48 protein-coding genes and 3 pseudogenes (1 of these 51 only partly in view) are annotated in these 56,925 nt (G+C 71.8%); 32 read left to right on the plus strand and 19 right to left on the minus strand.

The features are described from left to right. Positions 1-358, minus strand: partial view of a GOLPH3/VPS74 family protein gene (locus ACZ52R_RS10825; RefSeq protein WP_465615178.1) — the 5' portion only. The gene continues 296 nt to the left of window position 1, outside the view; the window shows 358 of its 654 coding nt (coding positions 1-358); its start codon is at positions 356-358; its stop codon lies off the left edge, out of view. A gap of 271 nt (positions 359-629) precedes the next feature. Between ACZ52R_RS10825 and ACZ52R_RS10830 the strand changes: the two genes are divergently transcribed. Next, positions 630-1,175, plus strand: a complete 546-nt coding sequence (locus tag ACZ52R_RS10830; protein ID WP_465615180.1) for a hypothetical protein — start codon at positions 630-632, stop codon at positions 1,173-1,175. Between the two features lie 71 nt (positions 1,176-1,246). On the opposite strand, the gene ACZ52R_RS10835 is transcribed toward ACZ52R_RS10830, so the two are convergent. The 3 genes from ACZ52R_RS10835 to ACZ52R_RS10845 are packed head-to-tail and all read right to left on the minus strand — an operon-like array spanning position 1,247 to position 3,679. Continuing rightward, positions 1,247-2,200, minus strand: coding sequence for an NAD(+)/NADH kinase (locus ACZ52R_RS10835; protein ID WP_465615182.1), 954 nt, complete (start codon positions 2,198-2,200; stop codon positions 1,247-1,249). Further along, positions 2,197-3,204: an SPFH domain-containing protein gene (locus ACZ52R_RS10840; protein WP_465615184.1), complete on the minus strand. Its 1,008-nt coding sequence runs from the start codon at positions 3,202-3,204 to the stop codon at positions 2,197-2,199. The genes ACZ52R_RS10835 and ACZ52R_RS10840 overlap by 4 nt, the downstream gene beginning before the upstream one ends. A gap of 52 nt (positions 3,205-3,256) precedes the next feature. Further along, positions 3,257-3,679 (minus strand): MarR family winged helix-turn-helix transcriptional regulator, encoded by a 423-nt coding sequence (locus ACZ52R_RS10845; RefSeq protein ID WP_465615186.1) that lies wholly within the window; start codon positions 3,677-3,679, stop codon positions 3,257-3,259. Positions 3,680-3,778: 99 nt separating this feature from the next. Between ACZ52R_RS10845 and ACZ52R_RS10850 the strand changes: the two genes are divergently transcribed. The 3 genes from ACZ52R_RS10850 (at position 3,779) to ACZ52R_RS10860 (ending at position 6,989) form a co-directional block, all read left to right on the plus strand. Beyond that, positions 3,779-4,603 carry an SDR family oxidoreductase gene (locus tag ACZ52R_RS10850; RefSeq protein ID WP_465615188.1) on the plus strand — a complete coding sequence of 275 codons (825 nt, stop codon included), beginning with the start codon at positions 3,779-3,781 and terminating at the stop codon, positions 4,601-4,603. A gap of 193 nt (positions 4,604-4,796) precedes the next feature. After that, positions 4,797-5,522 (plus strand): VOC family protein, encoded by a 726-nt coding sequence (locus ACZ52R_RS10855; protein ID WP_465615190.1) that lies wholly within the window; start codon positions 4,797-4,799, stop codon positions 5,520-5,522. A gap of 375 nt (positions 5,523-5,897) precedes the next feature. Then, positions 5,898-6,989 carry a VWA domain-containing protein gene (locus ACZ52R_RS10860; RefSeq protein ID WP_465615192.1) on the plus strand — a complete coding sequence of 364 codons (1,092 nt, stop codon included), beginning with the start codon at positions 5,898-5,900 and terminating at the stop codon, positions 6,987-6,989. An 85-nt stretch (positions 6,990-7,074) separates the two neighbouring features. On the opposite strand, the gene ACZ52R_RS10865 is transcribed toward ACZ52R_RS10860, so the two are convergent. After that, complete coding sequence (locus tag ACZ52R_RS10865; protein ID WP_465615194.1) at positions 7,075-7,935, minus strand: DUF3592 domain-containing protein; 861 nt, start codon at positions 7,933-7,935, stop codon at positions 7,075-7,077. A gap of 231 nt (positions 7,936-8,166) precedes the next feature. Next, the gene (locus tag ACZ52R_RS10870; protein WP_465615196.1) at positions 8,167-9,282 is read right to left on the minus strand and encodes a hypothetical protein; all 1,116 of its coding nucleotides are present in this window, start codon (positions 9,280-9,282) and stop codon (positions 8,167-8,169) included. Positions 9,283-9,380: 98 nt separating this feature from the next. Between ACZ52R_RS10870 and ACZ52R_RS10875 the strand changes: the two genes are divergently transcribed. Then, positions 9,381-9,821 carry a VOC family protein gene (locus ACZ52R_RS10875; RefSeq protein ID WP_360497336.1) on the plus strand — a complete coding sequence of 147 codons (441 nt, stop codon included), beginning with the start codon at positions 9,381-9,383 and terminating at the stop codon, positions 9,819-9,821. Between the two features lie 132 nt (positions 9,822-9,953). Next, on the plus strand, positions 9,954-10,448 hold the full coding sequence (locus tag ACZ52R_RS10880; RefSeq protein ID WP_465615198.1) for a hypothetical protein: 495 nt from the start codon (positions 9,954-9,956) through the stop codon (positions 10,446-10,448). Between the two features lie 106 nt (positions 10,449-10,554). Here ACZ52R_RS10880 and ACZ52R_RS10885 read toward each other — a convergent pair whose 3' ends face one another. Beyond that, a complete protein-coding gene (locus ACZ52R_RS10885) occupies positions 10,555-11,451 on the minus strand; it encodes an MBL fold metallo-hydrolase (RefSeq protein ID WP_465615200.1) in 897 nt (298 codons plus the stop codon). Between the two features lie 81 nt (positions 11,452-11,532). Between ACZ52R_RS10885 and ACZ52R_RS10890 the strand changes: the two genes are divergently transcribed. Further along, on the plus strand, positions 11,533-12,384 hold the full coding sequence (locus tag ACZ52R_RS10890; protein WP_465615202.1) for a LysR family transcriptional regulator: 852 nt from the start codon (positions 11,533-11,535) through the stop codon (positions 12,382-12,384). Positions 12,385-12,496: 112 nt separating this feature from the next. Here the strand turns inward: ACZ52R_RS10890 and ACZ52R_RS10895 are convergent, their stop codons facing one another. Next, positions 12,497-13,006: a nuclear transport factor 2 family protein gene (locus ACZ52R_RS10895; protein WP_465615204.1), complete on the minus strand. Its 510-nt coding sequence runs from the start codon at positions 13,004-13,006 to the stop codon at positions 12,497-12,499. 140 nt (positions 13,007-13,146) lie between these two features. Here ACZ52R_RS10895 and ACZ52R_RS10900 point away from each other — a divergent pair, with 140 nt between their 5' ends. The 9 genes from ACZ52R_RS10900 (at position 13,147) to ACZ52R_RS10940 (ending at position 30,022) form a co-directional block, all read left to right on the plus strand. Then, a complete protein-coding gene (locus tag ACZ52R_RS10900) occupies positions 13,147-14,067 on the plus strand; it encodes a LysR family transcriptional regulator (protein WP_465753342.1) in 921 nt (306 codons plus the stop codon). A 433-nt stretch (positions 14,068-14,500) separates the two neighbouring features. Then, positions 14,501-14,725, plus strand: a complete 225-nt coding sequence (locus ACZ52R_RS10905; RefSeq protein ID WP_360497320.1) for an MbtH family protein — start codon at positions 14,501-14,503, stop codon at positions 14,723-14,725. A gap of 14 nt (positions 14,726-14,739) precedes the next feature. After that, on the plus strand, positions 14,740-19,734 hold the full coding sequence (locus tag ACZ52R_RS10910; protein ID WP_465615208.1) for an amino acid adenylation domain-containing protein: 4,995 nt from the start codon (positions 14,740-14,742) through the stop codon (positions 19,732-19,734). After that, positions 19,731-24,095, plus strand: coding sequence for a MupA/Atu3671 family FMN-dependent luciferase-like monooxygenase (locus ACZ52R_RS10915; RefSeq protein WP_465615210.1), 4,365 nt, complete (start codon positions 19,731-19,733; stop codon positions 24,093-24,095). Before ACZ52R_RS10910 ends, ACZ52R_RS10915 begins: the two co-directional genes overlap by 4 nt. Positions 24,096-24,168: 73 nt before the next feature. After that, positions 24,169-26,673 carry a type I polyketide synthase gene (locus ACZ52R_RS10920; RefSeq protein WP_465615212.1) on the plus strand — a complete coding sequence of 835 codons (2,505 nt, stop codon included), beginning with the start codon at positions 24,169-24,171 and terminating at the stop codon, positions 26,671-26,673. Continuing rightward, positions 26,652-27,509, plus strand: a complete 858-nt coding sequence (locus ACZ52R_RS10925) for a 3-hydroxyacyl-CoA dehydrogenase family protein (protein WP_360497308.1) — start codon at positions 26,652-26,654, stop codon at positions 27,507-27,509. Before ACZ52R_RS10920 ends, ACZ52R_RS10925 begins: the two co-directional genes overlap by 22 nt. After that, complete coding sequence (locus ACZ52R_RS10930; RefSeq protein WP_360497305.1) at positions 27,506-27,802, plus strand: acyl carrier protein; 297 nt, start codon at positions 27,506-27,508, stop codon at positions 27,800-27,802. The genes ACZ52R_RS10925 and ACZ52R_RS10930 overlap by 4 nt, the downstream gene beginning before the upstream one ends. After that, positions 27,795-28,931: an acyl-CoA dehydrogenase family protein gene (locus tag ACZ52R_RS10935; protein WP_465753343.1), complete on the plus strand. Its 1,137-nt coding sequence runs from the start codon at positions 27,795-27,797 to the stop codon at positions 28,929-28,931. The genes ACZ52R_RS10930 and ACZ52R_RS10935 overlap by 8 nt, the downstream gene beginning before the upstream one ends. After that, positions 28,928-30,022, plus strand: a complete 1,095-nt coding sequence (locus tag ACZ52R_RS10940; protein ID WP_465615217.1) for an HAD-IIIC family phosphatase — start codon at positions 28,928-28,930, stop codon at positions 30,020-30,022. The genes ACZ52R_RS10935 and ACZ52R_RS10940 overlap by 4 nt, the downstream gene beginning before the upstream one ends. A 114-nt stretch (positions 30,023-30,136) precedes the next feature. Here the strand turns inward: ACZ52R_RS10940 and ACZ52R_RS10945 are convergent, their stop codons facing one another. The 5 genes from ACZ52R_RS10945 to ACZ52R_RS10965 form a co-directional block, all read right to left on the minus strand. After that, positions 30,137-30,799 (minus strand): O-methyltransferase, encoded by a 663-nt coding sequence (locus ACZ52R_RS10945; protein ID WP_465615219.1) that lies wholly within the window; start codon positions 30,797-30,799, stop codon positions 30,137-30,139. 9 nt (positions 30,800-30,808) lie between these two features. Next, a complete protein-coding gene (locus ACZ52R_RS10950) occupies positions 30,809-31,624 on the minus strand; it encodes a class I SAM-dependent methyltransferase (protein WP_465615221.1) in 816 nt (271 codons plus the stop codon). Further along, the gene (locus tag ACZ52R_RS10955) at positions 31,621-32,889 is read right to left on the minus strand and encodes a helix-turn-helix domain-containing protein (protein WP_465615223.1); all 1,269 of its coding nucleotides are present in this window, start codon (positions 32,887-32,889) and stop codon (positions 31,621-31,623) included. The genes ACZ52R_RS10950 and ACZ52R_RS10955 overlap by 4 nt, the downstream gene beginning before the upstream one ends. 461 nt (positions 32,890-33,350) lie before the next feature. Further along, positions 33,351-34,022: an NAD(P)H-binding protein gene (locus ACZ52R_RS10960; RefSeq protein ID WP_465663739.1), complete on the minus strand. Its 672-nt coding sequence runs from the start codon at positions 34,020-34,022 to the stop codon at positions 33,351-33,353. A gap of 242 nt (positions 34,023-34,264) precedes the next feature. Continuing rightward, complete coding sequence (locus ACZ52R_RS10965) at positions 34,265-34,807, minus strand: ArsR family transcriptional regulator (RefSeq protein WP_465615225.1); 543 nt, start codon at positions 34,805-34,807, stop codon at positions 34,265-34,267. 81 nt (positions 34,808-34,888) lie between these two features. Here ACZ52R_RS10965 and ACZ52R_RS10970 point away from each other — a divergent pair, with 81 nt between their 5' ends. The 5 genes from ACZ52R_RS10970 (at position 34,889) to ACZ52R_RS10990 (ending at position 41,499) form a co-directional block, all read left to right on the plus strand. Beyond that, positions 34,889-36,214: a M20/M25/M40 family metallo-hydrolase gene (locus tag ACZ52R_RS10970; RefSeq protein WP_465615227.1), complete on the plus strand. Its 1,326-nt coding sequence runs from the start codon at positions 34,889-34,891 to the stop codon at positions 36,212-36,214. Beyond that, complete coding sequence (locus ACZ52R_RS10975) at positions 36,211-38,001, plus strand: S9 family peptidase (RefSeq protein WP_465615229.1); 1,791 nt, start codon at positions 36,211-36,213, stop codon at positions 37,999-38,001. The genes ACZ52R_RS10970 and ACZ52R_RS10975 overlap by 4 nt, the downstream gene beginning before the upstream one ends. Before the next feature lie 423 nt (positions 38,002-38,424). Beyond that, a complete protein-coding gene (locus ACZ52R_RS10980) occupies positions 38,425-39,897 on the plus strand; it encodes an MFS transporter (protein WP_360497280.1) in 1,473 nt (490 codons plus the stop codon). 172 nt (positions 39,898-40,069) lie between these two features. Continuing rightward, positions 40,070-40,663 carry an NADPH-dependent FMN reductase gene (locus ACZ52R_RS10985; RefSeq protein ID WP_465615231.1) on the plus strand — a complete coding sequence of 198 codons (594 nt, stop codon included), beginning with the start codon at positions 40,070-40,072 and terminating at the stop codon, positions 40,661-40,663. Beyond that, positions 40,660-41,499, plus strand: coding sequence for a thioesterase II family protein (locus tag ACZ52R_RS10990; RefSeq protein WP_465615233.1), 840 nt, complete (start codon positions 40,660-40,662; stop codon positions 41,497-41,499). The genes ACZ52R_RS10985 and ACZ52R_RS10990 overlap by 4 nt, the downstream gene beginning before the upstream one ends. 369 nt (positions 41,500-41,868) lie before the next feature. Here the strand turns inward: ACZ52R_RS10990 and ACZ52R_RS10995 are convergent, their stop codons facing one another. After that, complete coding sequence (locus tag ACZ52R_RS10995; RefSeq protein WP_465615235.1) at positions 41,869-42,123, minus strand: hypothetical protein; 255 nt, start codon at positions 42,121-42,123, stop codon at positions 41,869-41,871. A 236-nt stretch (positions 42,124-42,359) separates the two neighbouring features. Here ACZ52R_RS10995 and ACZ52R_RS11000 point away from each other — a divergent pair, with 236 nt between their 5' ends. Together ACZ52R_RS11000 and ACZ52R_RS11005 are read left to right on the plus strand one after the other, a co-directional pair. Then, positions 42,360-42,731, plus strand: coding sequence for a hypothetical protein (locus tag ACZ52R_RS11000; RefSeq protein ID WP_465615237.1), 372 nt, complete (start codon positions 42,360-42,362; stop codon positions 42,729-42,731). A 283-nt stretch (positions 42,732-43,014) separates the two neighbouring features. Then, positions 43,015-43,855 (plus strand): annotated as a pseudogene (locus ACZ52R_RS11005) (IS5 family transposase). 44 nt (positions 43,856-43,899) lie between these two features. Here ACZ52R_RS11005 and ACZ52R_RS11010 read toward each other — a convergent pair. Further along, positions 43,900-44,229 carry a helicase associated domain-containing protein gene (locus ACZ52R_RS11010; protein ID WP_465615239.1) on the minus strand — a complete coding sequence of 110 codons (330 nt, stop codon included), beginning with the start codon at positions 44,227-44,229 and terminating at the stop codon, positions 43,900-43,902. Here ACZ52R_RS11010 and ACZ52R_RS11015 point away from each other — a divergent pair. The 3 genes and pseudogenes from ACZ52R_RS11015 to ACZ52R_RS11025 all read left to right on the plus strand — a co-directional run. Then, a complete protein-coding gene (locus ACZ52R_RS11015) occupies positions 44,156-45,181 on the plus strand; it encodes a Vgb family protein (protein WP_465753344.1) in 1,026 nt (341 codons plus the stop codon). The genes ACZ52R_RS11010 and ACZ52R_RS11015 overlap by 74 nt on opposite strands. Positions 45,182-45,586: 405 nt before the next feature. Further along, positions 45,587-45,742, plus strand: a pseudogene (locus tag ACZ52R_RS11020) (P-loop NTPase family protein); the annotation flags it as partial. A 65-nt stretch (positions 45,743-45,807) separates the two neighbouring features. Beyond that, positions 45,808-46,310, plus strand: a pseudogene (locus tag ACZ52R_RS11025) (IS110 family transposase); the annotation flags it as partial. A gap of 374 nt (positions 46,311-46,684) precedes the next feature. Here ACZ52R_RS11025 and ACZ52R_RS11030 read toward each other — a convergent pair. Together ACZ52R_RS11030 and ACZ52R_RS11035 are read right to left on the minus strand one after the other, a co-directional pair. Continuing rightward, positions 46,685-47,659, minus strand: a complete 975-nt coding sequence (locus ACZ52R_RS11030) for an aminoglycoside phosphotransferase family protein (protein WP_465753345.1) — start codon at positions 47,657-47,659, stop codon at positions 46,685-46,687. A 168-nt stretch (positions 47,660-47,827) separates the two neighbouring features. Then, entirely contained in the window at positions 47,828-48,373 is a 546-nt protein-coding gene (locus ACZ52R_RS11035; RefSeq protein WP_465753346.1) for an SMI1/KNR4 family protein, read from the minus strand. Between the two features lie 568 nt (positions 48,374-48,941). Here ACZ52R_RS11035 and ACZ52R_RS11040 point away from each other — a divergent pair. Genes ACZ52R_RS11040 through ACZ52R_RS11050 form a run of 3 tightly spaced genes read left to right on the plus strand, consistent with a single transcriptional unit; the run spans position 48,942 to position 51,490 of the window. Further along, a complete protein-coding gene (locus ACZ52R_RS11040; protein ID WP_465753347.1) occupies positions 48,942-49,583 on the plus strand; it encodes a TetR/AcrR family transcriptional regulator in 642 nt (213 codons plus the stop codon). After that, entirely contained in the window at positions 49,580-50,221 is a 642-nt protein-coding gene (locus tag ACZ52R_RS11045) for a VC0807 family protein (protein ID WP_465665779.1), read from the plus strand. The genes ACZ52R_RS11040 and ACZ52R_RS11045 overlap by 4 nt, the downstream gene beginning before the upstream one ends. An 18-nt stretch (positions 50,222-50,239) precedes the next feature. Further along, positions 50,240-51,490, plus strand: coding sequence for an alpha/beta hydrolase family protein (locus ACZ52R_RS11050; protein WP_465753348.1), 1,251 nt, complete (start codon positions 50,240-50,242; stop codon positions 51,488-51,490). A 394-nt stretch (positions 51,491-51,884) separates the two neighbouring features. Here ACZ52R_RS11050 and ACZ52R_RS11055 read toward each other — a convergent pair whose 3' ends face one another. Together ACZ52R_RS11055 and ACZ52R_RS11060 are read right to left on the minus strand one after the other, a co-directional pair. After that, the gene (locus ACZ52R_RS11055) at positions 51,885-52,016 is read right to left on the minus strand and encodes a hypothetical protein (RefSeq protein ID WP_465665783.1); all 132 of its coding nucleotides are present in this window, start codon (positions 52,014-52,016) and stop codon (positions 51,885-51,887) included. A 338-nt stretch (positions 52,017-52,354) separates the two neighbouring features. Then, complete coding sequence (locus ACZ52R_RS11060) at positions 52,355-52,933, minus strand: TetR/AcrR family transcriptional regulator (protein ID WP_465615252.1); 579 nt, start codon at positions 52,931-52,933, stop codon at positions 52,355-52,357. 85 nt (positions 52,934-53,018) lie between these two features. Between ACZ52R_RS11060 and ACZ52R_RS11065 the strand changes: the two genes are divergently transcribed. The 3 genes from ACZ52R_RS11065 to ACZ52R_RS11075 all read left to right on the plus strand — a co-directional run bounded on the left by ACZ52R_RS11065 (position 53,019) and on the right by ACZ52R_RS11075 (position 56,374). Continuing rightward, positions 53,019-53,900 (plus strand): SDR family oxidoreductase, encoded by an 882-nt coding sequence (locus tag ACZ52R_RS11065; protein WP_465615254.1) that lies wholly within the window; start codon positions 53,019-53,021, stop codon positions 53,898-53,900. 106 nt (positions 53,901-54,006) lie between these two features. Next, positions 54,007-54,858 (plus strand): NAD(P)H-binding protein, encoded by an 852-nt coding sequence (locus tag ACZ52R_RS11070; RefSeq protein ID WP_465615256.1) that lies wholly within the window; start codon positions 54,007-54,009, stop codon positions 54,856-54,858. 208 nt (positions 54,859-55,066) lie between these two features. Beyond that, positions 55,067-56,374, plus strand: coding sequence for a hypothetical protein (locus ACZ52R_RS11075; RefSeq protein ID WP_465615258.1), 1,308 nt, complete (start codon positions 55,067-55,069; stop codon positions 56,372-56,374). Positions 56,375-56,925 lie beyond the last annotated feature (551 nt).

The raw sequence follows: 56,925 nt of genomic DNA on the forward strand, positions 1-56,925 counted from the left end.
GCTGCGGCACGACCGGGCCGTAGGGGTCGCGGTCCGCCATGGTCACCACGCCGAGCACCGCGAGCCGCTCCTCGACGGCCTCCAGGGTGTCCTCACGGCCCCGCCGGATCCACGACTTCCAGCTGCGCGGCTGCTCGCCCACCTCGGCGAGCAGCGCGTCCAGGACGGGGTCCCCGGTGGCGGCGCCGGAGACGACCCGCACCCGGCCCGCCCCGTCCTCGGCGACGGCGCCCCGGTGGGCGAGCTCGGCCAGGGCGGCCGCGCGCAGCAGGAACCCGGCGCGGGTGCGGTCCTGCAGGGACTGGGCCCGGGTGTCGAAGGCCAGCAGGTAGGCGTCCAGATGCAGTCCTCGGCTCATGGCACCGACGATACGGCGCGCCGGCCCGCCCGCCATCGGCCCCGAGGACGGACCCGCCCTCCGCCCGAAGGAGCATCCGGCCGGCCGCCGCACCGGGGACGCGTGCGGGCCCCGCGCCCAAGAGTGCAGGTGGGGCGGGGTGCTCCCGGCCGCCGTCCGCTAGGATCCTGCGGATCTTGGTCGAGCGTGTGTCGGGCGAGTGTGTCGGGCAAGTGCGTCGGGCGAGTGTGTCGGGCGGGTGTGTCGAGATGGGTGCGGGGGAGACGCTTTCGTGAGCGGTGGCGGTCTGCGACTGGTGGGACTGGTCGCGTCGGTACGGATCCAGGCGTGCCTGCTGCTCCCCGTGAGCCTGGTGAGCTGCGTGCCGGCCTACACCGGGGGAGCCCACCGGCTGGACCCCGTGACGGGCGCGGCAGTTGCCCTGATCCTCTTCGCGACGGCGTTCTGGGGCCTCCTGGAGGCCCGTCGGCCCTGGTACCGGGAGCGGCTGGAACGGCTGAGCCCGCCGCCGCCGGACGCGCAGACGGTCGCGCGGGACAAGACCTTCGACCTGTTCTCCCGAGGCCTCGCCACGCCCCTGCTCCTGGTGCTGCTGATCGGACTCGCGCTCAGCTACACGACGGGGATCCCGGCCGGCATGCTCCTGGCGGGCATGGCGGGCGCGATGCTCTGGCAGTCCCGGTGGCTGGCGGCCGAGGAGAAGCGGCTGGGCGGCCGGGTCCTGTGCCTGCACACCCCGGTCCGCGTCGCGGCCGACGACCCCAACGGCCCCGCGTACCGCCGGTCCCGCTTCTGGATCGTCCACGAGACCCCCTGACCCCCGCCCGCCCTGGCCCCCGCCGGCCCCGGGCCGCGCTCGGCCGCGCTCGGCAGAGGCCGGCGTCCGCGTCACCCCAGCAGGCGCAGGCGGGTGGCGGCGACGCCGAGGCGCACGCTCTGGCCCCAGGCGAGCTGCAGGGCGTCCGCCTCGATGCCGTCGCCGAAGGCGACCAGGTGCTCGGACTCGACAGTGAGCACCAGCTGCCGCCCGGCCTCCAGCAGGCCGTGCACGTGGCTGGTGCCGGTGGTGGGGGAGGGCCACGCCTCCCGGACGAACCAGGCCAGGGCCGGCGCGCCCGGGGCGGGCAGGGCGGGCAGTGCGACGGGGCCGCCACGCTCCAGCCAGGCCGAGCGGCACCAGCCGGTGGCGCCCGTGCCGGTGCCGACCAGGACACCCGAGGAGGCCTGGGCCTCCGCCGCCCCGGCGCCGTCGAGTGCCCCGGTGCCGTCGGGTGCCCCAGTGCCGTCGGGTGCGCCGTCCGTGCCCAGGCGGTAGCGCGCCGTCTGGTGGCCCGGCTGCCCGACGTACACCTCGTTCAGCGCGAGCAGCCGCTGGCCGTCGTCCGCGACGGCCTCGACCATCGTCCGCTCCTCCAGCGCCCCCTCGCCGCGCGCCACCGCCCGCAGCAGCGCGCCGAGGCCGTCCACGCGGTGACGCACCAGCACACCGGGGTTGCGGCCCGGGTCGGCGTCCACACCGATCACCGGCTGGCCGTCCAGGTACTTGGCGACGTTGGCCACCAGGCCGTCCTGGCCGACCACGGCCACCACGTCCCCGGGCTCGAAGAGGAAACGCGGCAGGTCCGCCCGCTCGACCCGGCTGCGCCGCCAGTCCAGCGGCACGGCCGCCGCCGCCTCGGCGAGCGCCGCCGCCGCCCGGCGGTGGCGCTCCTCGACCTCCCGCGCCGAGCGGCCCCGGGAGGCCAGGAAGAACGCGGCCTGCCCGGGCGTGCCGTGACGGGCCACCAGCTCCTCGTACTCGGTGCGCCGGTGCACCAGCACCACCCGCGGGGCGAGGCTCACCGCCGCTCCCCGCCGGCGCCGAGGCGGGCCAGCAGCCCGGTGAGCACGTCCGGGGTGAGCGTCACGCTGTCGATCCGCGGCAGGTGCTCCGCCAGCCGCATCAGCGCCAGCGCCCGCAGCACCGCCGGGTCGGCCTGCTGGTGGGCCGCCAGCCAGGCGGCCTCCGCCGACGCCCGGGCCTCGCCCAGCTCGCGGGCGGCCTGGGCCTCGGCGGACGCCAGCCGGGTGCGGCGCTGCGCCTCGGCGTCGGTGCGGACCCGGTCGGCGACGGCCTCCTCCTCCGCCTGGAGCCGGCTGTTGGCACCCTGCTGGGCGAGCAACTGCTCCTCGCGCCGGGCGAGTTCGATGCGGTTGGCGAGCTCGTTCTCGGCGATGCCGCGCTCGTGCTCGACGGCCACCGCGCGGCGCTCGAAGGTCGCCCGGTCGGCCTCCTGCTGCACCAGCTCGCGGGCGGGGGTGCGCAGCGCCCGTTCGACCTCGGGCTCGGGGCGCAGCGCCACCACCCGGACGGCGATCACGGCGAGTCCGGTCTCGGTGATCCGGGGCTCGCCGGCCAGACCCTGGGTCATCCGCTCGCGCACCGCGTCCACCCCGTCCGCGAGGGCGGCGGCGAGCGGGGTGCGGGCGAGCAGGCCGAGGGCGTGCTGCTGGGCGGTCTCGGTGAGCAGCGTGGCGAGCTGGTCGAGCGGCGCCGCGCGCCAGGCGCCGGTGTCCGGGTCGATCCCGAAGTCGACGCGGGTGGCGGCGGTGGCCGGGTCGGTGATCCGGTAGGTGAGCGTCGCCTGGACGCTGACGTCCTGGAAGTCGGAGGTGCGGGCGTGGAAGAGCATGGCGAGTTCCCGGTCGTCCACCGGCACTTCGGAGATCGCCGCGGTCAGCGGCCGGAACCAGAACGCCAGCCCGGCCCCGTCGTGGGCGACCCGGCCGCGCCGCAGGTGGCGGATGTGCGCGGTGGGAACGGCGCGCAGGTGGCGCAGCCCGAACCGTCTGGTGATGTCGGCCATCGGAGGAACCCCTTTTCGTCATGACGACGATATTGGGCACCCCCGGTTTTCGTCAAGGTGACGACAAGACCAGCTGCAGCAGCTCGCGCAAGGCCTCGCGCTGCCGCGCGGTGAGCCGGTCCAGCGGTTGCGCCGCGAAGGGCATCCGGGCGCGCAGGTCGGCGGCGACGGTGCGGCCGGCCGCGGTGGCGGCGACGAGTTTGACGCGGCGGTCGGTCTCGTCGAGGCTGCGCTCGACCAGGCCGCGCGACTCCAGCCGGTCGACGATCACGGTCACGTTGGACGGCTCCGCGTGCAGCCGCTCGGCGATGCGGCGCGTCGGGACCGGGCTCTCGGCCGCGAGCAGCGCCTTGGCCTGCAGTGGGGTCAGGTCGTGGGCCGCGGCGGCGGCCTCGGACTCCTGGGTGTAGCGACGGTTGACGGCCGCGAAGAGGCCGACGACCTCCCTGGTGAGCTCATCCGATGAGTCGGGCATGGGGTCCAGCGTAGCCAGGTGCTTGACAGGGTTGAATGTCACCTCACATAGTTATGATTCATATTGGTTATGAACCATAAGCATATGAGAGGCCTCACGATGAGCACCAAGACCGTCCTGATCACCGGCACCTCCTCCGGCATCGGCCTGGCCACCGCCGTCACCGCCGCCCGCGCCGGCTGGCACGTCATCGCCACGATGCGCGACACCGCCAAGGCCGGCGCACTGCTCGCCGCAGCCGAGGAAGCCGCCGTCACCGTCGACGTCCGGGCCCTGGACGTGACCGACCCCGCCTCCGTTGCGGCCTGCCTGGCCGGCCTCGACCGGCTGGACGCGCTGGTCAACAACGCCGGCGCGGGCCACGTCGGCACCCTCGAACAGGAGAGCGTCGAGGACGTGCGCGCCGTCATGGAGGTCAACTTCTTCGGCGTCCTGCACGTCACGAAGGCCGCCCTGCCCCTGCTGCGGGCGAGCCGCGGCCGCGTGCTGACCGTGACCAGCGTCGGCGGCGTCATCGGCCAGCCCTTCAACGAGGCCTACTGCGCCGCCAAGTTCGCCGTCGAAGGCTTCATGGAGTCCCTCGCGCCGGTCGCGGCCACCACCGGCGTGACCGTCGGCGTGATCGAACCGGGAGCGGTGGCCAGCGAGTTCGTCGCCAACGTCGGCCTCACCGCCGACGCCCCGCAACAGGCCGGACCGTACGCCCCGGCCCTGTCCGCCTACCTGGACCGCACCCGCGACGCCTTCGCCAACGCCCAGACCTCCCAGGACGTGGCCGCGCGCATCGTCGACCAGCTCACGGCCGAACGGCCCGCCTTCCGGCTGCTCACCTCCGACGCCGCGCGCGCCTTCGCCGGGACCAAGCTGGGGGACCTCGACGGATCGGCCGTCCAGGCCCTCACCGCCACCTGGGTCGCCCGGTAACGCGCACCCGACGCGCTGCGCGAGGTGCCCGGCCGGGAGGCCGTCGGTCCACTAGGCTCACCGCCAGCCGCCTGACCAGCGGGAACGGCGAAACCGTCGGCGCTGTCCGTGGCGGCAGTCCCAGGAAACCGCGTCGAGAGGCAGTGCGTTGAAGGCAACCGAGATCGTCCCTGGTTCCCCGTGCTGGGCACAGTTGAGCGCCCGCGACCTCCCCGCAGCCGAGCAGTTCTACGGCGAACTGTTCGGCTGGACCGCCCAGGCCGACCCGGACCCGCAGTACGGCGGCTACACGACCTTCTCCCACGACGGCGCGCCCGCCGCGGCCGTGGCCCCGCTGATGAACCCCCAGCAGCCGGTGATGTGGCTGCTGTCCTTCGCCGCCGACAACGTCGACGACACCTGCGAGTCCGCCAAGAAGGCGGGCGCCCAGGTGTGGATGGGCCCGATGGAGGTCGGCGACCTCGGCCGCTGGGCCCTGCTCAGCGACCCGACCGGCGCGCCGTTCGCCGTCTGGCAGACCCGGAGGTTCGCCGGCTTCGGCGTGGTGGACGAGCCGAACGCCTTCGGCTGGGCCGACCTGTCGACCCGGGACAAGGACACCGCGCTCACCTTCTACAAGGACCTCTTCGGCTGGCAGGTCTGGCCGCACGACACCTACCCGATGGTCGGCCTGGCCGACCGGATGTTCGGCGGCGTCATGGCCATGGACGCCTCCATCCCGCCCGAGGTCCCGTCCCACTGGAACCCGTTCTTCGCGGTCGCCGACGTCGACGCGTCCGCGGCGACCGCGACCCGCCTCGGCGCCGAGGTCCTGCACGGGCCCGTCGACGTGGAGATGGACAACGGCCCGCGGCTCGCGGTGATCCGCGACCCGCAGGGCGCCACCTTCGGCGTCTTCGCCCCCCGCGCCGACAGCTGACCCCGCGCCGGCCGGCCCGCTTCCGGCCGGTTCCCGCCCCGGGCCCGACCCTGGCATGTTCGCGCCCGGAAAATAGCAGGTCACAGGCCTGTTCAGAGATACCGGCCGGGTCTAGCATTCCCGTCACAGCAGCCCCACCACCCCCTCGCCGGGCTGCTGAGCACACCGGCCACGCCCCCACGTCGGCCGGTACCTCCCACGGCCGGGACCTCGGGACGCCCCCGCCCCCCGAAGTCCCGGCCGCCCCCGACGGACGGCCGGCAGCCGCGCGAACCCGGCCCCGAACCCGATGTCAGAGCCCCCTCATAGGGTGGAAACAACGTCGGAGGGGCGCCGGAAAAGGCGTCGGAAGAGGCGTTGGAATCGGGGAGAGCCATGTCCGCGAACAGGATCAAGCACAAGGTCAACCACGTCTCGCTCGTGGTCGACAAGTCCGGTTCGATGCGCCAGCACCAGGCACAACTCGTCCGCGTGGTCGACGAGTTCGTGAAGGGCCTGCAGGAGGAGTCCGACCGCCTCGGCCACGAGACCCGCATCAGCCTCTACGCCTTCGACCACGAGGTGCAGAACCTGGTCTGGGACATGGACGTCAAGCACCTGCCGTCCCTGCGAGGCCTCTACCAGGTCGACAACGGGGCGACGGCGCTGATCGAAGCAGGCGTGAAGTCCATCGACGACCTGAAGAACATCTGGGAAGGCTACGGCGAACACTCCTTCCTCCAAGTCGTCGTCACCGACGGCGAGGAGAACGCCTCCGGCTACTCCCAGACCGGCCAGATGCACACCCGCGTGCCCGCCGGAAAGGGCAAGACCGTCCTGCGCACCTGGATCGACCGCATCCACGGCGCCATGGACGACCTCCCCGACCACTGGACCTCCGCCATCCTGGTCCCGAACTCCCTGGCCAAGCGCACCGCCCAGGAGTACGGCTTCCCGGCGGGCAACATCGCGATCTGGGACGCGGACTCCAGCAAGGGCGTCGAGGAGGCCATCGGCACCGTCAAGACGGCCGCCACGAGCTTCCTGCGGGGCCGCGAACAGGGCGTACGCGGCACCAGGAACCTGTTCGCCATGGGCCAGGACCTGAACACCGCCGAGGTGAAGGCCAATCTCGACGCCCTGGACACCGGCAAGTACATCCTGATCCCGGTCGACGAGCAGACACCCATCCGCGATTTCGTCACCCGCGCCGGCCACGCGTACACCTCCGGCTGCGCCTTCTACGAGCTGTCCAAGCGGGAGAAGATCCAGGGCGGCAAGCAGCTCGCCGTGGCGGAGAAGGACCCGGCCACCGGCCGGATGACGGGCCGGGTGTTCTCGGGCCCGGCGGCCCGCCGCCTCCTCGGCCTGCCGGAGTCGGAAGCCACGGTGAAGCCGGGCGACAACCCGGCGTACACCGTGTTCGTCCAATCGACCTCCGTCAACCGGAAGTTGGTGCCGAACACCAAGCTGCTCGTCATCCTGTAGCGGCAGCCGTCACCGCGGCCAGATCGTCATCGCGGGGCAGGCGTCCGGGCGTCCGGGTACTCGTCGTCCTCGGGCCGCGGCGCCGTCAAAGCAGGACCGCTCCCACGACGGCCGCCGCCGCGACGACGAGAAGGGCCACGACGTTGACCGCGGTGTCCGTTCCCACGGAGCGGAGTTCGCCCGCGCGGTCCAGCGTGAACACGGCCGGGTCGTCCGGTGCGTAGTGGACCGTGACCTCCCGGCCGTACGCGCCCGCCGGGTCCGGCACCCCCGACGCGCAGTGGGCGGTGACGGCCGCACCGCCGCGGGCGGTGAACGCCACGACCGGCGTGATGCTGGTGGAGGTGCCGCCCTCCGCGTCGGTGCTGACATCCCTGAGCACCGCCACGACACGGCCCTGGGCGGCGACCATGGCGGCCAGCTTCTCGCGACGGCGGCGCGTGTCGCGGATGTTCCCGGGCAGCCGACAGGCACCGAAGACGGCCCACGGCCCGCCGACGCCGATCAGCGCCCAGGGCCAGCCCCAGTCGACCGCGGCGACGACCACCGCCCCGACGTAGATCAGAAACACCGCGAAGTTCGGCCAGCCCAGCCCGCGGCCGCCCTCCCCGAGGTCGCTCGTGAGCCGGTAGGCGTGCGGTCTCCCGCGCGGGTAGTGGACCCCGACCTCCCGGCCCGTCCACGCGGCGGTGATCGACTCGCCGCACTCACCGTCGTTCGTCACGGTGACCCCCCGACCGGTGGACGGGTCGCGGTACGAGACGACCACCGATATCCCGCCGCGCCGGGAACCGCCGTGCCGGGGCTCCCGCACCCGCTCGATCCGCCCCCGGACCCGGACCGTCCGCTGCGCCCGGGTCATCCCGGCCAGCGACCGCCCGTAGCCGAACAACGCCACCGCGCCGAACACCGCACACCACAACGCCAGATACCCGTGCCAGCCCATCAGCCCTCCTCCTGCCGCTCCGGGGCCGGCCTCCCCACGCACCGCTGCCGGCCCCGGCAGCTCGGCCACGGCGACGCCGCATCAGATCCCCAAGTCCCCAAGTCGCCAAGTCCCCAAGTCACCCCACTGTGCCCGCCCTTGACACCGGCGGACAACCGGCCAACCACTCACCCAACCACCCACCCACCCCACCCGCACGGACCGGCCGCACGGACCGGCCGGCCCGCGGGCTCAGCGTGCCGGGCTGCGCCGCACCACCGTGCCCTGTCCGTCCGCCTCCAGCGAGGCCGTTCCCGCGGGGCCGGTCACGGTGACCCTGATCGTGAGGGAGCCGGTCAGGCGGTCGGCGGCGAGCTGCCAGGTCTGCGTCTGCGGGGAGTCGAGGCCGAGCGTGGTCCCGGCCTCCTCGACCAGCGCGGGCACGCGGTCGTAGGGCAGCGAACGCGGGTCGAAGGAGGGGACGCCCGTACCGCCGGGGGAGTACACGATCGTCAGCAGGCGTTCCTGCACGACGACGGTGAGCGCCTGGTGGGTGGCCTCGCCCGTGGTGAGCGAGTCGACGGCCCGGCGCAGTGCGCCCCGCTCGAGCAGCGAACCGTCCGGGCCGAGGGCGACCGTGCCGGACGCCGACGTCACGACCGTCGTGGAGGACGTCACGACCGTCGTGGACGACGTGACGGAGCCGGACGACTCCGGGGGAGGCGGCTGCGCGGTGCCGTCCGGGCCGAACAGGTCGGCGCGGAAGAACAGGACCACGGCGGCCGCGCCGAGCAGCAGGCCGAGGAGCGTGACGAAACCGCCGGCCCGGCCCTGCTCGGGGTCTCCCGCCGGGGCCGGCCCGGGCGCCGAGTCGATGCGGGCCCCGGCCGCCCGCTCCTCCCACTCGGGTGTCGGCCGCGTCACGATCCGCACCCGCAACGGCCGGTCCGGCGGGTACCGGACCACCAGGACGCCGCGCGGCCGGTAGTCGGGCAGCTCGGAGAGGTGGATGTCCTGCGTGATCCCGACGCGGTACGCGGGCGCGTCCTGCGGTGCGACGGTGAGATCGAACCGCACCGGCACATCGCTCACCTCGCCCGGGACGGCCTCCATGCTCTCGATCACCGCGAGCGCCGTGCGGGGCGCGACGGCCGCCTCCCGGGCACGCCGCGGCGCACCGGCGAGCAGGAGGAGCAGGCCGTAGGCCGTGGGCAGGGCCAGGGCCGTGACGAGCAGCGGGGGGTGCTCGAGGACGCAGCCGACGACGAAGGCGGCGAGCGACACCCCGATCACACCGCCCGTCAGGAACCCCCGGGCGAGGCCGACGGCAGTGTCGTGCGCGGGCGGCGCGTCCGTGGCGGTCGTCATACGGTGATTGTGGCGGTCCCGGGCGGCGGTCGAAAGACGTCGCCGTGTGGCAGGCCTGCTCGGCCGCGGCTGTCGCAGGTTCGTACTACGGTCCTGCCATGGCAGCCGGAATCGATCTGACCCTTGACTGCGCGGACGCGAAACTCCTCGCCGAGTTCTGGAAGACGGCCCTGGGGTACGTGGACGAGCCGCCGCCCGCCCCGTTCCGGACCCGTGAGGAGTGGCTCGCGCAGTTCGACCTCCCGGAGGGCGACGGCGCGGACGACGGCGCCTGGCTCTGCGACCCCGACGGGGCCGGGCCCCGGCTCTGCCTCCTCAGGGTCCCCGAGCCGAAGCGCGCGAAGAACCGGCTCCACATCGACATCCGGGTGCCGGGCCACGGCAGCCCGGGGGAGCGGTGGGCGCGGATCGGGGCGGAGTCCGAGCGGCTGGTGGAAGCGGGCGGGAGTGTCCTGGAGGAGTTCGAGGGGCACCACATCGTGATGGCCGACCCGGAGGGCAACGAGTTCTGCGTCGCCGCCGCGCCAGCCCGGGGCTGACCGGCCGAACCTCGCTCGCCGCACCGCCCGCCGCACCCCCCGCCGCCCCGGATCCCGCGCGTGCCCCTGCGGGCGCCGTCGGCCGGTCGTGTGAAACCCGGGCGGTCGGCGGATGCGGCTCGTTGAGCAGTCATGGCACACGAGACGGACCACGGCGACGGCGACGGTGACGGTGCGGCCCGGGAACCGGTGGTGTGGGCGCTGGTCGTCCGCGAGGCGGCGCAGGGTCCGCCGGTCGCGGAACTGATCGTGGAGGTCGGCGCGGCCCTTCACACCGACCTGGTGGAGGCCGCGGTCGACAGCGGCTTCGTGGTCGCCGCCGGTGAGCCCCCGCCGACGAGCGGCGCCGTCGAGGTCGCCGACGGCCGGGTGGAACGGCTCCTGCTGGTCGGCGGCCGCCAGGGGTGGGAGCCGGGCTCACGGGTCGAGGCGTCGCCCGGCTGGCTGGCGGCGGCCCGGGAGCGGGGCGAAGCCGTGGTGGTCATCGTGCCGCCGCGGACCGGGCCGGCCGGACCGCCCGGGCAAGAACCCGAGGCGCGGATCGACGCGTTCACCCGGTGGCTCGAGGAGCAGCGGGCGGCGGGCCGGGTCCTGCACGGCACGGTATCGGTGCGAGGCGGGCCGTGAACCCAGGGCCGTGAACCCCGTGCAGTGAACCCAGGGCCGTGACGCCGTGGCGCGGGCGGCCGACGGGACCGCGCGACGGCAGCAGCGGGAGCCGACCCTCGGGGGGTCACCCGGCGTGTTCGGCGCACAGGCAGCCGACGCCCTTCTCGATCCACTCCTGTCCGGCCCACTGCGGGTGGCGTTCGATCAACAGCGCCCGGACCTCGGCCGTGATCGCGCGTTCGTCCATCGCCGAGTCGCGCCGCCGCCAGGTCTCGTCGCGCAGCTCGCGCAGGTAGTCGCGGACGTCGGCGAGCACCTGCGGGCCGCCGACGCCGCCGTGACCGGGAACCACCACCCGGTGCCGGCCGGCGGCCAGCCGCTCCAGCACCGCCAGCCAGCCGACCCCGGAGACGTCGGTGTCGTGCGGCGGGAACCAGGGGAAGATCGCGAACTGTCCGGTCTCGGCCAGATCCCCGGTGAACAACACACCGGCGTCGGGTACTTCGACCACCTGGTCGCCCTTGGTGTGGCCCCGGCCGGTGGGCCGCAGCCGCACGGTGCGGCCGCCGAGGTCCAGGTCGTACCCGCCGTCGTAGACCGCGTCGGGGGCAGGCACGCGGACGCCGGCGTCGAGGCGGTCGGCCACCGGCCCGCCGAAGCCGCGGAACATCTCCAGGTAGCCCGGCCCCTTCGTCCGCAGGTCGTCCGCCTGGGCGCGGTTGGCGAGGTAGGTGGCCTGACCGTCGAACACGTGCGCGCCGAGGGCGTGTTCGGGGTGGAAGTGCGTCGTGGTCAGGTACAGCCGGCGCCCCCCGGCCACCTCGGACGCCAAGGCGAGGACCTGCTCGGCGTTGGCGGTGCCCAGGCCCGTGTCGACGACGAGGACGGCCCGCGTGCCGCCGATGATGCCGATGTTGGGGACCAGCGGGATCCCGCGGTTCGGGATCACCAGCAGGTCGGGGGCGATCTCCAGGGCACCGGAGACGTGTACGGCGGGGTCGGGAAGCAGCGTGTCGGTCATGCTTCGATTCCACCGCCCCGGCGGCCCGGCCGTCCAAGACCGGTTCGGAAACCCCCGATACCGAACGGGTATCGTCGCAGCATGGAGCTGCGGACACTGCGCTACTTCGTCGCGGTCGCCGAGGAACTCCACTTCGGCCGTGCCGCCACCCGGTTGCACATGAGCCAGCCACCGCTGAGCCGGGCGATCAGACAGCTGGAGACGAGCCTCGGCGCCACCCTGCTGCACCGCCGCGCCGCGGGCGTCACCCTCACCCCCGCCGGGGCGGTGCTGCTGGCCGAGGCCCGCGAGCTGCTCGACCGGGCCGACCGGGTACGCGCCCGCGTGGCCGCGCAGGCCGGCCCCGCGGCCGTCACCGTCGGCCTCCTCGGGGACGGCACCGACCCGGGCGCCGCCCGGCTGGCCGCCGCCTACCGCGAGCACCACCCGGGCGTCGAGGTCCGCATCCGCGAGGCCGACCTGACCGATCCGACCTGCGGGCTGCGCGCCGGACTGGTCGACATCGCCCTCACCCGGGCGCCGTTCGACGAGCGCGGCCTGACCGTGCGCGAGCTGCGCGCCGACCCGGTCGGTGTGGTGCTGCGCGCGGACGACCCGCTGGCCCGCCACGCGTCCCTGGAGCCGGCCGACCTGGCGGGCCGGCGCTGGTTCCGGTTCCCGGACGGCACGGACCCGTTGTGGCAGTCGTACTGGAACTGCGGTGAGCCGCGCGAGGGGCCGGTGGTGCGGGCCGTCCAGGAATGCCGGCAGGCCGTGCTCTGGAACGGCACGGTCGGCATGACCCCCCTCGGGCACGGGGTGCCCGAGGGGCTGGCCGTGGTGCCGCTGGCCGGCGTGGCGCCGAGCCGGGTGGTGGCGGTGTGGAACGAGGGCGACACGAACCCGCTGATCCCCTCGTTCGTCCGCATCGCGGCGGCCGCCTACCGCCGCTGAACCCCTCCCGGCCCGCCCCTGCCCGCCGCTTGCTCCCTGCTCCCTGCTGGCCGCCGCCTGCTCCCCTTCCCCTTCCCCTTCCCTTCCCGTTCCGGTCCCGGTCTCCGTTCGGTCAGGCGCCGAAGACGGCCGCGGGGTCGCCGGTGTACCAGGTGTTGTCGATGCGCATCCGCCGGATGAGCCAGCGGCCGCCGTCGCGCACGAGGTCGAGGGTGTAGGGGTTCTTGAGCAGGGCGTGGGTGTCCGGGTCGGCGGTGAGCAGGTGCTGGGCCTCGACCAGGGCGGTGAGGCGGGCGGTGTCCCCGTCGATGTCGATGCGCGGGTTGGTGACCTGGTGGGTGGTGTCCACCCGTCCGGTGAACATGGCCAGGATGGTGTCGACGATGAAGTCCCGACCGGTCATCAGGGGCGGCTCGCCGCCCCAGCGGGCGGCGGCGGGGCGGAAGTCGAGTTCCGCGTCGGCGGTGAAGGCCGAGGCGAAGAGTTCGCGGTCCTTCAGGTCCTGGCCGAGGGCGAACCGGTAGAGGGCGTCGGTGATTTCGGCGCGGTCGCGCAGTTCGGCGACGACCGAGGCGGTGTCGTCGGGCTTCGCGGTCAGGGCCTGCAGCGGGTTGGTGGTCATGGTGTCCTCCGTCGGGTGGGAGAGGCCGGTTTCGACGTGATCCACTCTGCCGCCGTGATCGTTGGCGAACAACGGCGCTCTGCGCAATGATCGTGAACTCGGGCTTAACGACGGGGTGGCGTGTGATCGAGCGGTACGAAGTGGAGTCGTTTCTGACGCTCGCGGAGGAGCTGCATTTCGGGCGTACCGCCGAGAGACTGCGGGTATCCACCGCGCGGGTCAGCCAGACGATCCGCAAGCTGGAGCGGCGGGTGGGGGCGGCGCTGTTCGAGCGCACCAGCCGCCGGGTCGAACTCACGCCGCTCGGGCGCAGGTTGGCCGACGATCTGGGGCCCGCCTGGGCGGCCGTCGGGGCGGCGCTGCAGGGAGCCGTCGACGCCGGGCGGGGCCTGTCGGGCAGCCTGCGGGTCGCCTACGTCGGTGCCGCCGCCGGGCAACTCCTCATCGGGGTGGCCGAGTTGTTCCGGGAACGGGCCCCCGACTGCGAGGTACACCTGCGGGAGGCCCGGATGACGGAGACGATCCGCTGGCTGCGTGGCGGCGACGTCGACCTGTGCCTGGGGCCCTTCCCGGTGCACGAGCCCGGCATCGGCTGCGGCCCGGTCCTGGTGCGCGAGGCCCGTATGCTCGCCGTCCCCGTCGGACACCGTTTCGACCGTCCGGGCGGCGTCTCGGTCGGGGACCTGGCGCAGGAGCCGGTGGTGCGGCTGCTGCCGGACGCCGTCGCCGTGCCGCCGCAGCGCCCGGACGCCGTCGCCGTGCCGCCGCAGCGCCCGGACGCCGTCGCCGTGCCGCCGCAGCGCCCGGACCGGGCACCCGCCGCGCCCGGCCCGGTGGCCGAGACCGTCCAGGAGGCACTCATGTTCGTCGGGGCCGGGCAGGGGGTCCTGCCCGTCGGCGCCCACGCCCGGCGCTACTACCCGCGCCCCGACGTCGCCTACGTCCCCCTCGACGGCGCGCCGCCGCTCGAGTGGGGCCTGATCTGGCCCGACGGCCACGCCACCGCCCGCGTCCGGGCGTTCGCCGAGGCCGCGGCCGACCTGGCCGGCGACCGGCGGTGAGCGAAAGCGAATACCGCCTATCCGCCCAATCCTTGATCTAACGGACTGCCGGAGTAATTGCCATACTCTATTGCCGCGAACCGATGCGACCCATGCTGTTGGAGTGGAACGCATGGGGGGTGGTTTTCTCCGACAGCGGTGGTCCCGGAGTCCGCACGCGACCGGTGCTCGTCGGTCATCGGGTGCGGGGTCGGTCCGGTTGCCTTGATGGTGCCGAGGTGGCAACCAGCCGTTTCCGGGCCGCATTCGAAGGAGAACTCGGCTGCGAGGCTCCGAACGCATTTTGTCTTCGCGACCTCCCGCAGCACTAACCGTGCCCGCAGCACTCACCATGCCCGTCACCCCGCGTCCACGGCCGCGACGCCCGACATGACGGCCGCAGGGGCACGACCAGCAGCAGATCAACCCGTATCCCGCCGAACCGGAGGAACCCATGGACGGCGACACCCAGTCCTATGTGGTCGTGCTCAACGACGAGGAGCAGTACTCGATCTGGCCCGCCGACCGCGACCTGCCTCTCGGCTGGCGCGGTGACGGCGTCAGCGGTTCCAAGGCGGAATGCCTGGCCCACATCGGCGAGGTCTGGACGGACATGCGCCCGCTGAGTTTGCGCCAGGCCGTGAAGCACGCCGGTTTAGCCGCCCACTCTCAGCAGTGAAGGATACGTGCGAGATGGTGCTCAATGAATTTCACGCCCGGGTGGCCGAGGCACCGGACACGGTCGCGGTGCAGGACGGCGACCTGAGGCTGACCTACCGCAGCCTTGCCGCGCACGCGTCCGCTCTGGCGATCAAGCTCACCGAGCGGGGGGTGGGCCAGGACAGCGTCGTGGCCGTCTACGCCAACCGGTCAGCGGAATTGGTGGTCGCCGAGCTGGCCGCCCTGCTGGCGGGCGCGGCCTACCTGCCGCTGGACCCGGCCCACCCGGCCGAGCGGATCCGCCAACTGCTGGAAGTCTCCGGCGCCGCCGCGGTCCTCAGCACCGCGCCGCTGGTGTCCGGCGGGGCACCGCTCGGCGACGACGTCCTGGTGGTCGATCTGACCGAGGAACCGTCCGACGCGACCATCCTGGCACCGCCCCCACTGAACGGCGCCGAACTGGCGTACGTGATCTACACGTCGGGTTCCACCGGCCGGCCGAAGGGCGTCGCGGTGACCCACGCGAGCCTGGCCAACCTGATGCACTGGCACCACAAGACCTACCGGACCCGGCGGGAGGACCGGTCGACCCTGCTGGCCAGTCCCGGATTCGACGTGTCCGTCCAGGACATCTGGTTCACCCTGACCGCCGGCGCCACGCTGGTGGTGCCGCCCGCCGAGGTGCGCACCTCGCCCCCCGCGCTCGCCGCCTGGCTGGCCGACGAGCAGATCACCGTGACCTTCCTGCCCACACCGCTGGCCGAGGCCGTCCTCGACGAGACCTGGCCGGCGCACACGGTGCTCCGCTTCCTGCACACCGGCGGCTCGGCGATGCAGCGCGGTGTGCCGGACGGGTTGCCGTTCACCGTGATCAACCTCTACGGGCCGACCGAGGGCACGGTGAAGGTGACGGCCGGCGAGGTGCTGGCGGGAGGACCCGTGCCGCCGCCGATCGGGGTGCCCGTCGACGGCGTGCGCTGCTACGTGCTCGACGGGCTCGACCCGGTGCCCGACGGCGAAGCCGGCGAGCTGTGCCTGGCCGGCGCGTGCGTGGCCCGCGGATACCTGGACGACCCGGCGAGCACGGCCGCGGCGTTCGTGCCGGACATCGGCGCCCCCGGGCAGCGGATGTACCGGACCGGCGACAAGGTCCGCCGCGGGCCGGACGGGGTCTTCGAGTACATCGGCCGCTACGACGACCAGGCCAAGATCCGCGGGTTCCGGATCGAACCCGGCGAGGTGGCCACGGTCCTCAAGCAGCACCCCGGCGTCCGGGACGCCTTCGTGGCGGTCGAACACTCCGGCCGCCCGGACGCGCGCCTGGTCGGCTACGTGGTCACCGACGTCCCCACGGCCGAGCTGGTCGACTTCGTCGCCGCCCGGCTGCCCGCCTACATGGTGCCGGCGGCGGTCGTCGTGCTGCCCGCGCTGCCGCTGACCCCCAACGGCAAGGTCGACCGCGCCGCGCTGCCCGCCCCCGACCGGACCGCGGCCGGCCTGGCCGACGTCGCCGCGCCGCCCCGCACCCCGACCGAGGTGGCCCTGGCGGCAATCGTGTCCAGGCTGCTCGGCGGCACCGAGGTCGGCGCCCACGACGACTTCTTCGCACTCGGCGGCAACTCGCTGCTCGTCGCCGGCCTGGCCGGCCGCATCGCGGCGGAACTGCACACCGTGGTGAGCATGCCCGACCTGTTCGACGCGCCCACCGTCGCCGCCCTCGCCGCGATCATCGACCAGCGGGCCGCCGTGGCCGGAGACGACGGCCGGGCACCCGCCGCCCACGTGATCGCCCCGACCGCGCCGCCGGTGCGCCGAGCCGACCGGGACCGGCCGATCCCGCTGTCCCTGCCACAGGAACGGGTCTTCTTCTTCGAACAGCTGTCGCCCGGCAACCTGGCCTACAACTTCCAGGCCACGGTCTCCTTGCAGGGCGAGGTGGACGTCGACGCCATGCGCGCGACACTGGACGAGATCGTCCGCCGGCACGAGGTCCTGCGGACCGCCTTCGTCGCCGTCGAAGGAGTCGGCTACCAGCGTCCGCTGGCGCAGGCCAAGGCCTCGCTGAAGGTGATCGACGTCCCCGCCGAGCAGGCCGACGAGGTGGTCGCCGCACAGCTTCGCGAGCCGTTCGACCTGACCAAGCCGCCGCTGGCCCGCTGGGTCCTGCTGCGACACGGGAACGGCCAGAACACCTTCCTCCACGTGGAACACCACTTCGTCCACGACGGCTGGTCGCTCTCGGTGTTCCTGTCCGAGTTCCGCGCCATCTACCCGGCCTTCGCCGCCGGAAAGCCCTCACCGCTGCCCGAACTGCCCGTCCAGTACGCGGACTACGCGATCTGGCAGCGGGACTGGATGCGCGGCGACGTGCTGCGCGCCCACGTCGACCACTGGACCGCCCGACTGGCCGGCGCCCCGCACATCCTGGAGCTGCCCGCCGACCGGCCCCGCCCGCCGGTGATGACCTTCCGCGGCCGGGCACCGCGCATCCTGATCCCCGCCGAACTGGCCCGGGAACTGCGGGCCTTCAGCCGCGAGAACCGGGTGTCGCTGTTCTCCACCATGTACGCGGGCTTCGCGGCCCTGCTGTACCGCTACACCGGCCAGCAGGACATGCTCGTCGGCACCGGCGCGGCGAACCGCAACATCCCCGAGCTGGAGCCGCTGCTCGGCATGCTCGTCAACACCCTGGTCCTGCGCACCAAGGTGTCGGCCGACCAGCCGTTCAGCCGGCTGCTGGCGCAGGTGCGCCAGAGCGTCGCCGAGACGCTGGCCTGGTCGGACACCCCGGTCGACTCGGTGATCGACGCCATCGACCCGGCCCGTGACCCCTCACGCACCCCGCTGTTCCAGGTCATGTTCAGCTTCCACGACTCCGCGGTGCCCGACGTCGACTTCGGCGGGCTCACCGGCAAGGTCACCGAACGCTCGAACCGCACGGCCAAGGCCGACCTCAACGTGATCGTGATCCCGCGGGCCGAGCAGCGCCTCGGCCGGGAGGCCCGGCCCGAGGACGACGACCTCTACATGATCTGGGAGCACTCGTCCGACCTGTTCGACGAGGCCACCATGGAGCGGATGGTCACGCACTACCTGACCCTGCTCGCCGACGCGATGGCCGCGCCCGACACCCGCGTGGGAGCGCTGCGCCTGCTCCCGGACACGGAGGCGGACCAGCTCGACCGCTGGTCCCGCGGGCCCGCCGCGGCCGACACCCAGCCGGTGACCGAACTGATCGCACGGCAGGCCCGGACCCGACCGGACGCCGTCGCGGTGCGCTGGCCGGACGGACAGCTCAGCTACGGAGAGCTCTGGCGGCGCGCCGGCGGGCTGGCCCACCGGCTCCGCGAGTCCGGCATCACCGCCGAGGAACCGGTCGCCGTGTACGCCGACCGTTCCGTCGAACTGGTGGTCGGCGAACTCGCGGTGCTCATGGCCGGCGGCTGCTACCTGCCCGTGGACCCGAGCTACCCGGCCGAGCGAACCGCCTACATCCTGCAGGACGCCGGCGTCCGCAAGGTCCTCGTCACCCCCCGGACGCTGCCGCAGCTGCCGACGTCCACGGAGAGCCTCCACGTCTTCGACCTGGAATCCGACACCACGGACGAGCCGGTCCACGCCGACCAGGTCACCCCGCAGCGGCTGGCGTACCTCATCTACACGTCGGGATCGACCGGCCGGCCCAAGGGCGTGGCACTGGCGCACCGGGGACTCGCGAACCTGGTCGCCTGGCACCTGGCCGCGTACGCGCTCGGCCCGCAGGACCGGACCACGCTGTTCGCCAGTCCCGGGTTCGACGCGTCGACCTGGGAGATCTGGCCAACCCTCGCCGCCGGCGCCACCCTGAGCGTCGTCCCGCCGCAATTCCGGGCCGCACCGGCGGAACTGGTGCGCTGGCTCAGCGGCGAGCGCATCACCGCGGCATTCCTGCCGACCCCCGTCGCCGCGGCCGTACTGGCCGAGCCGTGGCCGGCCGACACCGCACTGCGCGCGCTGCTGACCGGCGGCGACGTGCTGCCGGCAGCGCCCGCCACCGGGCTGCCGTTCCGGCTGTACAACCACTACGGACCGACCGAGAACACCGTGGTGGCCACGGCCGGCCTCGTAGCGCCGGACCCGGCAGCACTGCGCCCGCCCATCGGCAGGCCGATCAGCGGCATCGACGCCCACGTGCTGGACGCCGAAGGACAACCCGTGCCCACCGGTGTCCGCGGCGAGCTGTACCTCGGCGGTCCGGCGGTGGCCCGCGGCTACGTCAACCGCTCGGCGCTCACCGCCGAGAGCTTCCCCGCCGACCCGTTCACCGACCGACCCGGCGCACGCCTCTACCGCACCGGCGACCTGGCCCGCTGGCGTCCCGACGGGCAGCTGGAATTCCTCGGCCGCGCGGACGAACAGGTGAAGATCCGCGGCTTCCGGATCGAGCCCGAAGAGGTCGCGGCAACGCTCAGGGAACACCCGGACGTACGGGACGCCGTCGTCGTCGCCCGCGCGGCGGGGGCCGAGGTCTCACTCGTGGCGTACGCCTGCGGCGCCGGCCTGAGCGAAACCGCCCCCGACGAGAAGCTGCTGGCGTTCCTGCGGGACCGGCTGCCCGCCTACATGGTGCCGGACGCGGTCATGGTGCTTCCCGCCCTGCCGCTCACCGAACACGGCAAGGTGGACCATGACGCGCTGGCCGCTCTGGCACCCAGCACCCCGGCCGAACCCGAGGCGGAGCAGGCACCGCGCACACCGACGGAACAACGCGTCGCGCAACTCGCGTCAGCGTTGCTCCAGGACCAGCCGGTGGGGCGCGCGGACGACTTCTTCCGCATCGGCGGCCATTCCCTGCTCGCGGCCCGCCTGGTGGCCCAGGTGAACGACGCCTTCGGCGTCCAGGTGCCGATCGCCACATTCCTCCAGCGACCCACCGTGGCGAGCCTGGCGGACGCCGTGACCGCCGCGACGGCAGGACCGGAAACAGGCCCCGCACCGATCAGGCCCCGCAACCGCCGCGCGGCGCAGGAACCCGAGGTGCAGCAGTGAGCGGAGCCATCGAAGAGGACGGCCCGGCTCCGCTGTCGTACGCGCAACGGCGACTGTGGTTCCTCGACCAGCTGCAGCCGGGCAGCGCGATCTACAACGTCCCGCTCGGCTACGACATCACCGGCCCACTGCACCACACGGCCCTCGAACAGGCGCTGACCAAAGTCGTGCGACGCCACGAGATCCTGCGAACCGCCTTCCGCTCGACCGGCGGGACACCCCACCAGGTGGTCCTGCCACCCGCCCCCGTGCCCCTGCCCGTCGTCGACCTCACCGCACCCGGCCGCACCGCGGACGAGGTGGCACGGCTCGCGGACGAGGAAGCCGGCACCCCGTTCGACCTGGTGGCCGGCCGGGTCATCCGGGCCCGCCTGCTGCGCCTGGGCGAACAGCAGCACCGGCTGCTGCTCACCGTGCACCACCTCGCCTGTGACGGCGCGTCGGTCGGCACGCTCGGCAGGGAACTCGAAGTCCAGTACCTGGCCGCCCTGAACGGCCAGGAACGGCACGAGCCCGACCTGCCCCTGCAGTACGCCGACTTCGCCGAGTGGCAGCAGAACACACTGGCCGGGCCCGAGCTCGACCGGCTGCTGGCGTACTGGACGGACAAGCTGGCCGGCATGCCCGCCCAGCAACTGCCCACCGACCACGCCCGCCCGCCGGTACAGAGCCACCGCGGCGCCGCGCTCACGTTCGAGCTGCCCTCGGCATCGGTCCAGCGGCTCGAGGAACTGGGCAGAACGGAAGGCATCACGCTCTACAGCGTCCTGCTCGCCGCTTTCACGGTGCTGCTCCGGGCGCACGTCGACGGGGACGAAGTCGTGGTCGGCACCCCGGTCTCCGGCCGCGAACGGCCCGAACTGGCCGGTCTCATCGGATTCTTCACCAACACCCTGGTGCTCCGCTGCGACCTCGGGTCCGGCCCGACGTTCCGTGAGCTGATCCGGCGGCTGTGGGCGGAAGTCAAGGCAGCGCTGGCCCACCAGGACCTGCCGTTCGAGAAGCTCGTCGAAGAGCTGCACCCCGACCGTGACCTCGCCCAGAACCCGCTGTTCCAGGTGCTGTTCAGCTACCGCTACGAAGAGGAAGGAGCGGGGCTTCGCCTGGACGGCTGCCAGGTGCACCCGGTACTGGGCGACACCGGCGCGGCGCGCTTCGACCTCACGCTGAGCCTCACGCGAACCCCGGCCGGCGTGACCGGCCGGCTGGAGTACAGCACGGACCTGTTCGAGGACGCGACCGCCGAACGGATCGCCGAGCGATACGTCCAGGTCGTGACCGCCGCCGCGCACGCCCCGGACCGGCCCGTCGACGAACTGGCGGTGCTGCCGGCGGGCGAGCTCGCCACCTTGGCCCACTGGCAGGCCGGCACCCGGACCGGTACCGCAGACGTCCTGGTCCACCACGTGTTGGCGCAGCGGGTGGCCGCGACACCCGACGCGGTCGCCGTGGTCGCCGCCGACGCCACCCTGACCTACCGCGAACTCGACCGGCTCGCCGACCGGTTCGCCGGCCGGCTGCGCCGGCTCGGCGTGGCACCGGACGAGCCGGTCGGCGTCCACCTCGGCCGCACCTCCCTGCTGATGGTCACCCTGTTGGGGATCCTCAAGGCGGGTGCCGCGTATCTCCCGCTGGACCCCGGCTACCCGCGCGATCGGCTGGCGTTCATGGTCGGCGACGCCGGCGTGCGGCTGGTCGTGGCGGACTCCCGGTCCGCCGCGGCCGCCGGGCGGCTCGGCGCCGCCCAGGTCGTGGTGCCCGATCCGGCCGGGGCACCGGACGACCCGCCCGACGATCCGCCCGCGGTGCTCACCCCCGACAACCTGGCGTACGTGATCTACACGTCCGGATCCACCGGACAGCCGAAGGGGGTCATGGTCACCCACCGCAACGTGGCCAACCTCTTCGCCGGGATGAACGACGTCTTCGGCGCCGACGAGCCCAGCACCTGGCTCGCCGTGACGAGCGTCTCCTTCGACATCTCCGTGGTCGAGCTGCTGTGGGCGCTGACGCACGGCCACCGGGTCGTGCTGCGCGCCGAACCGCCCCTGCCGTCGGCCTCGGCCGCCGCGCAATCGGCCGCGGTGGCCCAGGCCCGCGCCCGCCCCATCGACTTCAGCCTGCTCTACTTCGGCAGCGACTCGCAAGCCGGCTCCGACGACCGCTACCGCCTCCTGCTCGACGGCGCGAAGTTCGCCGACCGCAACGGCTTCACGGCCGTGTGGACCCCCGAACGCCACTTCCACCGGTTCGGCGGGCTGTACCCGAACCCCTCGGTGACGGCGGCGGCCGTCGCCGCGATCACCGAACGGGTCCAGGTGCGCGCGGGCAGCGTGGTCCTGCCGTTGCACGACCCCTTGCGGGTGGCCGAGGAATGGTCCGTCGTGGACAACATCTCGGCCGGCCGGGTCGGCATCTCCCTCGCGTCCGGCTGGCACGCCAACGACTTCGCGTTCGCACCGGACCGGTACGACAAGCGCAAGCAGCTGATGATGGACGGCCTCGCGGAGGTCCGCAAGCTGTGGCGCGGCGAGAACGTGCCGCGGCGCAACGGCGTCGGCGCCGAAGTCGAGGTCGGGGTGTTCCCCCGGCCCGTCCAGCCGGAGCTGCCGGTGTGGCTGACCAGCGCCAAGCATCCGGAGACCTTCCGGATGGCCGGCGAGGCCGGCACCGGCGTGCTCACCCATCTCCTCGGACACAGCCTGGAGGAACTGGCCGAGAAGATCGCGCTGTACCGCAGGACCTGGCGCGAGCACGGGCACCCCGGGGACGGCCATGTGGCGGTCATGGTCCACACGTTCGTCGGTCCGGACCTCGACGAGGTGCGGGAACTGGTCCGGGAGCCGATGAGCCGGTACCTGGAGACCTCCTTCGACCTGATCGCCTCGCTCGGCGCCACCACCGGCAGCGCCCAGGACTTCAAGGCGCTGCCGCCCCGGGAACTGCGCGAGCTGGTCGACCGGGCGTTCGACCGGTTCTTCGCCACCGCCAGCCTGCTCGGCACACCGCAGGTCTGCGCCGACATGGTGGACCGGATGAAGGCCGCCGGCGTCGACGAGGTCGCCTGCCTGATCGACTTCGGCGTCGACGAGAAGGCGGCACTCGACGCCCTGACACACCTGACGACCGTCCGGGACATCAGCGACGAGCGCCGGGACGCCGCACTGGCGAAGGCCGAGGAACCGATCGCCGCACAACTGCGCGAGCACGCCGTGACGCACCTGCAGTGCACACCCTCACTGGCCCGCGCCCTGCTCGCGGACCAGGACGCTCGCGCCGAACTGCCCCGGCTCAGCCGGCTGCTGGTGGGCGGCGAAGCGCTCCCCGCCGACCTGGCCCGCGAGCTCGCCGACGCCGTCACCGGCACGGTGCACAACATGTACGGGCCGACCGAGGCCGCGGTCTGGGCCACGACGTCCCAGGCCCCGCCCGGAGGCGGCCCGGTATCCATCGGGCGGCCACTGGCGAACGTCCGCGCCTACGTGGTCGACCGCGACATGCGGCTGTGCCCGACGGGCGTACCCGGAGAGCTGCTGCTCGGCGGGGGCGGCGTGGTCCGCGGCTACCTCAACCGTACCGAGGTGACCGCCGAACGCTTCCAGCCCGATCCGTTCGCCGGCCGGCCGGGCGCCCGGGTCTACCGAACGGGCGACCTCGCCCGCTGGACGCCCGGTGGCGCACTCGAGTTCCTCGGCCGGCTCGACGACCAGGTGAAGCTGCACGGCCACCGGATCGAACTCGGCGAGATCGAGACGGCACTCGCCGAACACGAAGGGGTCCGCTCGGCGGTCGCCGTCATCCGGGGCACCGGCGCGGAACAACGGATCATCGGCTACCACGTTCCGGCAACCGGCCGGCCGACGACCGGCGCCGAACTGCGCGCCTTCCTCGCCACACGGTTGCCCACCTACATGGTGCCCAGCGCGTTCCACCCCATCGACGCGATGCCGCTGACCCCGAACGGAAAGGTCGACCGCAGGGCACTGCCCGACCTGTCGGACACGCGACCCGAGGGCACCACGGCGTACGCGCCGCCCACGAACGCGACCGAGCGGCTGGTCACCGACGTGTGGCGCGAGGTACTCGGCGTCGACCGGGTGGGCCTGGACGACAGCTTCTTCGACCTCGGCGGGAACTCGCTGCTCGTAGTGGTGGCCAGGGCCCGGCTGCTCGAACACCGGGACAGCGGGCTCTCGCTGGTCGACATGTTCCGGTACCCGTCCGCACGGGCCCTCGCCGAGGCCATCGACCACAAGCCGGCCGAAGGGCCCGACGAGGCGGTCGGCGCGGCCGCCGCCCGGGGAGCCGCCCGCCGCGTCGCCGGACACGCAGCACGGCGCGCCGGAAGGACGGGGGTGTGACAGTGCCAACGAACAATTCGACACGGCATCGAGCCGTTGGGGGCCTTGGGTGAGTACCGAAATGGAAGACGGGATGGAGCCGATCGCGGTCGTCGGGATCGCCGGACGACTGCCGGGAGCCGCCACCATCGAGGAGTTCTGGCGCAACCAGCGCGACGGCGTCGAGTCGGTCTCCAGGTTCAGCACCCGGCAACTGACCGACGCCGGCTGGCCGGTAGACATGGTGGCCCACCCCGACTACGTGCCCGCCGCCGCCGTCATCGAGGACGCCGACCACTTCGACGCGGAGTTCTTCGGGTACAGCCGGGAACAGGCCGAGATCAGCGACCCGCAGCAGCGGATCTTCGTCGAGACCGTCTGGCACGCCCTGGAGGACACCGGGCACGACCCGGCGCGCTTCGACGGCGCCGTGGGCGTCTACGCCGGCCAGTTCGCCAGCAAGTACCTGCCGCTGAACCTCCTCGCGAACGCCAAGTTCCGCGGATCCTTGGCGGCCTTCTCCGCCCGCCCCTACAACGACAAGGACTTCCTCGCCACCAGGGCGGCCTACCTGTGCAACCTGCGCGGCCCCGCGATGACCGTGCAGTCGGCCTGCTCCACCTCGCTCGTCGCCATCCACCTCGCCTGCCAGTCGCTGCTGAGCCACGAATGCGACATGGCACTGGCCGGGGGAGTGGCACTGCCCGTCCCGCTGATCGGCGGCTACCCGGTGGTCGCGGGCGGCATCTTCGCCCGTGACGGCCACTGCCGGCCGTTCGACGCCGCCTCCAGCGGAACCGTCCCCGGCTACGGCGTCACGGTCGTCGCGCTGCGCAGGCTGAGCGACGCGCTCGCGGACAACGACCACATCCGCGCGCTCATCCTCGGCAGCGCGGTCAACAACGACGGTTCGGCGAAATTCGGATTCAACGCGCCCAGCATGCAGGCACAGGCCGAGGTGATCGCCACCGCCCAGGCCGTCGCCGGCGTCCCGCCGGAGACCATCGGCTACATCGAGGCACACGGCACCGGCACCCCACTCGGCGACCCCATCGAGGTGGCCGGGCTCACCAAGGCCTTCGACACCAAGGAGCGCAACTACTGCGCGATCGGTTCGACGAAGGCCAACATCGGCCACCTGGACGCCGCCGCAGGGGCGGCCGGCTTCGCCAGGGCCGTACTGGCACTCGAACACGGCGAGATCCCGCCGAGCATCAACTACGACACGCCCAACGCAGCGCTCCTACTGGACCGCACACCCTTCTACGTCCCGACCACCGCCCGCCCCTGGCCGCGCGCCGCGACACCGCGACGCGCCGGCGTCAGCGCCTTCGCGGTCGGCGGCACCAACGCGCACGTGGTCCTCCAAGAGGCACCCGCACCGACACCGACACCGCAGGCCTCCGCACCGCACACACACGACCGGCAACTGCTCGTCCTGTCCGCACGCACCGGCAAGGCCCTGGCCGACGCGGCGAACAACCTCGCCGACCGCCTGGACCGCCAGGACGACCTCGACCTCGCCGACGTCGCCTACACCCTCCAGGTCGGCCGCCGCGCCTTCCCCCACCGCCGGCACCTGGTCTGCCGCGACCGGGCCGAAGCCACAGCCGCCCTCCGGGCGCTGGCAAAGCCCGGAGCCGTCGACACCGCCAACGACGTGAAAGCCCGCCAGGTGGCCTTCATGTTCCCCGGCAGCGCCTCGCACCGGCCCGACGCCGCCCCGGCGATCCACCGCCGCGAACCGGCCTTCGCCGAGCAGGTGGACCGCTGCGCCGAACTGGCGCGGCCACTGCTCGGGTACGACCTGCGCGCCCTGCTCCTCCCCTCCACCTGGGACGGTCCGAAGGCACCGCAGGACGACCCGCGCGGCGTGGCGGCCGCGGCCTTCACCCTGCAGTGGTCCCTCGCCCGGCTGTGGCAGTCGTGGGGAGTACACCCCGCCGCGATGATCGGCGAGGGCGACGGCCAGTACGTGGCCGCCTGCCTGGCCGGCGTGATCGACCTGGCGGACGCCATCGACGTCACGGTCACCGGCGCCGAGATCCGCTCCCGCGCCGGAGCCGGCCGGATCCCCGACGCGCACGCGTCCGAGTTCGCCGCCAAGGTGGCGCGCCACGAACTCAAGCCACCGCAGGTGCCCTACATCTGCGCAGCGACCGGCACCTGGATCGGCCCGCAGGACGCCGTGGACCCGGCCCACTGGGCCCGCCACCTGCGCGAGCCGGCCCCGTTCGCCGACGGCCTGCGCGAACTGGCCGGCGAGCCCGGCCGGATCCTGCTGGAGGTGGGACCGGGCAGCACACTGACCGAAACCGTCGCACGGCAGGACACCGCGAAGCACCTGGTGGCAGTGGCCTCACTGCCACCCGCGCAGGCGAACCGATCCGACCTCGCCGCCCTGCTCGACGCCGTCGGCACGCTGTGGCAGTCCACCGTGGACATCGACTGGGAGGCCCTGAACGGCACGTCGCGACCGCGGCGCGTGTCCCTGCCGGGCTACCCCTTCCAACGGAGCCGGTACTGGATCGGCCCCGACTCCGGCAGTTACGAACCCCTGGGTTTGGAGGAGGCCTCATGGACGACGAACAGCTTGTAGCCATCGTAGGAGCGGGCGTCATGGGCACCGGGATCTCGACGCTCGTCGTCGGGCACGGATTGCCCGTCGTCCTGGTGGACGTCGACGAGGGCGTACTGGACCGCGCCGCCGCGGCATCCGCCAACGGCCTGCGGCACGCCCAGCTGACCGGCGCCCTGCCCGCCGGGACCACTCCGGCGAAGCTGCGCACGACACTCTCACTGAGCGACGTCGCGGACGCGACCGTGGTCATCGAGGCGGTCACCGAACTGCCCGAGAACAAAGCCGACGTGCTCGCCGGCGTATCGGCACTGGTCCGGCCCGGAACCCCCCTGATCTCCAACACCTCCGGAATACCCATCGACGAAATGGCGGCGTGGGTGAAATGCCCCGGTGACCTCATCGGAACGCACTTCATGAATCCCGCCTACCTGATCTCGATGGTCGAGGTGATCCGCGGCCCCCAGACCGCGGACGAGACCGTCGAGTCGGTGCTCTCACTGCTGACCCGGATCGGCCGGCGCGGGGTCGTGGTCCGTGACGCGCCCGGGTTCGTGACGAGCCGGCTCCTGCACCCGATGATCAACGACGCCGCACGGGTGGTCGGCGCCGGCACCGCCACCGTCGAGGACGTGGACACCCTGATGCAGGGCTGCCTCGGCCATCCGACGGGCCCGCTGCGCACCGCGGACCTGATCGGCATCGACAACCTCGTCGACGCCCTGGAGGCGCTGTACGCCCGGACCGCGGACGAGCGGTGCCGTCCCAGTGAGCTTCTCCTCGAGAAGGTCCGGCGAGGCGAACTCGGCCGAAAGAGCGGCCGTGGCTTCTACAACTACAGTGAGGCACAGTCATGACCCCGGAACAGCAGACCGAGAAGGCGCCCTTCGACATGGACGCCGTCGTCGACGAGATCACCCGGTTCGTGGCCGAGCAGACCCGGACCAGGCCCGAGGTGGACCAGGACCTCTTCACCACCGGGGTCGCCAACTCCATGTTCGCCATGCAGTTGGTCGTGTTCCTGGAGAAGGCCTACTCCGTGACGGTCGCCGGACCGGACCTGCAGCTGTCCAACTTCTGCACGGTCAAGAGCATGGCCACGCTCGTCGGCCGACTCCAGGCAGAGTCTGCCGCAGACAGCGATGTCTGACGCACTCTCCTCAGGGCACGAGGACATCTGGCGCTTCGTCGGGGACAGCGCCGGCGGATGGGACATCGCCGGCGAGATCCCGCGTACCGTCCTGAGCGAACTCGGTGCCGCCGGCGTGCTCTGTGCCGAGGTGGGAAAGCAGTACGGCGGACTCGGCCTGGGCAGCCAGGAGAGCGGGAAGCTCACCGCTCATGCCGGCAGCCTGTGCAGTTCCCTGCGCAGTGTGATGACCTCGCAGGGCATGGCGGCGTGGACGGTACAGCGCCTCGGCACCCGGGAGCAGCGGGCCGTGTTCCTGCCGCAGCTGACCGGCGGCCGGCTCGCGGCCGTCGCCTTCAGCGAGCCGGACGCCGGCAGTGACCTCGGTGCGATGACCACCGAGCTGCGTTTCGACGGTGACACGGTGGCCGTGGACGGCGGCAAGGCGTGGATCACCGCGGCGGCCTATGCCGACCTGGTCGTCGTCATCGGAAAGCTGGGCGACAACGCGGCGGCGGTGGTCGTGCCGACGGACGCCGAGGGGGTCCGGATCGAGAAGATCCCGCACCCGGTCGGCTGTCGTGCGGCCGGGCACGCGCAGGTGCGGCTGGACGGGGTACGCGTGCCGGCCGCGAACGTCCTCGGCGGCACCGGGCTGTCGCTGCCGTTCCTGGTGACGACGGCCCTGGCCTACGGCCGGATGTCGGTGGCGTGGGGCTGCGTCGGCATCCTGCGCGGCTGTCTCGGCGCGGTGACGGAACACGCGCGGTCGCGGCGGCAGTTCGGCAAACCGATCGCGGAGCACCAGCTGGTCGCCCGCAGGGTCGCCGAGCTCTACGCCGCGGAGCGGGTCGCCACCGCGGTGTGTCGGCAGGCCAGTGAGTGCTGGGAGTCGGGGTCGCCGGACCTCGTGATCGCCACGGTTCTCGCCAAGCACGTCAGCGCGACCGAGGCCGTGCGGGGGAGCGCGTCGGCTCTGCAGGTCATGGCCTCGGCGGGCGCGTCGGACGGCCACGTGGTCGCCCGCGCCTACCGGGACGCCAAGTTGATGGAGATCATCGAGGGCAGCAGCGAGATATGCCAACTCGAACTCGCCAGACACGCCCTGGCGACCGGGAACAGCACAGTGCGGCAGGAGGAGGCGCAGTGAACGGACCAGTGCCACCGAGCGAACCGATCACCACCGTCAAATGCGTCGTCTGGGACCTGGACAACACGCTGTGGAAGGGCACCCTGCTCGAGGGTGACGACGTGGTCGTCGACGACCGGGTCTACGAGACCATCGTGGGTCTCGACTCCCGCGGCATCCTGCAGGCCGTCGCCAGCAAGAACGACCACGGCCCCGCCTGGCAGCGCCTCGAGGAGCTCGGCGTCGCCGAGTACTTCGTGGCCGCCAGGATCGGGTGGGGCCCGAAGTCGTCGTCGGTGCGGGAGATCGCCGACGAACTGAAGTTCGCCCACCACACGATCGCCTTCGTCGACGACCAGCCGGCGGAACGCGCGGAGGTGGTGTTCCACCTGCCGCAGGTGCGCTGCTACCCGGCCGAGTCGGTGTCCGAGCTGCTGACGCTGCCCGAGTTCACCCCGGCGACGGTGACGGTCGACTCGCGCCGTCGCCGCCAGATGTACCAGGCGAACGTGCGGCGCCAGGCCGAGCAGGAGTCGTTCGACGGGCCGTCGGAGGAGTTCCTGCGTTCGTTGGGCCTCGTGATGGAGATCGGCCGGGCCACTGCCGGCGACCTGTCTCGGATGGAGGAGCTGACGCTGCGTACGAGCCAGATGAACGCGACCGGTGTGCACTACTCCGACGCCGACCTGCGCGCGCTCCTGGACGACGCACGCCACGAGGTCCTCGCGGTGACGATGAGCGACCGCTTCGGGTCGCACGGCGCGGTCGGTGTCGCGCTGGTGGAGACCGGTGCGGCGGTGTGGCACCTGAAGCTCCTGGCCACCTCGTGCCGGGTCGTCTCGTTCGGGGCCGGCGCCACCGTGCTGAACTGGCTGGTCGACGAGGCGGCGACGGCCGGCGCCCATGTGGTCGCGGACTTCCGGCCGACGGCACGGAACCGGATCATGGAGGTCGCGTACCGCTTCGCCGGGTTCACCGACGAGCGCTGTGCGTGCCTTGCCGAACTGCCGCCGCCGGACGGCGGGGAGACGCAACGGCTGCACCTCACACCGGCACCGAGGCCGGCGCCCGGCACGATGCGGCTCAACGCCGTCCGGCTGGCCACGGCCTGACCTCGTCCGCGCCGACGCACACGAAGCCCGAACGCTCGCAGCCCCTCTCATCCGAGAGGGGCTGCGAGCGTTCGCGTCGCGCTACCGCCGTCCGACCGGCCGTGAGCCGATGCGTCACCTCTTACGGGCGAGGGTGATTCCGTCGGCCATCGTGAGCATCGAGACGTCCACCCGCTGGTCGTCGCGCAGCGAGGCGTTGAGCGCCCGCACCGCGGCGGTGTCCGGGTCCTGGCGGTCCGGGTCGACCACGCGGCCGAAGAAGAGCGTGTTGTCGATGACGATCAGCCCTTGCGGTCGGGTGAGCTTGAGCGCGGCCTCGTAGTACGTCCCGTAGTTGGCCTTGTCCGCGTCGATGAACACGAGGTCGAAGCTCTCGCCGCCGCGCTCGTCCGCGAGGGCGGCGAGCGTCTGGGTCGCGTCACCGATGCGGACGTCGATGCGGTCGGCGACTCCGGCGCGCTTCCAGTAGTCGGCGCCGATCGCCGGCCACCGGTCACTGAGGTCGAGGGTGACGACCGTGCCGTCCGGTGGCAGCGCACGCGCCATGCACAGGGTGCTGTAGCCGGTGAAGGTGCCGATCTCCAGCACCGATCCGGCCCCGGTCAGGCCGACGAGGAGCGCCAGCAGCTGGCCCTCCTCGGCCATGACCTGCATGGCCGAGCCGGCCGGCAACCCCGCGGTCTGCGCCCGGAGTTCGGCCAGTATCGGGTCCTCCCGCAGGGACACGGCGCGGACGTACTCGCGGATTTCCGGTGTCGCCATGATCTGATCTGCCATGGCGGCGACTCACTTCCTGGCGACGCAGGCGAACGACAGCGGGATCGGGTCGCCCGGGATCCGCCAGTTGTGGTCCCCGTCGGGCACCATCAGCGGGAGCCGCTGGCGCGCGTCGTAGGGAACCTCGCGGATGCGCTCGATGGTCAGGCCTTCGCCGATGAGCGCGTTCACCACCTCTTCCACGGACCACCGCCAGCCGTAGATGGAGTGCGTCTCGACCTCGACCTCGTCCTCGATCCGGTCGGCGTAGGTCGCGGACATCTCGTGGTGCACGTCCCGGGACTGGAACAGCGAGCGGGCCACCCGCAGCTCCCCGTCGACGTCGCCGAAGAGGGTGAGCATCGGGTGGATCTCCACGATCGTGAGGGTGCCGCCCGGCTTGACGAACCCTGCCGCGACCTTGGCCCAGCCGGTGATGTCGGGCAGGAACGAGAGGGTGCCGTAGCCGGTGAACACCATGTCGAACTGGCCGTCGAGCACTGTCGGTAAGTCGTAGAGGTTCGCCTGGACGAAGCTCGCGTCGAGGTCGAGCTCCCTGGCGAGGTTGCGAGCGATGTCGATCGCCTCGTCGGAGATGTCCATGCCGGTCACCTGCGCGCCCATACGGGCGAGCGAGAGCGCGTTGACGCCGATGTGGCACTGCAGTTCCAGCAGGGACTTACCGCGGACGTCGCCCAGCTCCTCCTGTTCCAGCCGGCGCAGCATGTTGTGCCCCTGCTTGAACCTGTCCACGTCGTAGTACGAGGACTGCATGTGTGCCCGCGCTCGCAGGTTGAAGCCTTCTCGGTTGGCCGATATTTTGTCGAGGTCGCTCATGGAGGTCATCGGTGCTTCCCTTCGGCGTGGATCGGTGGTTGTGGGCGGTCGCCGACGACCAGCGGGGCCAGATCGCGGCGGCTGGTCACCCCGAGCTTCTGGTAGGCGCGGCCCAGGTAGTTGTCGACGGTGCGGGCGGACAGCCCCAGCCGGTGCCCGATGGCGGGGCTGGTGAATCCGTTGGCGGCCAGCAGCGCGACGTCCCGCTCGCGGCTGGTGAGTCCGACCAGCGGGGCGGTGAGCTGCAACAGCGGGGTCGTCGCGTTCGGACACGCGATGGTGCCGGGGGGCGTGCAGGTGTGCCGTAGCGCGGCCGCGGCGGTGGCGGTCTCCGCGGCGAGCAGGTCCATCCCGAGTTCGGTGAACTTCGCCGTGGCGAAGTCCAGGGCTGCGGGATCGGAGCGGGCCAACGCGGCCGCGGCGCCGGCCATGGCCGGCACGACCGGCCCCGGTACCAGGTCGACGAGCGCGGCGAGGCGGTGTCGTACGGCGTTGGGATTGCCGAGACGGGCCACGTCGTAGCTTGCCGTGGCCTCGACGGCGTACTGGCCCAGGGCCATGGCGATGTCGGCCGCGGCGAGTGCCTGCCGGGCGGCGAGTGTGGTGTCCCCGCAGGCCGCCGTGGTCCACGCCTGGCTCAGGGTCAGCCACGGGAGGAACAGGCGACTTTCGGGTGCCTGGTCGGTGCGCTGCCGGGTCTGGTGTGCGCCGGCCTGGTCGCCGAACACGGCGAGTTCGGCCAGACGCGGTGCCAGCATGAGGCACGAGTTTCCGCCGTCGAACAGGCGCGAAGCGGCCTCCGCGTCGGCGATGGCGGTGGCGACGTTGGCGACCTGGCCGCGCAGCGTCAACCAGCCACCGGCGACCGCGATGTTTCCGGCGGCCACCTCGTCCCGGTACCCGTTCTCGGCTATCCGGCAGGCGTGGCGCACCTGGCCGGCCATCAGCAACGCGAAGCAGTGCGCGTAGCCGATCTCGGCGAACCAGGGCTGGCCCGGGTCGGGGCGGTCCACGGCCGCCGACGCCCGGTCGAACCGGCCGGCCGGGCTGGCCGCGACGACCACGGTGGTCACCGCCGGCCGGATCGCCCCCTCGGGCACCGGGCGGTCGCGCGGTACTTTCTCGTGTGCGGCCGGTGCCGCGTGGGTGCAGTCGTCCAGTAGCAGCAAGCCGGTCCAGTGTGCCTCGGCTACCGCACTGCCGATGTCGCCCAGGCCCCGGTGCGCGGTGTCGACACCGCCCGCTCCCCAGTACGGGATGGCTGCCGCGGTCACTGCCCAGTGGGTGCAGCGCGCTGTCGGGGCGTTGCCCGACGGCCGGTGGGGTGGCGATGGGGCCACCGCGACGGAACCGAATCGGCGTTCGGCCGATTCGTTCGCCGGTAACTTGCCGACGGCGCTGTTGCCGGCGATCACGACGCCGGCTCGAGCCGCCGGCCTTTTCTTGGCAATTGACTGCACAACAAAGTAACCCCCCTGTGCTGTAAAATGAGACCCTTCGTGCTGAGCCCACTGTCCGGATTGGACTGTGCGTGAGTGAGTGACGTCCCGTCGGCCCGGTGGTTCGGGCGAAACGACGTGACGTCACTATTCGTGGCGGCGTCCCGAATCGGTCTCTCGAGATCTGTATACGATTCGGGACGCCCGGACGGCAACCGGTATTCGCGGAGTCACTGCGGTGCCGTCAGGAACCGCAGTGATCCCGGGTCGCGCGACCCTTTTCCAGGGGGAACCCCCTAGCTGTCGATCGCCTTGTCGATGGGGGTCTCGCCGCCGACCACCACGTAGATGCGGCCGGCGGTGTCGGGCCGGTCGATGAGCGCCACGAGCACGGCGGCGACGTCTTCCCTGGCGACCTGGTCGAACCTGGCGTGCTGTGGCCCGACCCGGTTCCCGGTGGTGAGTTCGACGGTTCCGTCGCCGTTCGCGTCGGTGAGCACGCCGGGCCGCAGGACCGTCCAGTCGAGCGTGTTCCGGGCGAAGATGTGCTGTTCGGCGGCTCGCTTGGCCCGCAGGTAGACGGCGTACCCCTCGCCGATGCCGCGGTCGTCCGCGCAGCCCACGTTGATGGAGCTGACGTGCAGGAACCGTCGCACACCGGCCTGTTCCGCCGCGTCCATGACGAGCACGACAGCGGCCCGGTCCATCTTGTCCCGGCGTGCGGAGGTGGCGCTGTTGCCCGAGCCGGCCGAGAAGACGACGGCGTCCGCGCCGGCAAGGGCCGCGGCCACCTCGTCCACCGTGGCGTGCTCGAGATCGAGCACGACGGCCTCCCCGCCGGTCTTTTCGATGTCGTCGACGTGGCGGGGATTGCGCACGATGCCCACGACGGAGTCGCCACGTTCGGCGAGGCGCCGAGTCAACCGCAGGGCGATCTTTCCGTGGCCGCCGGCGATGACAATCTTCATTCGATACCCTTTTCCCCGGAATCGGTGCTTCGGGTTTCCCCGGATTCGGTGCTGCGGGTGTGTAGCGCTAACCCGCCGAGCCTGCGCCGTGACGAATGATCAGGGCCGGCAGCCTGGCCCAGCCCGTCATTGACGTGCACGTTCTGACAAGGAACTGATGCCGTCGTCCTGCCGGCCGCCGTGGCGACCTCAAACGCGTCACTCGAATGGTGAATGAGTCAAGCATCGGTCCCGCCTATCGGTCAATGGTCAATCGGGTCGGCGCCGTTGTCCCGGGGGCTGACGTCGGGCTGGGGCCGGGCGGCGAGTGACCACAGGTAGCTCAGCGGCTCGCCGTCGGGTTCGTCGGTGTACTCGGCGATCAGGTCCTGGATCCGGTTGCGCAGCGACTCCACGGACTCGGGCCGCAACCGCAGTACGCCCCTCTTGGCGCCACGGCCGGAGTCCTTGCCCGCGGCGATCAGTTCGGTGCGGTGGGCGCCGATCACGGCCAGGTCGACCTGCTGGGCCAGGCCGGCGTCGTCGGGCAGGATGATCAGGCCCCGGGAGCGTGCGGTCGCGCGGTAGGGCCGTTGCAGCGCGCCGTGCTCACCGGTGCAAACCGCTTCGGGGACAAGGAAGTTCGTCTTCACCAGGGCGCGGACGTGGCGCAGGGTCGTCGCGGGAGCAAGGTCGAGTTCGACCGACAGCTCCTTGTTGGTGAAGGCACGCTCCAGGCACAGCCGCAGGATGCGCCAGCGGACCGGGTGCCCGAGTGCTTTGAGATCTTCGATCGTCGCTTCCACAGCGGCACCCTACCTTGCCAAGCCCGCGCTGGTTTGCTTGACTACTATCGATTTCATTCTGTGCAATCGGTTGGAGGGTCTGTGATCGAGCAGCTCCGGGACTGGGTGGGCAGCCGGGACCTGGATGGTGAGCTGGCGGACTGGATCTCCCGGCCGAGCGTGAGCCGGACCGGCGAGGGCATGGCCGAGGCCGCGGCCCACGGTCTTCGGCTGTTACGTGCGTCGGGCCTGGAGGCCCGATTGGTCGAGACCGGTGGCTGGCCCGCGCTGGTGGGGACGGCGGACGGGCCCGGGCCGCACGTGCTGATCTACGGTCACTACGACGTACAGCCGGCCGGGCCGCTCGAGCTGTGGACGACGCCGCCGTTCGTGCCGTCGATCCGTGACGGCCGGATGTACGGGCGTGGCACCGGCGACAACAAGGGGCAGCATCTCGCGCAACTGCTGGGGCTGCGTGCCCTGCGGGACCTGACCGGCGGATTCCCCTGCCGTGTCACGGTGTTGCTCGACGGCGAGGAGGAGATCGGCAGCCCCAACCTGGCCGCGGCCGTACGCCAGGTCGGCCGGCCCGATCTGGTGATCTGGAGCGACGGGCCCGTGCACGACTCGGGCCGGGCGTGCGTGGTCCTCGGCGTGCGCGGAATCCTGATGTTCGAACTGCGTGCGCGAGGCGCGAACCGGCCGCTGCACTCGGGGAACTGGGGCGGAGTCGCGCCGAACCCGGCGTGGGCGCTGGTGCAGCTGCTGGCCACCATGCGGTCGGCGGACGGGACCGTGACCGTGCCCGGATTCGCCGACGGCGTCCCGCCGTTGACCGGTGGTCAGCGTGCCGCCCTGGCGGATCTTCCGGTGGACGTGGCCGCCACGCTCGAAGCGATCGGGGCCGCCGGCATGGAGCCGCCGGCCGAGCTGGGATTCCACGAACGCCTGGCCGCGCCCACCCTGACCGTGAACTCGTTGACCTGCGCGGATTCCGGCGACCACCGCGCGGTGATCCCCGACGTCGCCATCGCCCGGTGTGAGGCCCGGTTGGTCGGCGGCCAGACACCGGACCAGGTCGCCGACGCCATCCGGCGGCACGTCGCAAAGTACGCTCCCGATGTCGAGTTCGTGACTGACGCGGCCATGGCACCCTCCACCACACTACCCGAAACCCCTTACACGGCAACGATTCTCCAGGCGGTCGAGGACGTGCTCGGGCAACGGCCGCTGCTGGTTCCCTCGCTCGGCGGAAGCCTGCCGATCGCCGTGCTCAGCGATGAGCTCTCCTGCCCCTGCTACGGCGTGCCGTTGGCCAACGTCGACGAGGCCAACCACGCACCCGACGAGAACTTCGACCTCGACCGGTTCCGCCGTGGAATCGTCGCCGCGGCGACGATCCAGCTCGCACTGGCGGCGCACTCATGACCGTCTGGGGGGCCTGGCCCGCGAAGGAGGGCTTCGCGTACGTCAGCGACGAGTCCGGCCGGCCGCAGCCGTGGTTCCAGACCTGGGCGGGGCAGCGGCGGATGCTCCCGATCGACGGCGCGGTCACCCGGCTGGCGTGGCGGCCCGACGAGACCCGCCTGCTCGTGGTGACGGACGTGACCGGCGGCCAGGACTACCGGCTGGCCGAACTCGACCCGGCCACCGGCGAGTCGGAGTGGATAGCGGCGGAACCCGGGGTCCGGCGCGAGATCGGCGTGCCGTACTCCAGCGGAAGCCGGCCGTACAGCCCCGACGGGCGCCTGCTCGCGTACGCCACCAGCGCGCGCGACGTCACCTGTCTCGACGTCTACGTACGGGACCTGACGACCGGCGAGTCCAGGATGGTCCTGGAGGGCGACGACCGGTACGTGCCGATATGTTTCTCACCGGACTCCAGGTACCTGCTCGTTCTGAGGTTCCACCAGAACACCGACCAGGACCTGTTCGCCTGCGATCTCGCGACCGGCCGCACCCAGCACCTCACCCCGCACGAGGGCCCGGCGAAGTACCAGCCGGGCGGGTGGAACGAGGACGGGATCTACGTGTGCACCACCGAGGGCCGTGACTTCCTCGGTGTCGCCCTGCTCGTCCCCGGCCGGCCGCTGCAGTGGATCGCCACGCCGGACGCCGACGTGGAGAACGTGATCGTGGGCCCGCAGGTCGTCTGGGCCCTGCCCCAGGACCAGCGCACGATCCTGTGCACACCGCAGACCACGGTCGAACTGCCCGGATTCGCCTCCCAGCCGTTCGGCTACGACGGCTTCGTGCCGCGGTTCGCCGGAGAGCGCCTGCTCGCACAGGTCGGCGCCGGCGACCGGGCGACCGAGTTCTTCCTGGTCGACCTGGCAACCGGCGAGTCACACCGGCTCACCGACTTCAGCGACGAGCTGCCGGACGACCTCGTCGCACCGGAGACGGTCTGGTTCACCGGAGCGGACGGGCTGGAGATATCCGGACTGCTGTACCGCCCGCGCTCGACGACCGGTCCCGTCCCCGCGGTGCTGACCATCCACGGCGGCCCGGAGTGGGCCGCGCTGGCGGTCCACGACCCGCTGATCCAGCGCATGGTGCGAGCCGGAATCGCCGTGCTGGCGCCGAACGTGCGCGGCTCGACCGGACGGGGGCTGGCCTACCAGCGGCTGATCTACCGCGACTGGGGACGCGGCGACCTGGCCGACTTCGAAGCCGCCGCACGGTTCCTGCGAAGCCTGGACTGGGTGGACGGCGACAGGCTCGGCGTCCACGGGATGTCCTACGGCGGGTTCGCCGCGCTCAGCTGCCTGACGAGGCTGCCGCACCACTGGCGGGCCGGCGTCGTGATCTGCGGGCCGGCGGACCTCGAATCGGACGTCCGGGCCCTGCCACCGACATGGAGCCGACGGGTCGTGGAGTGGATCGGCGACGTCGACGACCCGGCGGACCTGGCGAGACTGAGGGCAGCGAGCCCGCTGACCCACGCGGCGCACATCCGGGCGCCGCTGCTGCTGGCACACGCGGTGGACGACACCACAGTCGTCATCAACGGCACCGAACAGCTGTACAAGACGCTGACCGGACTGGACAAGACCGTGCGGTTCATCCGCCTTTCCCGCGGTCACCTCCCGGACGACCGCGAGGAACGGGACGAACTCGACGCCGCTGTCGTCCAGTGGTTCCGCGACCACCTCGAGCCGCGCCCCAACGGCGCGAGAACGGCCGCACCGGCGCAGTCCCGCCAGGGGTACTGAAAACGACTGAGGGGGCACGCATTCATGAAAACAGCCGTCGTCGGCGCCTGCGGGGGCGGGAAGACCACGCACCGCCGAAGAAAGCCGGCCGACCGGCGGCTTCGTCTCCGACGGTTCCGTGGCGCGTAAGCGGATCCACGACAAGCTGCACAGACTGTCACGGATACCTCACCGGATCACGACCACGCTCCACGAAGAGGTCGTCGACCAGCTCGGGTTGCTGATGAAGCACGACGCGAAGACCTACCACGCGCCGGTGCACCTGCCTGCCGAAACTCCCCTGACCGAATGTCTCGAGTCCCACCACCGAAGGCGTACCCGATGACGCACGGCGCAAGCACCGAACCAGTCGACGCCGCGCCGCCCGTCCTACGCCCGTTACCGACCAGCACCCGAAAAACCCAGAAGGGATAGGGACAGATCATGTCTCCTGCAGTCCCCGGCGCCGGGGCGCCACCCCGCCGACGCCTCGGCTTGATCCTGGCACTGCTGGCTTTCGCCCAGTGCATCTACGCCATTGACTACAGCATCGTTTTCGTGGCACTGCCCGAGATCCGCACCGGCGTCGGCTTCTCCGCGCAGAACCTCCAGTGGGTCGTCAGCGCCTACGCCGTCGCCTTCGGCGGCTTCCTGCTGCTCGGCGGCCGTGCGGCGGACCTGTTCGGACGCCGCCGGATGTTCGCCTTCGGCCTGTTCCTGTACGCGGTCTCCTCACTCGCCGGAGGGCTCGCGGGCGACCCGACGACCTTGATCATCGCGCGTGCGGTGCAGGGCATCGGCGGCGCCTTCCTCGCCCCCGCAACGCTCTCCCTGGTCACCACGACCTTCGCCGAAGGCCCCGAGCGCAACCGCGCGCTGGCGATCTGGGGCGGCGCCGGCGGCAGCGGCATGATCCTCGGCTCGCTCCTCGGCGGCGTACTGACCGGCAGCTTCGGCTGGGCGTCGATCTTCTTCGCCAACGTCCCGCTCGCCGGTGGCGCCATGCTGCTCACCTTCGCCATCATCCCGAAGGACACCGACCTGGGGGCCTCCGGGCGCAAGTTCGACCTGCCCGGTGCGCTGACCGCGACCGTCGGATCGACACTGCTGGTGTTCACCCTCGTCCAGGGACCGGTGTCGGGCTGGACCTCGCCGACGATCCTGATCACCGCGGCCATCGCGGTGGCCGTGCTCGCCGCGTTCTTCACCATCGAGGGCCGCGGCCGCGACCCGCTGCTGCCGCTGCGCCTGTTCCGCAACCGCAACCTGAGCACCGGTACCGTCGTCACCTTCATCTTCATGGGGACCTTCGGCGCGCTGCCCTACTTCTACACCCTCTACTTCCAGAGCGTGCACGGCTACTCCGCGACGAAGAGCGGTCTCGCCTTCCTCGTGCCGTGCGTGGGGGTGCTCATCGGCAACCTGTCCGGCGGGAAGCTGGCCACCCGCTTCGGGGTGCGTGCCACGCTGATCGGCGCGCTCCTCATGGGTGTCGTCGGCACCGTGGCCTTCGCGTTCTCCGTCTCGCCGTCCGGTACGTACCTGGAGCTGGTGCCGGGCGTGCTCATCCTCAGCCTCGGGCAGGGCACCGTGTTCACCGCGATGTACGCGGCGGCGACCACCGGGGTCGCGGCAGAGGACCAGGGCATCGCCTCGGGTGTCGCGGCGACGGGCCAGCAGGTCGGTGCCGCGGTCGGCCTCGCCGCCCTGGTGGCGGTCGCCAACTCCGGTCACGAAGGACTGACCGGTGAGGCGCTGCGCGTCGCCACCGCCGACGGTGTGCGCTCCGCCATGTGGGCCGGCGTGGCCGGCATGGTGATGATCGTGCTGGTCGCGCTGAACTTCCGGCGCAACGCGGCGGTCGTGGCCCCCGAGGTGTCCGAGAAGCAGCACGACGACGTGGCGTCCGCCGTCTGACCTCCTGACATGAATAAGTAAAAGATGATTCCACTTCGTGTTCACTGCGCACGGGTGGAATCACCTTTTATTTCCCCGACCGTGACGCCAAGGCAGGTACGCACCGCACCACCCCCCCCACCACGCACCGCGAACACCCTCAGGCACCCGAACGAGAAGGAGGCACAACCCCATGCACCAGACCGTGAACGTGGTCGGTGTCGGCGGTTCGAGCCGGCCCGGATCAACCGCCGAGCAGGCCCTGCGGGTGGTCCTGGACGCGGCGCAACGACGCGGCGCAGCAGTGCAGCTGATCCCCGGCCCCGCACTGGCCATGCCGCTGTACGACCCCCGGCACGGCGTCACCGCACCGCAGGCCAGACGGCTCCTGTCGGCCATAGCCGGCGCCGACGCCCTCGTCCTCGCCAGCCCCGCCTACCACGGCGGGATCTCCGGCCTGGTGAAGAACGCCCTGGACTACGTCGAGGAGTTACGCGAGGACACCCGTCCCTACTTCAGCGAACGGGCCGTCGGATGCGTGGCGGTCGCCAACGGCTGGCAGGGCGCCGTCTCCACACTGGCCGCGCTGCGCGACGTGACCCATGCGCTGCGCGGCTGGCCCACGCCGCTGGGCGCCGCGATCAACACGTCGGTGGCACGCTTCTCACCCGCCGGAGACTGCAAGGACAGCCACGTCCAAGGACAGCTGGAGGAGATGGCGGCGCAGGTCGTCGAGTTCGCCACGATGCGCGTCCTCGCGAGCTCCGGGACGGAAAGCGTCCGGTGAGCGTCACCGCCGCCCGGCGCCCGCTCGCCCAGGGCGCGCTCACGATCCCGCGACCGGTCCCCGGCGCGGCCGTGCGGCTGTTCCTCTTCCACCACGCGGGCGGTTCACATCTGCTCTACCAGGGCTGGGAGTCGGCCTTTCCCGCCGACTGGGAGGTGTGCCTCCTGGACGCCCCCGGGCGCGGACGTCTTCGCGGCGACCCGCTGATCGACACCGGCGAGGGCCTCGTGGACTTCTTCCTGCACGAGCTGGAGCCGTGGACGGACCGCCCGTACGCCTTCTTCGGACACAGCATGGGCGCACTGGTCGCCTACGAACTGACACGGCGCCTCGCCAACGCCGGACAGCACCCACCGGTGTGGACCGGCCTGTCCTCCTGCGCAGCGCCCAGCCCCGCCGAACAAGCGCAAGCCCCCCACCCATCGACCCAAGCCCAACTGCGTGACTGGCTCAGGTCCACAGGAGGCACACCCGCCGAGATCCTCGACACCCCCTGCCTGTGGCGGCTCTTCGAACCCGTCCTCCGCAACGACATCGCGCTGGTGAACACCTGGCGCCCGGCCCCGGACACCACGCCCCTGCCCGTCGCCGTCTCCGCCTTCGGCGGCACCCAGGACACCGTCGTGAGAAAAGAACGCCTCGCAGCCTGGGCCGCCCACACCCGGCGATTCCACGGACCGCACCTGTACCACGGCGGCCACTTCTACCTGCACACCCACGCGCACTCGGTCGCCGGCCGCATCATCGAAGCCGTCACCGCGAACCGCACAACTTCCGCACCCCCCACCCCACAAGGGAAACCGTTGCGCGGCCACTCACCCTGCCGAACACCATGACGCACGACGACCCGCTGCCGCGCGCAATACCGGCCGCCGAGCGACCGCACGGCACACGGACCGCCGAGCACCGCCAGCCCCGACACCGGACCGGCCCACAGCTCTTCCCCACCAGGCGACCGAGCCCTCGTCGCGTCGACCGCGCGAGGCCCCGCGGCGCCTCGGCCCAAGAATCGGTCCTACACAACCCCCGCGCCTGGCAGGGTCGTCGATCCTGATCGGCGGGAGTGCGCAGGCCGATCCCGGAGCGCCGGTGTTCGTGGTGTAGTACGAGGTGAATCCGTCGAACCACTCGCTGGCGTGTGCGAGCGAGGCGAACCGCCGCAGGCAATCCGGCGCGTACTTCGTGATCGTGAACCGGCTCTCGCCCTATGGGCTGTCATTGCTGCCCCTAGCAGGGGAGTGGTTCCTGATGACGCCGAGGCCGACCAGCAACTGGGAGACCTTCTCGGAGGTCATCAAGGTGCCGCAGTCGCCGTGCACGGTCTCGAGCACGATGCCGTCGCGTTCGATGGCCTCGCGGATCAACTCCTCGGCCTCCGATCGGCCGTCGGCCGCCGCGATCAGGAAATCCGCGCCGTCCAGCAGGCATGGTCCACAGCCGGCCTCGACACGGCCGCACAAGAATCGACGGGCCGTCAGAACAGCGAAAGTCCACCCTGAGCCCGGCCATATATCGGATGGCGTTCATGGAATGCTCCTGGCACTCTGAACAACTGGGCAGCAGGGGACGAAAGTTGGAGGGAAACCGCCACTCTGGGCCGGTTCTGCTTCATCGGCTCGATCCCCGAATCGGCCTTGGACTGCCCCCACACCGCCACTCTCGACATACCACCCACGTGGCCCTCAGGGAGGAATCGATGCGCAAGACCCTCAAAGCTGCCGCCATAGCCATAGCCACCACCGCTGCCCTCACCTTCGCGACACCGATCGCCGGTGCCACCACCGCGACCCCCGCCGGAGCCACCACGGCCTGCACCGACCTGTACACCGACGGGAACTGGGAAGCCCAGGTGTGCAAGTCCTGGTGGCGGGTGCGCCCCGGCATCTATAACGGCAAGTGGTGGAGCCCCAACAGCGACCACCGCCGCACTACCAAGTTCTATGTCAACCTGGACGGTCAGGAACGACGCGTCTATCGCGATCACGGCACGTTCACCGGAGCTCGCTATCTCTTGCTGCAGGTCTGCTCCGGCGATGATTCCGCCCCTGGGTGCTCCGGCTGGTGGTAGACCACCAGCCGCGCACACATCGAAGCCCCCGCCCCGGACGGACTGGGTAAACGGGGCTTCAGTGGGCGTTTTGGCATATCCAGTCCTGTAAGTGGCTTATGGTAGCGCCGCTTTAGTGATGTTATGCACGATAGATGAATAACGTCCTCCCTCTCGCCGGAGGAGCGACTGTCTGTCTCGCCTGCATCTACGCCCTGAAGTCCGTCTGGTTCGAAGAAGTCATAGAAACGCCGATCTGGCAGTGGAACGGGATCCTCCGTCCCATCTGTGCTGACGCTGTTTCATGACCGAGCGCAAGCCGTACCCGAGCGACCTATCCGACGCCCGATGGGCCCTCATCGAGCCGATTCTGACGGCATGGAGAAAAGCCAGGCTCGACCGTCGGCCGACCGGCCAGCCCGCAAAGGTCGAACTTCGCGACGTCTTCAACGCAATCCTCTACGTCAACCGGACCGGAATCCCATGGAAGTACCTCCCGCACGACTTCCCCAACCACGGAACCGTCTACGCCTACTACGCCGCCTGGCGCGATGAGGGGCATCTTCGCCCAACTCAACTACGACCTCACTGGATTGGCCCGGGTGAAGGAAGGGCGCAAGCCTGAGCCGACCGCCTCGGTAATCGACACCCAGAGCGTCAAGACCTCCACCAACGTTCCCCTGACCAGCCAGGGAACTGATGCCGCGAAGAAAATCGTCGGCCGAAAGAGAGGCATCCTCACCGACACCATCGGACTCATCCTCGCCGTCACCGTCACCGCCGCGAGCCTGTCCGAGAACGCCCTGGGAATACGCCTCCTCAACCAGGCCAAGAAGACCTACCCAAGCATCTCCAAGAGCTGGGTCGACACCGGCTTCAAGAACGCCGTGATCGAGCACGGCGCACGCTTGGGCATCGACGTCGAGGTCGTCCACCGGAAGTCCGACGTCCCCGGATTTCACGTGGTGAAAAGGCGGTGGGTGGTCGAACGGAGTCTGGGGTGGATCATGCAGCGCCGCCGGCTGGCCCGCGACTACGAGACACTGTCGACCAGCTCCGAAGCCATGATCCACATCGCCTCGATCGACAACCTCGCCAAGCGCATAACGGACGAAACCACACCAACCTGGCGAGGAACCTACTAGAACATAAAGGGCAAACTACTCTCATCAAATGCCCACTCAAAGCTCTACCAGGCCACCCCGAGAGCCTCCAGCTGCCCGAGCTGCTCCGGGCTGAGCTTGTCCCGGCGGGCCTTCTGGATGTTCAGCCAGGACCCGAGGGACACCCCGTCCTCCTTGTGAGTGCGCGGCACCCGGACGTGCCCCTCGCGCTCGACGAAGGCCGCGAGCGCCGCCAGGCCGGCACCGAACCGGTCAGCGCGCGACACCTTCGGCTTCGCCGCGGCCGCCGCCCGCGCGGCAGCCAGCTCCTGGCCCTGCTCGATGCCGAGCGCCGCGAGCAGGGCCTGCTGCTCCTGGTCGAGCTCGGCGGGCCGGCCCGCTGTGCCCGCATCCACCGGCCAAGCTGCTCGTCCTCGAAGGCGGTTACCAGTAGCAGGGCCGGCCAGTCGGCGTGGTCCGTCGGACTCGAGCCACCACTGCCGGGTGGCAACGTGGGTGCGCTGCCAGGTGGTCGGCGTGAGGCTGCGTCTCGCTGTCGTGGGTGTAGCGGAGGATGGCGCTGCTGCGGGCGGGCGCGTCACCACGGGCGGCACGTTCACCGAGTATTCGGTGCCCACCACCAACGCGGGCCCGGCCGGGATCGTCACCGGGCCGGACGGTGCTCTGTGGTTCACCGAGTCGAACGTCGACAAGATCGGCCGGATCACCACCGGGGGCACCTTCACCGAGTACGCGGTCCCGACCTCCGGCGCCTACCCGTGGGGCATCACCGTCGGCTCGGACGGCGCCCTGTGGTTCGCGGAGCCGGGCGCCAACAACATCGGCCAGATCACCACCGGCGGCACGGTCACCGAGTACGCGGTCCCGACCTACGGCGCCTACCCGCTGAGCATCACGGCCGGGTCGGACGGCGCCCTGTGGTTCACCGAAGTGCTGTCCGGAAGCATCGGCCAGATCACCACCGGCGGCACGGTCACCGAGTACGCGGTCCCCTCACTGGCCTCACTGCCCATCGGCATCACCGGAGGACCGGACGGCAACCTCTGGTTCACGGACGCCGGAGCGGCGCAGATCGGACAGGTCACCACGGCGGGTGTGTTCACCGCCTACAACCTCACGGATGCCCTCTTCCCGTTCCCGTGGGGCATCACCACCGGGCCGAACGGCAACCTGTGGTTCACCGAGAACGCCAGCAACGACATCGGCCAGATCACGACGTCGGGGACGATCTCCGAGGTGTCGATCCCGACCTCCGGCTCGAACCCGTTGGAGATCGCCACCGGATCCGACGGCAACCTCTGGTTCACCGAGAACTCCGCGAGCCAGATCGGGGTTGTGACTCCCTGACAGGACCGCCGGGGTGAACAGTCACCCAGCCTGGCCACCCCGCCTCCCGCCATCTCGACGGGAGGCGGGGTGACCAGGCAGTCCGCCGGGTCGGCGTCGATCGGACCGGTGCAAGCGCCGGGTGGCGCCCGTCCCGTGGCCATCCGCGTGCTGCTCGGACAGGTACAACTCCCGGTCCAGCAGCACCCGGTGGCCATACTGCTGTACACACGTCAAGTCCACTCCGGTCGCTGTCTGTCTGGTGGCACGCGGGGTGGTTCCGTGCGGGCCTGAAGGGCGGGAGGGGCGTGCGCATCGGATGAGCCGGCCTGTTCGGTCCCCGCCCAGTGGCCGAGGGCGGCCCAGGGGACGGGCGGTGGGGGTATTCGCTGTATCACCTTCCGTACCCGTCCCACTACTCGCGCGGTGTGCCGCGAACTGTTCACCGGCCTCGGCCTGCCGGGCCAGTCGCCGTGCTATGCCAGTGAGTTCGATCAGGTTCTCAAGGCCGCGCTCTCCGCGTATCCCCGCACCCTGGTCCTGGATGAGGCCCAGTGGATGTCCAGTGACCAGCTGGAATACATCCGCTACCTCTGGGACGACCCCTATACCCGGCTCGCCGTCGTCTTCGTGGGCGGCGAAGGCTGCTGCTGGACCTGCTCGCCGAACACGGCGACACCCCGGCGGCGCCGATCCCGGTGGCGATCGAGACCAGCCACGGCCTGCTGGTGGCCGTCCTGCGCACCGGCCGGCGGCAGGTGTTCGCGATCAACCCGCTCGCCGCCGCCCGCTACCGCGATCGGCACGGCGTCTCCCGCAAGAAGTCCGACCCCGGCGACGCCCTGGTTCTGGCCAACATCCTGCGCACGAGCGGCCGGCGCGCCGCGCCGTGCTCACCGCGGCCCCGACCCCCGCCCGGCTCATGCATGCCGGATTCCTCTGGGCCTTCTCCTCCCTCCAGGCTTCGCCCGGCGCCGACGCCCACTACCGCCGCCGACGCGACCATGGAGACTGGCACGCTGGCGCCCAACGTAACCCCCTCAACCGACTGCTCGGACAGCTCTTCCACTGCCTCCAGAACCGCCAGCTGTTCGACGAGAACCACGCCTTCACCTTCTCCGTCACGTCGTCGATCACGGCCGCCGCTTGACGTCCTAGCTCGCTGGGATGTCTTCTCTCCATCCCTTTCCCCGGCTTGCTGGTAGGTGGAGGGGCGGTGGTGGGTGACGGTCCGGCCGGCAGGGGTCTGACCCTGCGGGGCCGTGATGGTTGGTGAGCGCCCGGCGAACGCCGGACGCCCCCGGGCCCTGGCGGGCCGGATCGGCGGCGATCCTCCGCCAGGCCCTCCCCGGCCGGGCTGGACTGTCGACGCCGATCGGATCCGGCACCGCCCTGTATTGGGCAGGGTGTTCCGGTGTTCCGGAGCCACTTGGGCAGCGAGAGCGAGAGCCACAGGGTAGTGCCGTCACGATTGCCGACGGCGGCTTCATGGCATTGGTCTTGTGTTCCCGGGGATGGGGCCGATCAGCCGTGTGGCCGGATCCGCCCCACGGACTCGGTGGACACCGGGCCGTGCTCACCGGGTCGGCGGGCCGTTGCGACGAGTCGTCGCAGCGCGGCGTGGGCGGGTGGGCCCCAGGTGGCCTTGCCGCCGGGGCGCCCGTGGATGCCGGCCTCTCCGATGAGGATGCCGCTGAGGGCGCGCCACACGGCCCAGCCGCGGGCGCGGCGTAGGGTCGCGGTGTCCGGGGTCGGCTGGTAGGCGTGGTGGAAACGGTCGGCGGCGCCGTCCGGCAGCAGTGTCCACGCGGCGGCGAGGTCGATGGCCGGGTCGCCCGCGAAGAGGTCGCCGAAGTCGATCACGCCGCAGAAGGTGCCGTCCGCGGTGAGCACGTTGGCCGGGTGCAGGTCGCCGTGGAGCCACAGTGCCGGGCCTTCCCAGTCGGGTGCGGCGGCGGCGTCTTCCCAGACGGCGCGGACGGCGTCCGGGTCGGGGACCAGCCCCATGTCGGTGGCCGACGCGAGCTGCCTGGCGACGCCTTCGGCATGGTCGGCCAGCGGTCCTCCGCGGTCACGGCCGGCGGGCGCCCCGTCGGGGGCCGGCCGGTGAAGGGCCGTCAGGAAGCCGGCCAAGGTGTCGGCCGCCTCCGCGGCGCGCGTGGCGGGGGCGCGGTCGGCGGGCTCGCCCGGCACCCAGGTGGTGACGATCCAGGGCCGCGGGAACCGCTCGGAGGGCTCGCCGAGGCGCTGCGGGACGGGGACCGGCAGCGGAAGGCACGGGGCGAGTGCGGGCAGCCAGGCGTGCTCCTTGCGCAGCAGCGCATCGGCGGACTGTGTCGCCCAGGGCAACCGGACGGCGAGGTCGTCGCCGAGCCGCCACAGCTGGTTGTCCCAACCACGCGCGCCGAGCCTCACCGGGCGATCGGCCAGGTCGGGATGCTGGTCACGCAACAGGTGACGGACCAACTCCGCCGTGACCTCGATCTGGGTGTGGGTCATACGGATCAACGGTAGTCGGGCAGCGGCCCGCCCGTGGGTCACCCGATCGAGCGATCGAAAATCTACCTCGCCTGTGGGGGCTCGCCCGATTTTCGCTGGATTCACAAGCGCACAACTGGCTCTCACTCAGACCGCCGAAGTGGCTCCCGATCACCTGCCGAAAACAGGTCACAGTGGCTGGCGCCAGTTGCGGTAGGTGTGCGGGGGTCTGGCGTGGCCGCCGTCGCTGAACGGGTTCGGCAGTGTGCCGTCGAGGGTGCCGGCCAGGAAGTCGCCGAAGCCCACCGCAAAGCGGCTCCAACGTTCCTCCCCGTAAAGAGGCTGGCGCTTGAAGACGACGACGTCCCAGCTGTCCGGGTCCCGGGTGTCACAGAGCCAGAAGGCCACGTCGCTGTTGGCGCTGCTTGCGAAGGGGAGGAGCCTGCCCTGCTCCAAGTCCTGCGGGCCGGTGGCCACAAGGGCGGCCGGCTCTTCCCCCGGGTCGAAGTCCAGTCCGTCGACGAGGTCGCCGTACGGGGAGCCCTCCACCGGCGGCGTGCTGACGCCGAGGTACTCGTCCAGCTCGCCGCCGCCGTAGAGCGTGACGAAAACACGGTAGTCGGCGGGCAGGCGCAGGCCGGTGGTCCGCGCGAGCTCGTCCCAGTCGACGGTGTCGCCCAGGGCGCCCGGTTCCCCGAGCAGGGCCGAGAGGCGGGTGATGGCCGGGTGGACCATGGCGGTGTCTCCTCCGTGGATGGCGGGCTTCGACCGGTCACCGTAGTGCCCGGCGTCCCGTCTGGTGCAGCGCTGCGCCCGGCCGGGGCGGAGCCGTCCCCGGTGCCACCGCCGTCTGCCCCGCGCCCTGCCAGTCGTCCCCGCGGGCTCCCGACGCTGCCCTGTCCACCGTCCGCCGGGCCGCCGGTTCCCGCGCTGCCTCGCAGTCGACGCCGGGTCGCCGTCCGCCTGGTCGACGTCGTCCCGTTGGCCGCCGTTGCTTGTGCTGCACCCCGCTGGGCCCTGCCGTCGTGGTGCTGTCGCGCCCCGTTGTCGCGCGAGCCTGCCGCGCGGGGTGCTGTCGTGTGGTGTGACGTGGGCGGACACCCGTGATCCCTGTGCGTGGCCAGGGACGCGACATGGCGCGGGACCGTCATTTCTGGTAGCCGTCGCCGAAGCCTCCGCCGTTCCGTCCAGGGACGGTCACGCGCCCGCAGCAGCCGGTGCCGCGCCTCCGCACGCCCAGACTCAGAAGCGACTGCGTGTTTTACGTGACGCAGGTGTTGCCGACACGTGTTAGTTTTTACTCATGCGAGTAAATCCATTGGGCGCGGCCGCTCCGGAGAACAGCCGGAGCTTCACCACCGACGCGCGGCGCGCCCAGATCGTCGCCGCCGCGATCGAGACCGTCGCCGAACTCGGCTACGCCCGCGCCTCGTTCGCGCAGATCGCCAAACGGGCCAAGCTCTCCAGCGTGCGGCTGATCTCGTACCACTTCGACGACAAGGAGGACCTGTTCCAGGCCCTGGTCGACACCGTCCAGGAACAGGCGCGGGTCGCCATGCAGCCGCGCATCCGCGCGCACACCGAACCGGCCGCAATGCTGGCCGCCTACATCGAGGCGAACCTGGAGTTCCTGGCGGAGCACCCTGTGGAGGTACGGGCACTGGTGGACGTCCTGGCCAACGCCCGCCGGGAGGACGGCAGCCCGCTGGTCAGCTCGGCGGGCTTCGACACCCCCGTCGCGCTGCTGGTGCAGCACCTGCGGGACGGCCAGCGCAGCGGCGCCTTCCGCCGGTTCGACGCGGAGGCGATGGCCACCGCGATCCGCGCCTCGATCGATGCGGCCGCAGGCCGGCTCGCCGCCGGGGACGACTTCGACCCGCGCGCCTACGGGCGCGAACTGGTCACCCTGTTCGCCCTCGCGACCAGGAACCAGGAGACGTCGTGACCGTCCACGCCGCTCCGCGCCCCTGGTCCCGCCTCTTCTTACCGCCGCTGCTCGACCTCGTCCTGCCGCTCGGCCTCTACTACGGGCTGCGCCTCGCGGGCGTGGACCAGTGGTGGTCCCTGCTCTGGTCGGCCGCACTGCCGGCGGCCACGATCCTCGTCCGGCTGGTTCGCACTCGCCGTCTCGACTTCCTGGCCCTGCTGATCCTCAGCATGATCGGTCTTGGGCTGGTGCTCTCCTCGCTCACCGGCGACCCGCGCGCCCTGCTGGTCCGCGAGGCCTGGACGGGCATGCTCGGCGGACTGATCGGCGCCTGGCTGCTGGCCTCGGTCGGTTACGGACGCCCGGCTCTGATGGTCGTCTTCCGCTCCTTCGTGCATGCCAAGGCGGGCGAGGACGGGCTGCGCGCCTGGGAGGGACGCTGGCACCAGGACGCCGCCTTCCGCCACGGCCTGCGGGTGATCACCGCGGTGTGGGGCGCGGCCAGCCTGCTCAACGCCCTCGCCCAGCTCGCCTTCGCCTACCTGCTGCCGGTGGACGCCGCCCCTGCGGCCATGCACGCGTGCTGGCCGGTCATCGCCGCGCCGCTGTTCGTCTTCCACCTCGCGTACACCAAGCGCCACGGCCTGCGGGCCTGACCGGAACGGGACCTTCCCTTGACCACCACAGCCCCCGTCGACCGCTTACGGCTCTTCCCGGAGCCCAACCTCGACCTCCAGACCCGCGCTGCCCTCGGTGCCACCGCCTACCGGGCCGCCGAGGCCGGGGAGCTCCTGGCAGCCGTCGACCGCATCAACCGGGCCGGACTGTCCGGCCGCGGCTACCACGAGGAGTTCCTCGCCCTCGGCCGCCGCACCGCCGTCGCCGCGGAAACCGCCCTCCGCTCAGGCCGCACGATCGGCGCCCGCGACGCCTACCTGCGTGCCGCCAAGTACCTGTCCCTGGCGTTGTTCTCCGTTCTCGGCAGCGCCCGGCCGGCCGACGAACCGGCGGTCTTCGCCGAGATGCAGGCCTGCTGGCACCGCGCGGGCGAACTCCTCGACCCGCCCGTACAACGGCTCCGCATCCCGTACCAGGACGTCGCACTGCCCGCCTACCTCCTCACGCCCCCGGGGACACCCCGGCGCCGGCCCACCCTCATCCTCGTCAACGGCAGCGACGCCCAGAGCATCGACCTCTACGCCTTCGGCGCCTGCGCGGCGATCGAACGAGGCTGGAACGCCCTGATCCTGGAGGGGCCCGGGCAGGGCAGCCTGCTCTTCGAGCACGCAATCCCCTTCCGTCCCGACTGGGAACACGTCATACATCCGGTCGTCGATCACCTCCTGTGCTCCCCGCTGGTCGACCCCGACCGGATCGCCCTGACCGGCTGGAGCATGAGCGGCATCCTCGCCATCCGCGCGGCCGCCTTCGAACCCCGGCTCGCCGCCGTTGTCGCCGACCCAGGCGCCGTCGACAACTGGCTCGCCTGGCCCAAGACCTGGCGCGACCTCGCCGACCATCCCGACCCGGAAGCCGTCAACCGGCACTGGCAACAGGCCGTCCTCCCGCAACTCGGCCAGGCCACCCCGCTGCTCGCCAAACGCGCCGAGATCTTCGGGCCCCAGTTCCTGCACGACGCCCGCGCAGGCCGGGCGCCCCAGGACCTCTGGCAACTCGCCCGCGCCATCCGCCAGTTCCGCTGCGACGACGTGGCACACCTCGTCACCTGCCCGACCCTCGTCCTCGGCTACGAAACCGAGGCCCTCATCCCGGACCAGGACACGCACCTCTTCGACCTCCTCCGCTGCCCCAAACAGCACACCATCCTGACCACCGCCCAGGGCGCCGGCGACCACTGCGCCCCCATGGCCCCCCAACTGCGGAACACCCTCGTCCTCGACTGGCTGGAGCGCACCCTGGCCTGACCTCCTTCCCCGGCGGCCCGGCCCGGCCCACCGGACGCCACCGCCGGACGTGACGCGGGTCTGTCCCGTTGACTGGTTGCCCGCGCACGGGGGACCAGGCTGTTCGGTCGGGGGTTCGGCTCGTGGTCCGGTACGGGATCCGGCTGGGGGTTCGGTCCGCAGCGCGGTTCGGCCACCGGCCTCCGACCGAGCTTGCCGCCTGTTTGCGCTGCTCATCGGGGGTGACGGGCCGAACTCACCACCCGACTTACCTTCCTGGGCCCCTGCCTGGTGGTTGTGGTGGGTGGGTTGGGGCGTTGGTCGGTGTGGTCGGGCGCTGCGCTGTGCTGTGCTCTTGTTCTCGCGTCCGGCTGGTGCCGGCCGCTCGTGTGGGTGGGGCGGGCGGCGGTGGCGGTCAGGCGGGCTTTGGGGGTGGGGGCCACAGGAGGCGGAGGTTGCCGTAGCGGGCGCGGGCGGCGTCCGCGCTGAGTCCGAGCGCCTCGCCGATCGTGGCCCAGGTCGCGCCGGCCTCGCGGTCGGCGATCACCGCGCACCGGACCAGCTCGCGGGTCAGCTGCTGGGAGTCGGCCGCCGCGGTGCAGTGGGCGCCGGGCGGCCCTTGCTGCGCCTGGGTGGTGCGGGCGGTGACCGGGATGCCGAGGTGGCCAGCGCCGAGACCGACCCCCAGCGCCGGGACGCGGACTGCCTCACCGCCCTGCGCACCCTGTGCCGCTGAACCCGGCCCGGGTGAGCCGACTGCCGCTCCCGCCCTGCCGTCCCCCGCTCCGTCGGCGTCAAGGGATCGGTGGGGGAGGGCGGCGAGCCCGAAGAGCCCGGGGGTCCGCTTCCCGCCCGCCGCACCGGTGCCGGACGCTGCCCGTTCGGTCAGCCCAGCGACGCGCTCGCTGCACGCAGTTCGTTCAGGGCCGCCAAGGCGCACCCGGCGAGCCCGTCCCCGGGGCCACGGTCCTCCTCGGCCCACTCGGCGTACCCCCGCTTGAAAGCGAGGACGCCCAGCTCGCCCGCGAGAGCCGCAGTCGGACCGGGCACGCCGCGGGCGAGCAGAGCGGTCGTCATCGCGGCCGCGAGACTCACGGTCTTGAGGGCGTCGCGCTCCTGAAGCTCGGTGCTGGCGGCGACGGCCGCCTTCAGGCGGGGGGCGAGCTCGCGACTCCCGGGGCCCATGGCGGTCGAGGCGCGCTGGAGACCGGCGGCGACCGCCTCGAGCGGACTGGCGTCGCAGGGCGCGTCGGCGATCCCCTCGGCCAGCAGCCGGCTCAGCGTCTCCTGTCCGGCGACCAGCAGCTCGCGCTTGTCGGGGAAGTGCCGGAAGAAGGTGCTCTTGGTGACCCCGGCACGCTCGGCGATCTGCGCGACCGTCGTGGCGTCGTACCCCTGCTCCGTGAACAGGTCGACCGCGGCCACGACGAGGCGTTCACGCGCACCTGGTTCCCATCGACCCATGGGCTCAGCATATGCGACGGGACTCTTGTCCCGTCACCCCTGTTACAGTGATGGGACAAGAGTCCCATCACTTGTGGAGGGTTCCATGCGCGTCTTCGTCACCGGCGGCACCGGTCTGATCGGATCCGCCGTTGTCGCCGAACTCCTCGGCCACGGCCACACCGTCCTCGCGCTCGCCCGCTTCGAGGCCTCCGCACGGGCCGCCGAGGCGGCCGGCGCCGAGCCGCTGCGGGGAGGCCTCGCCGACCTGGACGTCCTGCGCTCCGGCGCCGCCGGGGCCGACGGGGTGGTCCACCTGGCCTTCGGCAACGACTTCAGCAGCCCCGAGGCCCTCGCCCGCAACGTCGCCGAGGAGACCGCCGCCCTCACCACCCTCGGTGAGGAGCTCGTCGGCAGCGACCGCCCCCTGGTCACCGTCTCGGGCACGCCCTGGGTGCCGGGCCGTGCCTCCACCGAGGCCGACCCGGTGCCGATCGACGGGCCGGTCGGCGGCCGCGGCCGCACGGTCACGGCGATCCTGGGCCTGGCCTCCCGCGGGGTCCGGAGCACGTCCGTCCGCCTGCCGCGCACGGTCCACCACGAGGGCGCGGGCGGATTCGCCGGTCTGCTGACCGACATCGCACGCCGGAGCGGGATCTCCGGCTACCCCGGTGACGGTACCCAGCGCTGGCCCGCCGTCCACGCGCTCGACGCGGCGGTCCTCTTCCGGCTCGCCCTGGAGCGGGCGCAGGCCGGTACTGCCTGGCACGCCGTGGCCGACGAGGGGGACGCGGTGCGGGACATCGCGGCCGTCATCGGTCGGCGGCTGGGCCTGCCGGTCGGGCCGGTGCCGGAGGAGACCTACGGCCCGCTCGGCCCGATCTTCAGGGCCGACCAGCCCTCGTCCAGCACCCGCACCCGGCAGGCGCTCGGCTGGGAGCCGAGGCACCCCGGCCTCCTGGCGGACCTGGAGAACATCCGGCCCTGACGCGCTCCGGCTCCCGGCTCGTTCCCCACCCGTTCCCCGCCCCATCGCCGACAACCAGGCACGTCGATGGGGCACTTCACGTCCACGACAAGCAGGAGGTTCCATCATGCCGACAGTGGTCTTCGGCGCCCGAGGCAACGTCGGTCGTCATGTGGCCGGCGGCCTGCTGGCCGCCGGTGAGCAGGTCAGAGCGGTCAGCAGGGTCCCAGCCGCGGGCCCGACGCCCGGGTACGACTCGGTCGTCGCTGACCTGGGGCGTCCCGAGACGCTGCCTGCAGCGTTCGACGGTGCCGACAGGGTGTTCCTGTACGGAATGCTCGACCCCCAGCAGCCCTACGACATCGACAAGGTCGCTGCGGCGGCCGCGGCAGCGGGGATCCGGCAGGTGGTCCTGCTCTCGTCGGTGGCGGTCGTCCTGGACCCTGACGCCGACCACCCGGTCGCCCGGCTGAACCGCACGATCGAGCAGGCCGTCCAACGCTCCGGCCTGGACTGGACGTTCCTCAGGCCGGGGACGTTCGCGACCAACACCCGCACCTGGTGGGCCGAATCGATCCGCACCGACAACGTCGTCCGCCTTCCCCGTCCGTTCGCCCAGTCGGCACCGGTGCACGAGAAGGACATCGCGGCGCTGGCGGTGACCGCCCTGACTGAACCGGGCCACTCGCACCAGGCCTACATCGTCCACGGGGCCGAGTCCCTGACCCTGCAACGCCAGGTCGAGCACATCGGCGAGGCCATCGGCCGTCACATCCGGGTCGAGCACATCTCCGACGAGCAGGCCTGTGCGGACGTCGCCAGAACGATGCACCCGGTCGTGGCCGACGCGATCGTGGGCCAGTGGGCCGCCGCCGACGGCGTCGCGGCGGTGACCTCCGCCATCGCCGAAAAGATCACCGGCGTTCCGGCCCACACCTACGCCCAGTGGGCCGCCGACCACGCCGACGACTTCCGCTGAGGCCGCCGCGCCGGGCCGGCCGTACGGAGCCCGGCCGGCCCGGCTGCCCTGCCTGGTTCCCCGATCTCCTGCAACAGGCTTCAGCCATGGCGATGGAACGCACAGTAGTGCACCCACCGGCCATGTCGTAGGCCTCGCGTGCGGGAGTCTTGTCCGTCCAGCCGGGCGTGCAGCAGACTCTCGTGCCGATACCAAGCCTTGGGGAGCCGTGGTCCGTGTGGCGGGCGCGTACGAGGCGCCGTTGTTCTCGGCGGGGTGGCCGCAGTCGCAGCGCGGCTTCCTGGTCTACCCCACGTACTGGCCGCACACCGAGCGGGCCTTCCCGGGAGTCCTGGACATCCTGACCAGGCTCGGGGCCGCCCCCGCCGCCGCCCGGACGCGCCACGGCATCATCGTGGGGGCGGACCTGGACGCGGATCAGCTCGCCGCATTGCGTGGCGACCGCCAGGTCGAGTACGTCGAGCACGACTGTGTCGGCGTCGTCGCCCGCTACCACCGCGTCCTCGGCCCGCACCGCGTCGTGGGCCAGTACTCCGTTGCCGTGGCTGACGACGGCGACCTGCGCGCACTGCTCGCCGGCCTGGACGGCACCCTGCTACACGCGTGCGACGAGGTCCACAGGTTCGCCGCCCTGCTGACCGATCGGCAGCGCGACCAGCTCCGACGCAACCCGATGTCTTCTCCGTCGACGACGGCCAGCGGGAGTCCGCCGACTGAGCCCGAGACCTCCGACCGGGCACTCCGCCACTGCAGGGCCTCCCTACCCGTCCCGCACGCCGTCGAGCCGCCCGGTCACCGCTCGGGGGTCGCAGGAACGAGGAATCGCGCCGGAGTGCCGGCACCGCAACGGCGCCGTCGGGCAGGCCGGTCACGCCACGATTCCTCTGCTTGTGGGACACGATTCGATCACATGCCCTCGCCGCCGCTCCGGGATGCGCGAGGGTGGCGCCGCTGTCCGAGCACCACCCTTAGAGGAAGAACGTCCTTCATGAGCCACCCTGTTCAGAATGCCCCCAAGCGCCCCGTCTACCGAAAGGTCCGCGTCGTCGCCCCCGTCGCCCTGATCGTCGGCATCGCCGTCGGCGCGGCGGTAGGCGGAGACAAGAAGAGCAGCACCCCGGCGGCCGCACCCACCGTCACTGCCATGGCCACCGTTCCCGCTGCGGCGGCCAAGGTTCCCGCCCCGCTTCCTGCTGCCACCGTCACCGCCACCGTGACAGCCGAGGCCCCTGCGGCCCCCGTGGCGCCGAGCACGCCGGACAAGCCCAAGGGCGACACGATCGGTGGCGACGGCAGCTACGAGGTCGGCGTCGACGTCCAGCCCGGTACCTACAAGAGCAAGGGCCCCAAGGCCGGTGGCATCGGGATGTGCTATTGGGAACGCAACAACGGCGGCGACGGTGTCGGTTCCATCATCGCCAACGACAACGTGCAGGGCCCCGCCACCATCACCATCAAGCCCGGAGACAAGCTCTTCAAGACGACCGCCTGCCAGGACTGGGTCAAGACCGGCTGATCCGAGGAGGCTCCACGCGCCCGAAGCGGCCCGCGAACCGCGCCACGAAGTCGCCGAATTCGTCTGACCACCCGTCAGTTATATCTTCCAGCACAGACGGCTGAACGAGCCAACGCGCCACAGGTCACGGCACGCCTGTCTACTTTCCGACGCCCGCCCCGGGCCGGTTGGAGTGTCCGGGGTGCGTCAGCGACCGGGAGGCGAAGGGCTTGGGCCCGTGGTGTTGCCCGCTCCGTCCATGCGGGAGTTGGTGGCTGCGCTGGTCTGCGCCCCGGATGACCCGTGGTGGGAGGACCGGGTACTGCACGCCAAGCTCTACCCGGCGAAGGGCCGCGGGTGTGACCTTTTGGTGGTTGTGGGCGTGGAATCGGCCTGGATGGCAAATTGTCTGGACCTTTGGCTAGACCTGTAGGGGGTGCTTGGCCGGGTCGGCGTCCGGCGGGTTTGGTGACTGTGTGTGGTGGTTGGCGGGGTTGGGGGTGGTGTCGGCCAGGTCGGGCGGGTGGGCGGTCTTTTCTGGCGTGTGTTCGGCTTAGAATTTCGTGTGGTGT

This window comes from Kitasatospora sp. NPDC034023 (assembly GCF_055575795.1).

Excerpts from the sequence above, each read along its gene's own strand:
- ACZ52R_RS10860 (WP_465615192.1), top strand. The coding sequence starts at position 5,898 with ATGTCCGCGAACAGGATCAAGCACAAGGTCAACCACGTCTCGCTCGTG.
- ACZ52R_RS10920 (WP_465615212.1), top strand. The coding sequence starts at position 24,169 with ATGGAGCCGATCGCGGTCGTCGGGATCGCCGGACGACTGCCGGGAGCC.
- ACZ52R_RS10905 (WP_360497320.1), top strand. The coding sequence starts at position 14,501 with ATGGACGGCGACACCCAGTCCTATGTGGTCGTGCTCAACGACGAGGAG.
- ACZ52R_RS11065 (WP_465615254.1), top strand. The coding sequence starts at position 53,019 with ATGCGCGTCTTCGTCACCGGCGGCACCGGTCTGATCGGATCCGCCGTT.
- ACZ52R_RS11035 (WP_465753346.1), bottom strand. The coding sequence starts at position 48,373 with ATGGTCCACCCGGCCATCACCCGCCTCTCGGCCCTGCTCGGGGAACCG.
- ACZ52R_RS11015 (WP_465753344.1), top strand. The coding sequence starts at position 44,156 with ATGCCGAGCGCCGCGAGCAGGGCCTGCTGCTCCTGGTCGAGCTCGGCG.
- ACZ52R_RS10930 (WP_360497305.1), top strand. The coding sequence starts at position 27,506 with ATGACCCCGGAACAGCAGACCGAGAAGGCGCCCTTCGACATGGACGCC.
- ACZ52R_RS11030 (WP_465753345.1), bottom strand. The coding sequence starts at position 47,659 with ATGACCCACACCCAGATCGAGGTCACGGCGGAGTTGGTCCGTCACCTG.
- ACZ52R_RS10865 (WP_465615194.1), bottom strand. The coding sequence starts at position 7,935 with ATGGGCTGGCACGGGTATCTGGCGTTGTGGTGTGCGGTGTTCGGCGCG.
- ACZ52R_RS11040 (WP_465753347.1), top strand. The coding sequence starts at position 48,942 with ATGCGAGTAAATCCATTGGGCGCGGCCGCTCCGGAGAACAGCCGGAGC.
- ACZ52R_RS10870 (WP_465615196.1), bottom strand. The coding sequence starts at position 9,282 with ATGACGACCGCCACGGACGCGCCGCCCGCGCACGACACTGCCGTCGGC.
- ACZ52R_RS10945 (WP_465615219.1), bottom strand. The coding sequence starts at position 30,799 with ATGGCAGATCAGATCATGGCGACACCGGAAATCCGCGAGTACGTCCGC.
- ACZ52R_RS11000 (WP_465615237.1), top strand. The coding sequence starts at position 42,360 with ATGCGCAAGACCCTCAAAGCTGCCGCCATAGCCATAGCCACCACCGCT.
- ACZ52R_RS10985 (WP_465615231.1), top strand. The coding sequence starts at position 40,070 with ATGCACCAGACCGTGAACGTGGTCGGTGTCGGCGGTTCGAGCCGGCCC.
- ACZ52R_RS11070 (WP_465615256.1), top strand. The coding sequence starts at position 54,007 with ATGCCGACAGTGGTCTTCGGCGCCCGAGGCAACGTCGGTCGTCATGTG.
- ACZ52R_RS10895 (WP_465615204.1), bottom strand. The coding sequence starts at position 13,006 with ATGACCACCAACCCGCTGCAGGCCCTGACCGCGAAGCCCGACGACACC.
- ACZ52R_RS10840 (WP_465615184.1), bottom strand. The coding sequence starts at position 3,204 with ATGGCCGACATCACCAGACGGTTCGGGCTGCGCCACCTGCGCGCCGTT.
- ACZ52R_RS10850 (WP_465615188.1), top strand. The coding sequence starts at position 3,779 with ATGAGCACCAAGACCGTCCTGATCACCGGCACCTCCTCCGGCATCGGC.
- ACZ52R_RS10925 (WP_360497308.1), top strand. The coding sequence starts at position 26,652 with ATGGACGACGAACAGCTTGTAGCCATCGTAGGAGCGGGCGTCATGGGC.
- ACZ52R_RS10960 (WP_465663739.1), bottom strand. The coding sequence starts at position 34,022 with ATGAAGATTGTCATCGCCGGCGGCCACGGAAAGATCGCCCTGCGGTTG.
- ACZ52R_RS10885 (WP_465615200.1), bottom strand. The coding sequence starts at position 11,451 with ATGACCGACACGCTGCTTCCCGACCCCGCCGTACACGTCTCCGGTGCC.
- ACZ52R_RS10890 (WP_465615202.1), top strand. The coding sequence starts at position 11,533 with ATGGAGCTGCGGACACTGCGCTACTTCGTCGCGGTCGCCGAGGAACTC.
- ACZ52R_RS10880 (WP_465615198.1), top strand. The coding sequence starts at position 9,954 with ATGGCACACGAGACGGACCACGGCGACGGCGACGGTGACGGTGCGGCC.
- ACZ52R_RS10935 (WP_465753343.1), top strand. The coding sequence starts at position 27,795 with ATGTCTGACGCACTCTCCTCAGGGCACGAGGACATCTGGCGCTTCGTC.
- ACZ52R_RS10975 (WP_465615229.1), top strand. The coding sequence starts at position 36,211 with ATGACCGTCTGGGGGGCCTGGCCCGCGAAGGAGGGCTTCGCGTACGTC.
- ACZ52R_RS10950 (WP_465615221.1), bottom strand. The coding sequence starts at position 31,624 with ATGACCTCCATGAGCGACCTCGACAAAATATCGGCCAACCGAGAAGGC.
- ACZ52R_RS10875 (WP_360497336.1), top strand. The coding sequence starts at position 9,381 with ATGGCAGCCGGAATCGATCTGACCCTTGACTGCGCGGACGCGAAACTC.
- ACZ52R_RS10910 (WP_465615208.1), top strand. The coding sequence starts at position 14,740 with ATGGTGCTCAATGAATTTCACGCCCGGGTGGCCGAGGCACCGGACACG.
- ACZ52R_RS11060 (WP_465615252.1), bottom strand. The coding sequence starts at position 52,933 with ATGGGTCGATGGGAACCAGGTGCGCGTGAACGCCTCGTCGTGGCCGCG.
- ACZ52R_RS10845 (WP_465615186.1), bottom strand. The coding sequence starts at position 3,679 with ATGCCCGACTCATCGGATGAGCTCACCAGGGAGGTCGTCGGCCTCTTC.
- ACZ52R_RS10980 (WP_360497280.1), top strand. The coding sequence starts at position 38,425 with ATGTCTCCTGCAGTCCCCGGCGCCGGGGCGCCACCCCGCCGACGCCTC.